This window comes from Arsukibacterium sp. UBA5043, from assembly GCA_002415085.1.
In the GTDB taxonomy this organism is placed as follows: Bacteria; Pseudomonadota; Gammaproteobacteria; order Enterobacterales; family Alteromonadaceae; genus Alishewanella.
This window is the reverse complement of record DIBV01000002.1, coordinates 115,344-170,116: the sequence shown is the minus strand read 5'-3', so window position 1 is coordinate 170,116 and position 54,773 is coordinate 115,344. Positions and strand designations below refer to the sequence as shown.

At 48.2% G+C, this 54,773-nt stretch carries 47 protein-coding genes and 1 tRNA gene; 37 read left to right on the top strand and 11 right to left on the bottom strand.

What is annotated here, in order from left to right:
* Positions 1 to 363: 363 nt before the first annotated feature.
* The 8 genes from B2Q61_RS02905 (at position 364) to B2Q61_RS02870 (ending at position 8,337) form a co-directional block, all read left to right on the top strand.
* Positions 364 to 2,427 (top strand): alpha/beta hydrolase family protein, encoded by a 2,064-nt coding sequence (locus tag B2Q61_RS02905; protein WP_290620983.1) that lies wholly within the window; start codon positions 364 to 366, stop codon positions 2,425 to 2,427.
* A gap of 152 nt (positions 2,428 to 2,579) precedes the next feature.
* Positions 2,580 to 2,656 (top strand) — tRNA-Trp (locus tag B2Q61_RS02900).
* Between the two features lie 12 nt (positions 2,657 to 2,668).
* On the top strand, positions 2,669 to 3,013 hold the full coding sequence (locus B2Q61_RS02895; RefSeq protein WP_290620985.1) for a hypothetical protein: 345 nt from the start codon (positions 2,669 to 2,671) through the stop codon (positions 3,011 to 3,013).
* Positions 3,000 to 3,452, top strand: a complete 453-nt coding sequence (rimI, locus tag B2Q61_RS02890) for a ribosomal protein S18-alanine N-acetyltransferase (protein ID WP_290620987.1) — start codon at positions 3,000 to 3,002, stop codon at positions 3,450 to 3,452. Before B2Q61_RS02895 ends, rimI begins: the two co-directional genes overlap by 14 nt.
* A 102-nt stretch (positions 3,453 to 3,554) precedes the next feature.
* On the top strand, positions 3,555 to 5,141 hold the full coding sequence (prfC, locus tag B2Q61_RS02885; RefSeq protein WP_290620989.1) for a peptide chain release factor 3: 1,587 nt from the start codon (positions 3,555 to 3,557) through the stop codon (positions 5,139 to 5,141).
* A 12-nt stretch (positions 5,142 to 5,153) separates the two neighbouring features.
* Complete coding sequence (gene argS, locus B2Q61_RS02880; protein WP_290620991.1) at positions 5,154 to 6,893, top strand: arginine--tRNA ligase; 1,740 nt, start codon at positions 5,154 to 5,156, stop codon at positions 6,891 to 6,893.
* Positions 6,893 to 7,543 (top strand): pyridoxamine 5'-phosphate oxidase, encoded by a 651-nt coding sequence (gene pdxH, locus B2Q61_RS02875; protein WP_290620993.1) that lies wholly within the window; start codon positions 6,893 to 6,895, stop codon positions 7,541 to 7,543. The genes argS and pdxH overlap by 1 nt, the downstream gene beginning before the upstream one ends.
* Positions 7,534 to 8,337, top strand: a complete 804-nt coding sequence (locus tag B2Q61_RS02870; RefSeq protein ID WP_290620995.1) for a TatD family hydrolase — start codon at positions 7,534 to 7,536, stop codon at positions 8,335 to 8,337. The genes pdxH and B2Q61_RS02870 overlap by 10 nt, the downstream gene beginning before the upstream one ends.
* Here B2Q61_RS02870 and B2Q61_RS02865 read toward each other — a convergent pair.
* Entirely contained in the window at positions 8,323 to 8,910 is a 588-nt protein-coding gene (locus B2Q61_RS02865; protein WP_290620997.1) for an AhpA/YtjB family protein, read from the bottom strand. The two genes, B2Q61_RS02870 and B2Q61_RS02865, sit on opposite strands and share 15 nt — an antisense overlap.
* Before the next feature lie 76 nt (positions 8,911 to 8,986).
* On the opposite strand from B2Q61_RS02865, the gene serB reads away from it, so the two are divergent.
* From serB to B2Q61_RS02850, 3 genes are all read left to right on the top strand, one after another.
* Positions 8,987 to 10,045 carry a phosphoserine phosphatase SerB gene (gene serB / locus B2Q61_RS02860; protein ID WP_290620999.1) on the top strand — a complete coding sequence of 353 codons (1,059 nt, stop codon included), beginning with the start codon at positions 8,987 to 8,989 and terminating at the stop codon, positions 10,043 to 10,045.
* Complete coding sequence (locus B2Q61_RS02855; RefSeq protein WP_290621001.1) at positions 10,042 to 10,269, top strand: hypothetical protein; 228 nt, start codon at positions 10,042 to 10,044, stop codon at positions 10,267 to 10,269. The genes serB and B2Q61_RS02855 overlap by 4 nt, the downstream gene beginning before the upstream one ends.
* 147 nt (positions 10,270 to 10,416) lie before the next feature.
* Entirely contained in the window at positions 10,417 to 10,941 is a 525-nt protein-coding gene (locus tag B2Q61_RS02850) for a hypothetical protein (RefSeq protein WP_290621003.1), read from the top strand.
* Between the two features lie 24 nt (positions 10,942 to 10,965).
* On the opposite strand, the gene B2Q61_RS02845 is transcribed toward B2Q61_RS02850, so the two are convergent.
* A complete protein-coding gene (locus B2Q61_RS02845) occupies positions 10,966 to 13,476 on the bottom strand; it encodes a PilZ domain-containing protein (RefSeq protein WP_290621005.1) in 2,511 nt (836 codons plus the stop codon).
* 118 nt (positions 13,477 to 13,594) lie between these two features.
* On the opposite strand from B2Q61_RS02845, the gene radA reads away from it, so the two are divergent.
* Positions 13,595 to 14,953 carry a DNA repair protein RadA gene (radA, locus tag B2Q61_RS02840; RefSeq protein ID WP_290621007.1) on the top strand — a complete coding sequence of 453 codons (1,359 nt, stop codon included), beginning with the start codon at positions 13,595 to 13,597 and terminating at the stop codon, positions 14,951 to 14,953.
* 53 nt (positions 14,954 to 15,006) lie between these two features.
* Here radA and B2Q61_RS02835 read toward each other — a convergent pair whose 3' ends face one another.
* Positions 15,007 to 15,753: an outer membrane protein assembly factor BamD gene (locus B2Q61_RS02835; protein WP_290621009.1), complete on the bottom strand. Its 747-nt coding sequence runs from the start codon at positions 15,751 to 15,753 to the stop codon at positions 15,007 to 15,009.
* A 122-nt stretch (positions 15,754 to 15,875) separates the two neighbouring features.
* Here B2Q61_RS02835 and rluD point away from each other — a divergent pair, with 122 nt between their 5' ends.
* The 6 genes from rluD to B2Q61_RS02805 all read left to right on the top strand — a co-directional run bounded on the left by rluD (position 15,876) and on the right by B2Q61_RS02805 (position 23,799).
* The gene (gene rluD / locus B2Q61_RS02830; RefSeq protein ID WP_290621011.1) at positions 15,876 to 16,850 is read left to right on the top strand and encodes a 23S rRNA pseudouridine(1911/1915/1917) synthase RluD; all 975 of its coding nucleotides are present in this window, start codon (positions 15,876 to 15,878) and stop codon (positions 16,848 to 16,850) included.
* A 7-nt stretch (positions 16,851 to 16,857) separates the two neighbouring features.
* Complete coding sequence (gene pgeF, locus B2Q61_RS02825; protein WP_290621013.1) at positions 16,858 to 17,619, top strand: peptidoglycan editing factor PgeF; 762 nt, start codon at positions 16,858 to 16,860, stop codon at positions 17,617 to 17,619.
* Positions 17,620 to 17,746: 127 nt separating this feature from the next.
* On the top strand, positions 17,747 to 20,320 hold the full coding sequence (clpB, locus tag B2Q61_RS02820) for an ATP-dependent chaperone ClpB (protein ID WP_290621015.1): 2,574 nt from the start codon (positions 17,747 to 17,749) through the stop codon (positions 20,318 to 20,320).
* A gap of 194 nt (positions 20,321 to 20,514) precedes the next feature.
* Complete coding sequence (gene pssA, locus B2Q61_RS02815) at positions 20,515 to 21,351, top strand: CDP-diacylglycerol--serine O-phosphatidyltransferase (protein ID WP_290621017.1); 837 nt, start codon at positions 20,515 to 20,517, stop codon at positions 21,349 to 21,351.
* 93 nt (positions 21,352 to 21,444) lie between these two features.
* Positions 21,445 to 23,031, top strand: coding sequence for a glutamate--cysteine ligase (gene gshA / locus B2Q61_RS02810; protein WP_290621018.1), 1,587 nt, complete (start codon positions 21,445 to 21,447; stop codon positions 23,029 to 23,031).
* Between the two features lie 126 nt (positions 23,032 to 23,157).
* Entirely contained in the window at positions 23,158 to 23,799 is a 642-nt protein-coding gene (locus B2Q61_RS02805) for a hypothetical protein (RefSeq protein WP_290621020.1), read from the top strand.
* Positions 23,800 to 23,843: 44 nt separating this feature from the next.
* Here the strand turns inward: B2Q61_RS02805 and B2Q61_RS02800 are convergent, their stop codons facing one another.
* Positions 23,844 to 25,133, bottom strand: coding sequence for an HlyC/CorC family transporter (locus tag B2Q61_RS02800; protein ID WP_290621022.1), 1,290 nt, complete (start codon positions 25,131 to 25,133; stop codon positions 23,844 to 23,846).
* Between the two features lie 81 nt (positions 25,134 to 25,214).
* Positions 25,215 to 26,021 carry a cytochrome C assembly family protein gene (locus tag B2Q61_RS02795; RefSeq protein WP_290621024.1) on the bottom strand — a complete coding sequence of 269 codons (807 nt, stop codon included), beginning with the start codon at positions 26,019 to 26,021 and terminating at the stop codon, positions 25,215 to 25,217.
* Positions 26,022 to 26,178: 157 nt separating this feature from the next.
* On the opposite strand from B2Q61_RS02795, the gene ffh reads away from it, so the two are divergent.
* The 9 genes from ffh (at position 26,179) to B2Q61_RS02750 (ending at position 33,439) form a co-directional block, all read left to right on the top strand.
* The gene (ffh, locus tag B2Q61_RS02790; protein ID WP_290621026.1) at positions 26,179 to 27,546 is read left to right on the top strand and encodes a signal recognition particle protein; all 1,368 of its coding nucleotides are present in this window, start codon (positions 26,179 to 26,181) and stop codon (positions 27,544 to 27,546) included.
* 136 nt (positions 27,547 to 27,682) lie between these two features.
* Complete coding sequence (gene rpsP / locus B2Q61_RS02785) at positions 27,683 to 27,934, top strand: 30S ribosomal protein S16 (protein WP_046554096.1); 252 nt, start codon at positions 27,683 to 27,685, stop codon at positions 27,932 to 27,934.
* Positions 27,935 to 27,961: 27 nt separating this feature from the next.
* Complete coding sequence (gene rimM, locus B2Q61_RS02780; protein WP_290621028.1) at positions 27,962 to 28,498, top strand: ribosome maturation factor RimM; 537 nt, start codon at positions 27,962 to 27,964, stop codon at positions 28,496 to 28,498.
* A complete protein-coding gene (trmD, locus tag B2Q61_RS02775) occupies positions 28,498 to 29,274 on the top strand; it encodes a tRNA (guanosine(37)-N1)-methyltransferase TrmD (RefSeq protein WP_290621030.1) in 777 nt (258 codons plus the stop codon). The genes rimM and trmD overlap by 1 nt, the downstream gene beginning before the upstream one ends.
* A gap of 22 nt (positions 29,275 to 29,296) precedes the next feature.
* A complete protein-coding gene (rplS, locus tag B2Q61_RS02770) occupies positions 29,297 to 29,656 on the top strand; it encodes a 50S ribosomal protein L19 (protein WP_290621032.1) in 360 nt (119 codons plus the stop codon).
* Positions 29,657 to 29,694: 38 nt separating this feature from the next.
* Positions 29,695 to 30,333: a DNA-J related domain-containing protein gene (locus tag B2Q61_RS02765; protein ID WP_290621034.1), complete on the top strand. Its 639-nt coding sequence runs from the start codon at positions 29,695 to 29,697 to the stop codon at positions 30,331 to 30,333.
* Between the two features lie 242 nt (positions 30,334 to 30,575).
* Entirely contained in the window at positions 30,576 to 31,634 is a 1,059-nt protein-coding gene (locus tag B2Q61_RS02760; protein WP_290621036.1) for a 3-deoxy-7-phosphoheptulonate synthase, read from the top strand.
* A 33-nt stretch (positions 31,635 to 31,667) separates the two neighbouring features.
* Positions 31,668 to 32,804, top strand: coding sequence for a bifunctional chorismate mutase/prephenate dehydrogenase (gene tyrA / locus B2Q61_RS02755; protein ID WP_290621038.1), 1,137 nt, complete (start codon positions 31,668 to 31,670; stop codon positions 32,802 to 32,804).
* Positions 32,805 to 32,941: 137 nt separating this feature from the next.
* Positions 32,942 to 33,439 carry a hypothetical protein gene (locus tag B2Q61_RS02750; RefSeq protein WP_290621040.1) on the top strand — a complete coding sequence of 166 codons (498 nt, stop codon included), beginning with the start codon at positions 32,942 to 32,944 and terminating at the stop codon, positions 33,437 to 33,439.
* Between the two features lie 133 nt (positions 33,440 to 33,572).
* Here the strand turns inward: B2Q61_RS02750 and B2Q61_RS02745 are convergent, their stop codons facing one another.
* The gene (locus tag B2Q61_RS02745) at positions 33,573 to 34,466 is read right to left on the bottom strand and encodes a TIGR00730 family Rossman fold protein (protein WP_290621042.1); all 894 of its coding nucleotides are present in this window, start codon (positions 34,464 to 34,466) and stop codon (positions 33,573 to 33,575) included.
* A 115-nt stretch (positions 34,467 to 34,581) separates the two neighbouring features.
* Here B2Q61_RS02745 and B2Q61_RS02740 point away from each other — a divergent pair, with 115 nt between their 5' ends.
* The 5 genes from B2Q61_RS02740 to B2Q61_RS02720 all read left to right on the top strand — a co-directional run bounded on the left by B2Q61_RS02740 (position 34,582) and on the right by B2Q61_RS02720 (position 39,089).
* Positions 34,582 to 35,979, top strand: coding sequence for an MBL fold metallo-hydrolase (locus B2Q61_RS02740; RefSeq protein WP_290621044.1), 1,398 nt, complete (start codon positions 34,582 to 34,584; stop codon positions 35,977 to 35,979).
* A gap of 73 nt (positions 35,980 to 36,052) precedes the next feature.
* A complete protein-coding gene (locus tag B2Q61_RS02735) occupies positions 36,053 to 37,024 on the top strand; it encodes a tetratricopeptide repeat protein (RefSeq protein WP_290621045.1) in 972 nt (323 codons plus the stop codon).
* A 32-nt stretch (positions 37,025 to 37,056) separates the two neighbouring features.
* Positions 37,057 to 37,449: a VOC family protein gene (locus B2Q61_RS02730; RefSeq protein WP_290621047.1), complete on the top strand. Its 393-nt coding sequence runs from the start codon at positions 37,057 to 37,059 to the stop codon at positions 37,447 to 37,449.
* 13 nt (positions 37,450 to 37,462) lie between these two features.
* A complete protein-coding gene (locus B2Q61_RS02725) occupies positions 37,463 to 37,795 on the top strand; it encodes a hypothetical protein (RefSeq protein WP_290621049.1) in 333 nt (110 codons plus the stop codon).
* Between the two features lie 259 nt (positions 37,796 to 38,054).
* Positions 38,055 to 39,089: a hypothetical protein gene (locus B2Q61_RS02720; protein ID WP_290621051.1), complete on the top strand. Its 1,035-nt coding sequence runs from the start codon at positions 38,055 to 38,057 to the stop codon at positions 39,087 to 39,089.
* A gap of 87 nt (positions 39,090 to 39,176) precedes the next feature.
* Here the strand turns inward: B2Q61_RS02720 and B2Q61_RS02715 are convergent, their stop codons facing one another.
* Together B2Q61_RS02715 and B2Q61_RS02710 are read right to left on the bottom strand one after the other, a co-directional pair.
* Positions 39,177 to 40,331, bottom strand: coding sequence for a chorismate mutase (locus B2Q61_RS02715; protein WP_290621053.1), 1,155 nt, complete (start codon positions 40,329 to 40,331; stop codon positions 39,177 to 39,179).
* Positions 40,332 to 40,539: 208 nt separating this feature from the next.
* Positions 40,540 to 42,885: a penicillin acylase family protein gene (locus B2Q61_RS02710; protein ID WP_290621055.1), complete on the bottom strand. Its 2,346-nt coding sequence runs from the start codon at positions 42,883 to 42,885 to the stop codon at positions 40,540 to 40,542.
* 55 nt (positions 42,886 to 42,940) lie between these two features.
* Between B2Q61_RS02710 and B2Q61_RS02705 the strand changes: the two genes are divergently transcribed.
* A complete protein-coding gene (locus B2Q61_RS02705; RefSeq protein WP_290621057.1) occupies positions 42,941 to 43,591 on the top strand; it encodes a cytochrome b/b6 domain-containing protein in 651 nt (216 codons plus the stop codon).
* A gap of 33 nt (positions 43,592 to 43,624) precedes the next feature.
* Here B2Q61_RS02705 and B2Q61_RS02700 read toward each other — a convergent pair whose 3' ends face one another.
* Positions 43,625 to 44,077, bottom strand: a complete 453-nt coding sequence (locus tag B2Q61_RS02700; RefSeq protein WP_290621058.1) for a c-type cytochrome — start codon at positions 44,075 to 44,077, stop codon at positions 43,625 to 43,627.
* 117 nt (positions 44,078 to 44,194) lie between these two features.
* Here B2Q61_RS02700 and B2Q61_RS02695 point away from each other — a divergent pair, with 117 nt between their 5' ends.
* The 4 genes from B2Q61_RS02695 to B2Q61_RS02680 all read left to right on the top strand — a co-directional run bounded on the left by B2Q61_RS02695 (position 44,195) and on the right by B2Q61_RS02680 (position 53,439).
* Complete coding sequence (locus tag B2Q61_RS02695; protein WP_290621060.1) at positions 44,195 to 47,203, top strand: bifunctional diguanylate cyclase/phosphodiesterase; 3,009 nt, start codon at positions 44,195 to 44,197, stop codon at positions 47,201 to 47,203.
* Positions 47,204 to 47,246: 43 nt separating this feature from the next.
* Positions 47,247 to 50,375 carry an amidohydrolase family protein gene (locus tag B2Q61_RS02690; RefSeq protein WP_290621063.1) on the top strand — a complete coding sequence of 1,043 codons (3,129 nt, stop codon included), beginning with the start codon at positions 47,247 to 47,249 and terminating at the stop codon, positions 50,373 to 50,375.
* Positions 50,376 to 50,390: 15 nt separating this feature from the next.
* Positions 50,391 to 51,689, top strand: a complete 1,299-nt coding sequence (locus B2Q61_RS02685; RefSeq protein WP_290621065.1) for an amidohydrolase family protein — start codon at positions 50,391 to 50,393, stop codon at positions 51,687 to 51,689.
* Between the two features lie 82 nt (positions 51,690 to 51,771).
* Positions 51,772 to 53,439: a M28 family metallopeptidase gene (locus B2Q61_RS02680; protein WP_290621067.1), complete on the top strand. Its 1,668-nt coding sequence runs from the start codon at positions 51,772 to 51,774 to the stop codon at positions 53,437 to 53,439.
* A 43-nt stretch (positions 53,440 to 53,482) separates the two neighbouring features.
* Here B2Q61_RS02680 and B2Q61_RS02675 read toward each other — a convergent pair whose 3' ends face one another.
* Together B2Q61_RS02675 and B2Q61_RS02670 are read right to left on the bottom strand one after the other, a co-directional pair.
* Positions 53,483 to 54,280 (bottom strand): response regulator, encoded by a 798-nt coding sequence (locus B2Q61_RS02675; protein WP_290621069.1) that lies wholly within the window; start codon positions 54,278 to 54,280, stop codon positions 53,483 to 53,485.
* 45 nt (positions 54,281 to 54,325) lie between these two features.
* Positions 54,326 to 54,721, bottom strand: a complete 396-nt coding sequence (locus B2Q61_RS02670; RefSeq protein WP_290621071.1) for a translation initiation factor — start codon at positions 54,719 to 54,721, stop codon at positions 54,326 to 54,328.
* Between the last annotated feature and the right edge of the window lie 52 nt (positions 54,722 to 54,773).

Sequence of the window (54,773 nt, the reverse complement as noted above, 5' to 3'; positions counted from 1 at the left end):
TACACCGCCAGGCTCCCAATAAATCCAAAGAGCCCACTCAATCGAGTGGGCTTTTTGCTTTATCCGCTGCGCGGGTGTACGACACTCCCACCCCAGCCACAGCGCTTCGCTGGTGGCATTGCGAAACACTTCCCTGTGTTTCGCCCTTCGGGCCTGCCTGCGGCAGTCCAAAACTGCTCCCGGCAGTTTTGTCGCCATGCGAGAGTAGGGCGACCCCAGGCGACAAGCAAGCTTTGCGTAAGTGTGAGCACTGTAGTACACCGCCGGCTTATCTCTGTCTTTGCCCGCTTAAGCGCAACATTTTCACCTCGCTGCAAAAATAGGCTAGTATCATCCGATAATTTTCAACAAATGGATATTCGGATGAGTTTAACTAAGCTAACAAGCCGCCTGTGTTTTACCACAGCGCTGCTATTCAGCCTTTCTGGCTTTAGTGTTGCCGCTAAGCCGCTGCAATATGAAGATGTGTTTGAACTTGAATTTGTATCGGATCCTCAGCCAAATGCCAGCGGCAATAAGATTGTGTTTGTGCGCAACTGGATGGATAAGCAAGCAGATCGTCGGCGTATGACGTTATGGTTAAGCTCTGCAGATGGTAAGCAGCTAGAGCCGTTAACAGATAAAGATATCAATGCCAGCTCGCCACGCTGGGCACCGGATAATCAACGTTTGGCGTTTATTGCCAATGGTCAGATCCATATTAAATGGCTGGATTCAGGGCGGACATCGCAGCTGGGGCAATTAACGCAAAGCCCTGCCAATTTAAGCTGGTCACCGGATGGCAATTGGCTGGCCTTTAGCATGTTTAGCCCAAAACCGGTAAAGTCACCGCTAACCCTGCCTGGTAAGCCTGAAAACGCAGATTGGGCGAAAGCCGCAGTTTATATTGACAGCAAACAGTATCGGGTTGATGGTGCCGGCTATACCAAATCCGGTTTCCGGCATATCTATATAATGCCTTCATCCGGCGGCTCAGCCATTCAGTTGACTGAGGGCGATTTTAATCATTCTGGTACAATTAGCTGGGCCAATGATAGTAAAGCAATATATTTTTCAGCCAATCGTCATCCTCAGTGGCAGTCTAAACCGTTAAACAGTGAGCTTTTTAAGTTAACGCTGGACGAACGTAAGCTGACCCAACTGACCGATCGTAATGGACCCGATAACAGCCCGTTATTATCGCCTGATGGCAAACACATAGCCTTTGTAGGTTTTGACGATCGAAAACTGGCCCATCAGGCTGATCGGTTGTATGTGATGAATATTGACGGCAGTAATATCCGCAACTTAACTGAGGATTTGGACCGATCTATTGATGATTTTCAGTGGCTAGCCAACAGCAAAGCCTTGTATATCTCTTATGATAATGAAGGTAAAGGTATTCTGGCTGAACAAGCCTTATCCGGTAAACGCAGCATTATTACTGCAGATTTGGGTGGTGGCTCATACGGCCGGCCGTACAGTGGTGGTCAGTTTGCCGCAGCAAATAACGGCTTGGTTGCCTACACTCAGATGAGTAGCCAGCAGCCGGCTGAGCTGGCGGTGATTATCAAAGGTAAAAAACGGACGTTAACCGAACTGAATGCTGACCTGCTGTTTGCGCGTGATATCGGTAAGGTAGAAGAATTTTGGTACAATTCATCAGTTGACCAGCGCAAATTGCACGGCTGGATTATCTATCCGCCAGAGTTTGACCCAAAACAACAATATCCGTTAATCCTGGAAATCCATGGCGGCCCGCACACCGCCTACGGCCCGCATTTTGCGATGGAGCTGCAACTGATGGCAGCTAAGGGATATGTTGTGCTCTATACCAACCCGCGAGGTAGCACCAGTTACGGTGAAGACTTTGCTAACCTTATTCATCATAATTACCCCAGTCAGGATTTTAACGATCTGATGGACGGCGTTGATGCAGTAATTGCGAAAGGTTTTATCGACGAAAAAGCGTTATTTGTTACCGGCGGCAGCGGTGGCGGTGCATTAACAGCCTGGATAGTTGGCCACACCGACCGGTTTGCCGCTGCGGTATCGGTAAAGCCGGTTATTAACTGGATTAGCTTTGTATTAAATGCCGATATGTACAGTTACTTCAGCCAATACTGGTTCCCTGCTATGCCATGGGAAAATCCTGAACATTATTTAAAGTATTCACCAATCAGTTATGTTGGCAACGTAACTACACCCACTATGTTGATGACTGGTGAGGCGGACCATCGTACACCCATCTCAGAAACAGAGCAGTTTTATCAGGCATTGCAATTACGTGGCATTGAGACAGCGATGGTAAGGATCCCCGAAGCGTCGCATTCCATTTATAGCCGGCCCAGCAATTTAATGGCAAAGACGGCATATATTCTGTACTGGTTTGATAAGTATCGACATGATAAAGATAATGGAGACAGTACCACAGCAACATCGCATTAGCTGAGTTCAGCCCGGTAGGCAAACTGCCGGGTTTCTGTTAAGTTTAAAGCCAATATACAGGTGGATGTTCGTTTTATATGCAATTGAATGCGTTAGTGCAGCTTTTTGCTTTACCTTTGGAGAGGCTTTTGTATAATGGCGCCTCCAACGCTAGGGGCATAGTTCCAATTGGTAGAACAGCGGTCTCCAAAACCGATGGTTGGGGGTTCGAATCCCTCTGCCCCTGCCACTCTTCTTTATTATGAATATATCAGCAAGCCAGTCTCAGTTACTCCGTCAGCTTAATATCAAGCCACTTCAGGCACGCTCAGGTTTTTTCACCCACAATACCAGTTCAGAAAATCTGACCAGTGTTAGGGATACAGCTGGCTTGCTGCAACCAGAAGCTACCGTACTAAGTGCGGATATTACTCTGTTGCTGAGACAATCTGTGGTTACTGATTGGCAGATTGACCCTGATGCGACTCAATGCCAGCTAAATAATAATATACTGATAACCCCCGCTCTTACTGCGCTGCAACAGCCCGGCCTTAAGCAACAGCTATGGATATTACTACAACCTTTGCTGGTTAATGATGTTGATTAAAGCGCTTACAACTGCTGATATACCTGCTTTACTGTCAATTGAAACGGTGGCCAATCGCTATCCATGGACAGAAGGTGTATTTACATCTTGTTTTGGCAGTCAATATTTCAATTTTGGTATTTTTGCAAATGATCAATTGCTGGGTTTTTATTTCGGCCAGTTTATTGCTATTGAAAGTCAGCTGTTTAACATTTGCATCCGACGTGATCAGCAAGGCAATGGTCTTGGCGGTAAGTTGCTGACGCATTTTATTGCCCAATCTGAGCAGCGTGAGGCAACAGAAGCCTGGCTGGAAGTCAGGGCGTCCAATGTTTCTGCCATTAATTTGTACACTAAACTTGGCTTTATTGAAGCCGGGCGTCGGCCAAACTACTACAGTAGTGCTGGCGGTAAAGAAGACGCTATCATGATGTGTCTGCCACTTCGGTTTTCAAATTAATCCGGCGCTGTGCCAGCGCCAGTGATGCTGCTATAATCCCCGACAATTATTTTTCATTGCTATGTCAGCCAGCTCTCTGGTTGTTAACTGATATTGGATACCATGACTAAAGATAAATTTCTGCATGAAATAGACAGCAGACGCACTTTCGCGATTATTTCGCACCCCGATGCCGGTAAAACGACTATTACTGAAAAAGTATTATTGTTCGGGCACCTGATTCAAAAAGCAGGTACGGTAAAAGGCAAGAAATCCGGCCAGTTTGCTACCTCAGACTGGATGGAGATGGAAAAAGAGCGTGGGATCTCTGTCACCACTTCAGTTATGCAGTTTCCTTACAATGACTGTCTGGTGAACCTGCTTGATACTCCTGGTCATGAAGATTTCTCGGAAGACACTTACCGTACGCTGACGGCTGTAGACTCTTGTCTGATGGTAATTGACGGCGCCAAGGGTGTTGAAGACCGCACTATTAAACTGATGGAAGTGACCCGGCTGCGTGATACGCCTATTATCACCTTTATGAACAAAATGGATCGCGACATTCGCGACCCGGTTGATCTGCTGGACGAAGTAGAAAGTGTGTTAAAAATCGCTTGTGCGCCGATTACCTGGCCTATTGCCTCAGGTAAGGAATTTAAAGGCGTTTACCATATTCTGCGTGATGAAATTATTTTGTATAAATCGGGTATGGGGCACACTATCCAGGAAGTAGATGTGATTAAGGGCCTGAATAACCCAGAGTTGGATAAACGTATTGGCTATTATGCTCAGCAATTACGTGATGAGATGGAGCTGGTTCAGGGCGCCAGCAATGAGTTTGATCAGGAGCTATTTTTAAAAGGTGAATTAACGCCGGTCTTCTTTGGTACTGCATTGGGTAACTTTGGTGTCGATCATATGCTTGATGGTCTGACGCAGTGGGCGCCGAAGCCACAATCCCGCCTGACCAACAGCCGTGAAGTTGCCCCCGTTGAGCCAGGTTTCAGTGGTTTTGTGTTTAAAATACAAGCCAATATGGACCCGAAACATCGTGACCGGGTCGCTTTTCTGCGTATTGTTTCCGGTAAATATGAAAAGGGTATGAAAGTACGACATGTACGGATCGGTAAGGATGTATTGATCCCGCAAGCACTGACTTTTCTGGCTGGCGACCGGGAGCATCTGGACGTGGCTTATCCTGGCGATATTATCGGCTTACATAATCATGGCACCATTAAAATTGGCGATACCTTCACTACTGGTGAAGATATGCAATTTAGTGGTATTCCTAATTTTGCCCCTGAATTATTCCGGCGGATCCGTTTACGTGATCCTTTAAAGCAAAAGCAGTTACTCAAAGGGTTGGTACAATTATCTGAAGAAGGCGCAGTGCAGGTCTTCCGACCCCTGGATACTAATGATTTAATCGTTGGCGCAGTGGGGGTATTGCAGTTTGATGTCGTGGTTAGCCGTTTGAAATCTGAATATAATGTTGATGCTATCTACGAAAGCGTTAACGTCGCGACCGCTCGCTGGGTGTATAGCAATGATGGCAAAGCCTTACAAGAGTTTCAAAACAAAGCCAGCGCTAACCTGGCGCTCGATGGTGGTGACAATCTGACGTATATTGCGCCGACGATGGTGAATCTTAATCTGGCCACTGAACGCTACCCGAAAATCTCTTTCCAGAAGACCCGTGAACATTAACAGGCCGGTATTATGAATATTAAGCAACTTCTTAATGACAGAACGTTAGTCGCCTTCAACACACTGGGATTGCCGGAAGGCACTAATCCCGCTGTTACCCAAAGTACCCGGCCTGAATTTGGTGAGTATCAGATTAATGGTGCTATGGGCGCTGCAAAGTTATTAAAAACTAACCCGAGGGAACTGGCCGGCAAACTGCTGACGCTGCTGGATTTAAGCGATATCGCTGAAAAAGCAGAGATCGCCGGTCCCGGCTTTATTAACGTTTCGCTGAAAGCCGACTGGTTGGCTTCGCAGCTAAAACAAGCCGCTACAGACGTACGCTTGGGGGTCAGCATAAACCCGCAACCGCAAACCGTCGTGGTGGATTACTCAGCGCCTAATCTTGCGAAAGAGATGCATGTCGGGCATTTACGCTCAACTATAATCGGAGATGCGGTGGTTCGTACTCTGGAGTTCTGGGGCGATAAAGTTATCCGCCAGAATCATATGGGTGATTGGGGCACCCAGTTCGGCATGCTGATAGCACACCTGGAAGATAAAATTGCCGCCGGGATCGATTTAGAACAGGTAGCTTTGGCAGATCTGGAAGATTTTTATCGCGAAGCGAAAAAGCGTTTTGATGATGAAACCGGCTTTGCGGATAAGTCGCGTCAGTATGTGGTAAAGCTGCAAAGCGGCGACGAACATTGTCAGAAATTATGGCAGTTGTTTATCGATACCTCGATTAAACACAGCGACGAGGTGTATCACAAGCTTAATGTGACCCTAAAGCACGCTGATATCAAACCAGAAAGTGCTTACAACAGCATGTTACATGGCATAGTGGATGATTTGCAGCAGCGAAAACTTGCCGTGGAAAGTATGGGGGCGCTGGTGGTGTTTTTAGCGGAGCTAGCTGATAAAGAGGGCAATCCGTCGCCTTTTATTATCCAGAAAACCGGTGGCGGCTTTTTGTACTCCACCACTGATTTAGCCGCATGTCAGTACCGCAGCCACGAGTTATCTGCCGATCGAATTATTATTTTTACTGATGCCCGTCAGGCGCTGCATTTTAAACAAGTAGAGCTGGTAGCACGTAAAGCGGGTTATTTGCGCGATAGTACGGCTTACGATCATTGTCCTTTTGGCACCATGATGGGGGAAGATGGTAAACCGTTCAAAACCCGCAGCGGTGGCACGGTAAAACTTGCTGATTTACTGGAAGAAGCCGTAGTTCGGGCTAATACCTTGCTGCAGGAAAAAGCGACAGAGTTGACCGCTGAAGAAGTTGCAGAAATTGCTAACAAGGTAGGAATTGGCGCAGTAAAATTTGCCGATTTATCGAAAAACCGCACCAGCGATTATATATTCAGCTGGGAGGCGATGCTAAGCTTTGAAGGGGCCACCGCCCCCTATTTACAGTACGCCTATACCAGAGTTCGCAGTATTTTGCGTAAAGCTGGGGTGGCGGATACCTTTAATGCCGCGATACAGATACAGTCTGTGCAAGAAAAACAGCTGGCTGTAAAGTTACTGCGTTTAGAAGAAACCCTGCAAATGGTGATAAAAGACGCCCAACCTAATTTGCTTTGTAATTATCTGTACGAACTCGCCAGTTTATACATGAGCTTTTACGAAGCTTGTCCAATCTTAAAAGAGGGCGTTGAACCAGAGTTGCGAAACAGCCGTTTAATGCTCAGTATTTTAGCCTCTAGAGTACTGCAGCAAGGTTTAGATTTGCTTGGGATAGAGGTAATGGAGCGTATGTAATGAAAATTGACGATATTCGCCGCAGTTACACCAAAGATAAGCTGGAGCTGAACACGCTTAACAGCGATCCGATTGCGCAGTTTGAACTCTGGTTAAAAGATGCGATTGCGGCAGAATTGCCGGACCCAACTGCGATGTGTGTGGCGAGTGTCGATAGTGAGGGCCAGCCATCCCAGCGGCTGGTGTTGCTAAAAGATGTTAATCAGCACGGTTTTACGTTTTACACTAACCTGGGTAGCCGCAAAGCAACTGAGCTGGCTGCTAACCCTAAGGTATCGCTGCACTTTCCCTGGCATCCGCTGGAGCGCCAGGTCATTGTCTTTGGCATCGCCAAGCGAGTACCAGATAGCCAGGTCATGAAATATTTTTTATCCAGGCCAAAAGAAAGCCAATTGGCAGCCTGGGCGTCAGAGCAAAGCAGGCCAGTGTCTACCCGCCAGGCACTGCTACAAAAATTTGCTGAGATAAAACATAAATTTTCAAAGGGTGAAATACCGCTGCCTTCATTCTGGGGCGGCTTTTTAATCAGACCCCATAAAATAGAATTCTGGCAAGGCGGTGAGCACCGGCTCCATGATCGCTTTATGTATAGCAGAGCCGATGATGCGCAGGAAGCCCCCCTTTGGCACATTGAACGGCTATGTCCCTGATTGCTGAACCTGCAAAATCATTCCGGCTAATTGACAGTCACTGTCATTTTGACTTACCCGAGCTTGCCCGGCAGCAGAACATCTATTGGCAGCAAGCGCAACAAGTGGGTGTGGCAGCCCTGGTTATTCCGGCGGTTGCACATACCGCCTGGACTAATTTACTTAAATTACACGCTGAACAACCCGCCTGGCATGTTGCGTTAGGTATTCATCCCTGGTGGGCCGCTGAACATACTCTGCTTAATGTAGAGCGGTTAGATCAGTTAATCCGCCAGCATGCAGATAACGTGTGTGCGGTAGGCGAAATTGGCCTGGATTTCACCATAGCCGAAAATACTTTTGTCTTACAGCAACAGTTGTTTGAGTCGCAGCTTGCTGTAGCAACAAAGCATGCTAAACCGGTAATTTTGCATCATCGGAAAAGCCAGCCTCAATTGCTGGCAGAGCTTAAAAGACAGCGGTTTCACCAGGGCGGTATTTTGCATGCATTTTCTGGCAGTCAGCAGCAGGCTAAAGCGTTTCTGGACCTTGGTTTTAAACTCGGAATTGGCGGTACCATCACCTATCAACGAGCTCAGAAAACCCGTAACACCGTACAAAAGTTGCCACCAAACAGCTTTGTGCTGGAAACCGATGCGCCAGCGATGCCTCTGGCTGGCTCACAGGGAGAGATTAATACACCCGCCAGGCTGGTTGATGTATTTGATATGTTTTGTCAATTGCGAACTGAAAGCCGGGCTGAGCTGGCAGCCGCACTTTGGCAAAATACGACAGACGTGTTAAGGCTTATGTAAACGAAAACCATGTCGTGACAGACGGGAGAAACTGCGGCGCAGCAAATAGCCGGTTAAACCGGTGATTAGTAACAACAGCAGCAGCTGTTGCATTAAGTTTTGCCAGCGAGCAAAACTGGGGTTCAGTTTGGTATCCGGTTGCAGACTAATTTTGATATAGCCGAGTAATTGTTGCTGACTACGAATTTCCTGAACCATAGGCACCAACGGTTGGCTGGCGAATTTACCGTACATTAGTCTTGCTGCCGCACTGGCTTCAGACCAGCTGATCCGCACGCCGTTACTATCGTAAAAGACCACATCGTATAAAAATGGACTGGCCGCAATATTCTGAGTAAGTTGTTCCAGACCATCAAGTTGATCATGCTCAATCAGATAGGCTGCCGCCTGAGAAAGCGTGATCAGGTTTTCCCGCATCAGTTGTTCAGCCTGGCTTTGCAGAATAGCCTGGCCCTGATTACTGGTGTTTACCCAGCTATGCAACACAAACCAGACACCCGCAACCGCAATAGCTAATTGAACCAGCTTAATAAAACTTGAAGTGGAACTCGGTATTGCGATATTGTTCTGCATATTTTTTTAAATAAACTGCTGCTGGCTCTGATGCGCTAAGCATGCCATGGTATTAACACCAAGTATAGGTTACCCATTGTCGTTCTTGATAACCGTCAGCCCGGCGCAGCTGACCAGTGCTGATATTGCCGGGCTATTGGCTCAGCAAACTGCTTTCTGGTTTCAGACCCAGGGCGAACAGCTTCATTTGCAAACGTTGCAGATAAGCCCTTTGTTTGCTGAGGCTGAATTTATTGCGTTTAATCCACCGCCAATAAGCGATTGTTCAATTCGTTTGTTTGGTAAACCGGTAGATGGCGCCCTGCTTTATGAGCTTGGTCAGTTGTTAGCTAACGGCAGCGTTCTAAAAGCATCACTGCTGCAGCCTCATCCTGATTTGCCGCCAGCGTTGCTTATTCAGCTTACTGCGACGTTGCCGCTAGAGCTGCAACAGCAGTTATATCACTTTGCTGCTGAGCAACAGATAGAACTGGTATATCTTGAGAGGCAGATAAAATTGTCTGAACCAGGTCTGTTGGTGATGGATATGGATTCGACGGCCATTACTATTGAATGCATAGATGAAATTGCTGCATTGGCCGGTGTCGGTCCTCAGGTGGCGGCGGTGACGGCCCGGGCTATGAACGGGGAACTGGATTTTGCTGCCAGTTTAATTGCGCGGGTAGCAACATTAAAAGGTGCACCGCAATCAGTATTGCAGCAAGTAGCGACAGATTTACCGTTAATGCCTGGGTTAGTTGCTCTGGTGAGCCGGTTGCAGCAACAGCACTGGCGGGTGGCTATTGCTTCAGGAGGCTTCACTTACTTTACCGATGTGCTGCAACAACGCTTAGGATTAAATGCTACTTTTGCCAATGTATTAGAGATTGAGAACGGATTATTAACCGGTAAGGTGTCAGGCGATATTGTCGATGCCTGCAGCAAAGCACGCGCTGTTACTGAGCTAGCCGAACGTTATGGAATAACGGCAGAGCAAACCGTGGCGATAGGGGATGGTGCCAATGACTTACCAATGCTGAAGACCGCCGCGTTGGGGGTGGCGTTTCATGCAAAACCCAAGGTACAGCAGGCAGTATCGGCCCGAATTAATCGCGGCTCACTGTTGCAGCTGTTATATTTACTGGACCTTGCATGAAGCATCAACAAAGCTCAATGTATGTTGATTTGCAGCAGTATCAGCTGCATATACGACGTTTAATCCCACTGCAACACTCTTTAAGTCCGATCCTGTTTTTACATGGCGCCATTGAAAATGGCCGTATTTTCTACAGTCATTCAGGAAAAGGCCTAGCCTGCTTTCTGGCCGATCAGGGATTTATTGGCTACTGTGCGGATTTTGCCGGCCGTGGTTTATCGTAACCGCAACTGGTTACGGGGTTCGACCAAAATCAACATCAGGTTATTACCCGGGATATTCCCGCGTTAATTGATTTTGTCTATCAGCAGCATCAGCAGCCGTTAACCATTGTTGCTCACTCCTGGGGTGGGGTACTTTTAGCTGCCGCGTTGGCACGTTTTCCGGAATTACTCAGTAAAGTACGGGCTAAAATCTATTTTGGAACCAAAAGGGTGATTAGCGTCCAGAGCCTGGAGCGCAAAATTAAAATTGACTGGGTCTGGAACCGCTTTGCGCCATGGTTGGGCAAAAAATATGGCTATGTACCTGCCAAAAAATGGCGGCTCGGTGCGGACAATGAGCCAAAAGCATTTTTATCCGATACGATCAGTTGGATTAAAGGAGCGCCATTTGCTGATATCACGGATGGTTTTGATTATGCCAGCGCCAGTCAGCAAACACGGTGGCCGCCAAGTTGGCACTTTGCTGCAGTAAAAGATACCTTACTTGGCCATCCAGCTGACGTTCAGCAATTTATTCATGAAACTGGCCAGCAGCAGAGTAAATATACGTTACTGGGACGTGCGCAAGGACATTTACAGGACTATGACCATATTTCTATGCTAACGCACCCGAGCGCCAGCGAAGATCACTTTGTCCAGATTAACCAGTGGCTGGTACGTCTGGATAACTGATCCAGGCGGTAAATCCGGCTATTATCACCGGCTTTTACTGTTGTTTAACCACTGCTGGCGGAAAGCATTATCGTCAGCATGCGCTGTGATACCGTAACGCCAGGCAAGTTCTTTACTGATATCTACCGCATCACCCACACCTGCCACACTCCATAGCTCTTCTTCCAGAGTTTTTGCCCTGTGAATAGCATAAACACTGATGTAACTAATTTCTTTGGCAATATAGTCGGTATCGGGTCGCCCTGTCCGGGATAAAAATAACCGGAACGCAAATAGTGTTGCTTCGCGCAACGCGTTCTTTATAAATGCCTTCTTTTGTTGTTCATCGCTGAATTCGTAATCATAGTAGCTTTCTAAAGCCGCAGAAGATCCAGATGATGCACGTGGCGCTTTAATGTACAGCTCATAACTTTTAGGGGGATCAAAGCGTTTCATCGATTTAAGCTGTTGAGCAAATTGCAGGTTGGCTGTGCTGTTTTTCAGTAACAGTTCTAAATCAAGCGCTCCCTGATTACTGTGTTGCAATAGCAAGGTATGCAGCGCGTTTGGTGAGGCCCCCTGAGCGACCACATTCAGTTCGTAACGAATGCCTTTTCGGTGCAGGTAAAAAGCAAAGTTATTCAGCGCTTTTAAGTACATGTTGCGCAACGCTTCCGATAAACCCGGATATTTAGGGGTTTCTTCTGCCAGGGTCAGTTTTGCCCGGTTATTTTGAATTAACTGTTGGAAGAACTGCTTGCCCGTATGACCTGCATCAGTAGCAAGCGCTCTCAAATTCATGATGCTCTGACTTTTGCTCACGGCCATCACTTCGTAGGGCAACTTGGTTAACTGGTGCTTATTAGTGATTTTCTGCAGGTCGACTAAATCCAGCTCAACGATATCACCCTTTTGGTATTGCACCGGCTGCACAGTTTCAATTTGTAAACCACCGGTAGAGAAATCACGACTGAACCCGGCAACCAATTGCTCGTTTTGTTGCAGCTGTACCGAGGTTTTATATAAATAGCGTGATTCTGCCCGCAGATTAATATACTGGACCGGCACTGCCTCGCATGGCGGTACTTGCGGCAATTTTCTGTGGCCAAATTGATTTAACTGTCCGAGATGGGCTGGGTTATAACTATATTGCTGATAGCTCGTCGCATTATTAGAAGTAATATCGGTAAGCCCGGCAATATAGCGCAGATTTTGTATCACGCCCTGTATCAGCGGGGTGATGGTTGCTTTTGCCGGGCTCGTTTCCGTATTTTGTTGCGCTTCCGGTAACGTAAAATGAGTAGTAGCATGCTGAGCTGTTGTTTTAATAAGGTTTAAATGGAACACCCGCCAGCTCGGTTTAGCGGCGCCAAAGCCAAAAAAAGTATCACGCAATTCTGGCGCGGCTAATAGTTCTTCAGCCGTGGCAGAGTAATAATATAGTTTTCCTTTGGCAGCATGAGTAAAGCAATAAAGGATAGTAGAGCGTTCAGGGCCGGGTTGGCCAAGCAAACTTTTAAGGCGTTTGACACTAAGTAACGTTATCAGTACTGAACGTTGTTGCTCATCCAGAAAATAATGCCACACTGACTTATTATAATCCGTTGTCAACGCAAAACGTGGGCTGACAGCTCCATCATTAACCGCCAGATATACTGGCAGACTGTTCAGCCTAGGCAGATAGAACTGCTCATATCCTTTAGTAGTAACCGCATCGGTTGTGTTATCGAGATTGACTTTATAGCGTCGTTTATTACCATGAATAAATTTTTGCAGAAAGTTACTGAAAACCTGATCTTGTTCGGATGGCAGTTTTTTCAAACGCCAGTAATTGACTTTATTAAGCTGTTCAATTTCTACCAGCTGATATTGAATGCCGTCAGGGGTATCGAGTGTGAACTCTTGTTCCAGACCGGTAAAATTAATGGTAACCGTATCACCGGGGCTTGCTGTTCGACCTTTAGGGATTTTTAACTTACAACCAGAAATTGATAAATCGCTGGTGGTGGCAACAAATCGACTGTTATTTACTTTAACGTCGACATCTATACCAAAATTCATGCGCTCTTCAGTGCGGCTGACGTAATGACCAAAGGTAATAAGCTTGGCTCTGGCTTGCTCACCCGGGGTAAGCTGAGGAACATCGTCGGTGGGCTCATTGCCTTCTAATACTGATTTGACCCGTTGCGCCGTTTCTTTTTTGTGCATAACCCGAAAGTTATTGTCGGCGTTCATAACGTCTTCGTAGACTCCCAGGGTGTAACCGCCATATTGTTTAATACCATTTTCAAATATCTGAATGGCATTATCATCCATGTAATGAGTTTTTCCACGGTAGACGAATGGCCGGACTTCTCCATCGACATGGCCACGCAAATCGATAAAATAATCGCATGGTTGTGCCAGACGTTTTAATTCCATTTTTAATAAAAACTGTTTAGATTTCGGTAGGTCTGCTGTGAGCAAGCTGAAAGTCTGATCAAACTCAGCAGAGTTGATCAGACTTTTCATGCGCTCAATTATGCCAACATACTCTTTCAGGTCGTCAGTGGTCATAGTTTCGTTATTCAGATGCCAAAATTCAGGCGCCTTCTGGTTATAATGGTAGTACGCTACGTGGTTATAAATTGAAAAGCAATATCTATGCCTTTCTTTCAAATTAGGATTTTTGATAATGGCAAAAGCAAAAACGGCATACGTTTGTAATGAATGTGGAGCCGACTTTATGCGTTGGCAAGGACAGTGCAGCGAATGTGGTGCCTGGAACAGCATAACCGAGGTAAGGCTTGGCGCGGTTAAAACCACTGGAACCCGCCAGGGCTATGCCGGTGCTGCTCAGGCCAGAGTCATGCGGCTGGATGAAGTTGACTTGCAGGACGTACCGCGGTTTAGTTCGGGTTTTGCCGAGTTTGACCGGGTGCTCGGCGGCGGCATTGTGCCGGGGTCGGCAATCCTAATTGGCGGCGCGCCCGGTGCCGGCAAAAGTACCTTGCTGCTGCAATTGATGTGTGGCCTGGCAGAGCAGGGCAATGCGTTATATGTAACAGGCGAGGAATCTTTGCAACAGGTTGCAATGCGGGCTCAGCGCTTGGGTTTACCCAGTAGTAAGCTGAATATGCTGGCTGAGACGAATGTCGAAACGGTGTGTTTACTGGCGCAGCAGGAAAAGCCGCGGATTATGGTAATCGACTCTATTCAGGTGATGCATCTGGCCGATATCCAATCGGCACCTGGCAGTGTATCGCAGGTAAGAGAAAGCGCCGCGTTTTTAACCCGTTTCGCCAAACAATATAATATTGCCATTATTATGGTTGGCCACGTCACGAAAGATGGTTCGCTGGCTGGCCCTAAAGTGCTGGAGCATTGTATTGATTGTTCGGTAATGCTGGAAGGAGATACAGATAGCCGTTATCGCACTTTGCGAGGCAACAAAAACCGCTTTGGTCCGGTAAATGAGCTTGGGGTATTTGCCATGACCGGGCAGGGTATGAAAGAAGTGAAAAACCCTTCGGCGATTTTTTTAACCCGGGGCAAAGACGATCAGTCTGGCAGTATTGTTATGGTGTTATGGGAAGGCACCCGGCCATTATTAGTGGAGATCCAGGGGCTGGTTGATCACTCGCCCTTAAATAACCCACGCCGGGTCACCCTGGGCATGGAACAGAACCGGATTTCGATGCTACTGGCTGTAATGCATCGTCATGCCGGTATTCAGATGGCGGATCAGGATGTGTTTGTTAATGTGGTGGGCGGCGTAAAGGTTAATGAAACCAGTGCCGATTTAGCCACCTTACTGGCATTGGTTTCGAGCTTTCGGGATAGACCCCTACCTAATGATTTGGTGGTGTTTGGAGAAGTAGGTCTGGCTGGAGAGATCCGACCGGTGCCCAGTGGGATAGAGCGCTTGAAAGAGGCGGCAAAACATGGCTTTAAACGGGCTATCGTGCCGCTTGGCAATAAGCCCAAAGAGCCAATCAGTGGTATGGAAGTTGTAGCGGTGGCAAAACTGGCAGATGCGCTGGAAGCGATTTAAACAAAGCTGCTCAACCGCATTGTCAGGCCCCGGCGAACCGGGGCCTGATGACATCAGAAGCGATTATTCGCGGGAAAATTGTGTTTTAAAACCTTTACGGTGTCAGTTTTAAGTTTCTCCAGACCCAGCTTGTCGTAGCTTTCAACCATAACCTCAAGCGCCTGCTCCACATGAGGTGAGTCGCGATAATACTCTACAATATATTTGCCGCGGTTAGCTGCAGCCAGAAACGCGCCACGGCGCATATAATAGTCAGCAACTAATAATTCATGCCGGGCCAGAGTGTCTTTAATCTGTACCATTCGCTTTTTTGCTTCAGCACTGTATTTGCTTTCTGGATAATTACTGACCAGAATTTTAAAATCATCAAATGCCTGTCGGGTACTACTTAAATCGCGGTCAGCGCGGTCAACGCCAAAGAATTCCTGAAAACTATTTTCGTCGGCTTTTAAGTTCGCCAGACCCCGCATATAGTAAACGTAATCCAGATCCGGTTGATTCGGGTTAAGTCGGATAAAACGGTCAATACTGGCTATTGCTTGCGGCAAATTTCCAGCTTTATAGTAGGCGTAAATTAAGTCCAGCTGCACCTGACGAGCTAAGGGTCCAAACGGATAGCGTGATTCTACCGCCTGCAATAATTCAACGGCTCTGTTGTATAAACCGTTATCTAATACTTCTTTTGCCTGTTGATACATTGCCTGAGCAGTCTGACTGCTTGGATCTGGCTGGGCAGGCTTGCCAGCACAGGCACTTAACGCTAAAGAAACCACTACTATCAGTAAAAAATTCGCTTTCATGTAAAAATCCGTAACTACTTGGCTAAATGGCTGTCTAGTCGGGAGTAAAATCGCTAAAATAACCGCTAATGCGATTCTACCCCAGATAAGTTGGGGTTGCACACAGGATAACTGCTTCCGTCATGACAAAACAGATAAAACTTTCACAAATCGTCCCGGACCACTTTTATGGTATGCGCTTAGATCAGGTTTTAGCCGAAATGTTCCCGGATTATTCACGCTCTCGTTTAAAAGAGTGGATCCTCGCGGATGCCGTGCAGCTTGATCAGAGCATTCAAAACTTACCAAAGTTTAAAGTAGTTGGTGGCGAGCAGGTTGATATTATTGCAGATATTGTCGAAGAGCAACGCTTTGGTGCCGAGCAAATCGCGCTGGATATCCTGCATGAAGATGAGCATATTCTGGTGATAAATAAACCTGCAGGCCTGGTGGTGCACCCTGGTGCGGGTAATGCTGATGGCACACTGCTTAATGCCTTATTACATCATTGTCCGTCAATTGCGGAAGTTCCCCGGGCTGGTATTATTCATCGTTTGGATAAAGACACTACGGGTTTAATGGTGGTTGCGAAAACCATTCCGGCGCAAACCCATCTGGTAGAAGCGATGCAAGCCCGGGAAATTACCCGCGAATACGAAGCCATTTGTTACGGCAAAATGACCGGAGGTGGTTTTGTTAATCAGCCGATTGGCCGTCACCAGACTAAACGAACCCAAATGGCAGTGATTGATGGCGGCAAGCCAGCCGTGACGCATTACCGCGTAATGGAAAAATATCGTGGCCATACCCGGCTCCGCCTGCGTCTGGAGACGGGGCGAACTCATCAAATCCGGGTACATATGGCATTTATTAATCATTCTCTGGTGGGTGATCCGGTATATGGCGGCCGGCCGCGGCCACCGCGCAAAGCGGCAGAAAGTTTATTGGTGATGATGCGTAATTTTAAGCGTCAGGCTCTGCATGCGGCGATGCTGCGGCTGGCTCATCCTATCACCAGTGAAATTCTGGAATGGCACGCGCCACTACCGGATGATTTAGTTGAGCTCAATGCGGCGCTGCGGGCTGATACGTTGTTGCACGGGATGGACGAAGCCTGAGTTGCCAATGTCTGAGTCGATCAGGTCTGAATTGATTAAGTCTGAATTGATTAAGCCCGCCTGGCCGGCGCCGGCAAACGTTAAAGCGATCAGTTCTACCCGCCATGGCGGGTATTCTGCAGGGCCTTTTCACAGTTTAAATTTAGGTAATCATGTCGGTGATTCCGCCGATGCTGTCAGGCGCAATCGTCAACAGTTTCAAACCAACGCTGCCATGCCAGGCCAGCCGGTCTGGCTTAATCAGACTCATAGTACGCATTGCATATCGTTGTCGTCGGTGGCTATTACCAATTGCGATGCCGACGCGAGTTTCAGCGTCCAGCCAGGGCTTATTTGCACGGTGATGACTGCTGATTGTTTACCGGTACTAATCTGTAACCGGCAGGGCACCGAAGTGGCTGCAATTCATGCCGGCTGGCGTGGCTTGTGCAACGGCATAATTGAAAATACCTTGCAGCTGTTCAGTAGGCCAGACGACTGTATGGCCTGGCTAGGACCGGCTATCAGCCAGCAGGCTTTCGAAGTTGGTGCCGACGTTCGTGCTGCTTTTATGCAGCAAGACCCCGGCGCTGGCGCCGCCTTTGTACCCGGCGTATCAGGTAAATGGTTTGCCGATTTGTATTTACTGGCTCGCCAGCGTCTGACGGCCAGCGGTATCCACGCCATCTACGGCGCTGAGTATTGTACTTACCAGCAAACGGCAGATTTTTTTTCCTACCGACGCGATGGCCAAACCGGCCGCATGGCTACCGCCATCTGGCTTGATTAAGCCCTCAGCTAAGTCCGGATTTGCGGTTTTGCTGATCTAAGTCAATTTTTTGACGTTTATTGCTTGATATTTGCCCGGTATCCCCCAATCTTACATCACATCAACGTTACATGATGTGGAGCCAGCCATGCGTTTAGATAAATTTACCAGTAAATTCCAGGAAGCGATTGCGGATGCGCAATCATTGGCATTGGGGCGGGATCAACAATTTATTGAACCCGTCCATCTGATGTTTGCCCTGTTAAATCAGGAGGGGGGGACTGTCCGCGATTTGCTTAACAAAATCGCAATAAATTTTAATGAGTTGCGGGCGAAAGTCAGTAAAGCAATCGAGCGCTTACCGCGAGTTGAGGGCGAAGGCACTAATCTGCAGCTGTCAACCGCGACGGCTCAGCTTTTACAGCAGTGCGACAAGTTTGCTCAAAAGCGCAAGGATCAGTTTATCTCCAGCGAATTATTTGTGTTGGCGGCAACTGAAGATAAAACTGAGCTTGGTAATATTCTGCGTTTACTTGGGGTAAGCAAAGAAAAGGTAAATGCCGCTATTGAAGACATCCGGGCCGGCCAGAATGTCGATGATCCCAACGCGGAAGACAGCCGTCAGGCATTAACCAAATATACCATTGACCTGACGGCCAGGGCTGAAGCTGGCAAGCTGGATCCGGTTATTGGTCGGGATGAAGAGATCCGTCGCTGTATTCAGGTGCTGCAGCGGCGCACCAAAAATAACCCGGTGCTAATCGGCGAGCCCGGGGTCGGTAAAACCGCTATTGTTGAAGGGCTGGCACTGCGAATAATCAATAAAGAAGTGCCTGAAGGGCTAAAAAGTAAGCGGGTGCTGTCGCTTGATATGGGCTCTTTGCTGGCTGGTGCTAAGTACCGGGGCGAATTTGAGGAACGTTTAAAAGCGGTATTAAACGAACTGGCGAAAGAAGAAGGCCAGGTTATTTTATTTATTGATGAAATTCATACCATGGTTGGGGCCGGAAAAGCTGAAGGTGCGATGGATGCCGGTAATATGCTAAAACCGGCACTGGCACGTGGTGAATTGCATTGTCTTGGTGCCACTACCTTAGATGAGTATCGCAAGTACATAGAAAAAGATGCGGCACTGGAGCGGCGCTTTCAGAAAGTACTGGTAGAAGAGCCCACGGTGGAAGATACCATCGCTATTTTACGTGGTTTAAAAGAGCGCTACGAGTTACACCATGCCGTTGAAATTACCGATCCGGCGATCGTGGCTGCTGCAACATTGTCGCATCGCTATGTTAGTGATCGCCAGTTACCAGACAAAGCCATAGATTTAATTGATGAGGCCGCCTCCAGTATCCGGATGCAAATGGACTCAAAACCCGAAGAACTGGATCGGCTGGAGCGACGAATCATTCAGTTAAAACTGGAAGACAATGCGCTGGCAAAAGAATCTGATGAAAGCAGCAAAAAGCGCCGGGACATTATTCAGGAACAAATCCAGGAGCTGGATGCCAATTATAATGAACTGGATGAAATCTGGGAGTCAGAAAAGGCTGCCCTGCAGGGTACCCAGAATATAAAAGCAGAGTTAGAGCAGGCGCGCCTGGATCTGGAAGTTGCCCGTCGGGTTAGCGATTTGCAGCGGATGTCTGAATTGCAATACGGTCGTATTCCAGAACTGGAAAAGCGGCTCGATTTAGCCAGTCAGGCAGAAATGCAGGAAATGACGCTGTTGCGCCATAAAGTAACCGAGCAGGAAATCGCTGATGTGCTGTCAAAAGCTACCGGCATTCCGGTCAGCAAGATGCTGGAAGGTGAACGAGACAAGTTACTGAGAATGGAAGATGCACTGCACAATACTGTAGTAGGGCAACATGAGGCCGTTGCTGCCGTGGCAAATGCTATTCGTCGCTCCCGGGCTGGCCTGGCTGATCCGAATAAACCTATTGGTTCCTTTTTGTTTCTGGGGCCAACCGGCGTTGGTAAAACTGAGCTTACCAAATCACTGGCGCAGTTTTTATTCGATAGCCCCGATAATATGGTTCGGATTGATATGTCTGAATTTATGGAAAAACATGCAGTGTCGCGCCTGGTTGGTGCCCCTCCGGGTTATGTTGGTTACGAGGAAGGTGGCTATCTGACCGAAGCGGTCAGACGTAAACCCTATTCCGTGATCCTGCTCGATGAGGTCGAAAAGGCCCATCCGGACGTATTTAATATTTTGCTGCAGGTGCTGGATGATGGACGCTTAACTGATGGTCAGGGCCGGACTGTCGATTTTAAAAATGCTGTGATTATTATGACGTCCAATCTTGGATCAGATTTAATTCAGGAGCATTATCAGGAGTACAGTTACCAGCAGATGAAAGATATGTTGATGGAAGTACTAAGCAAACAATTCCGGCCGGAGTTTTTAAACCGTCTGGATGAGGCTGTGGTGTTTCATCCACTGGATACTACACAGATTAAACAAATTGCCCGCTTTCAGTTGGGCCGGCTGGAGCAAAGACTACAAGCTCGTGGTTTTGAGTTAAACGTAACGGAGGCCGCACTGGATAAACTGGCCGAAGTTGGTTTTGACTCGCTGTTTGGCGCCAGACCGTTAAAGCGGGCAATTCAGCAGCATCTGGAGAACCCGTTAGCGCAAACGCTGTTGCAGGGCAGCATGATGCCGGGCGCCACCATTAACGTTGACCATGATGGCGGGCAATTTGTTATTACCAGTTAAGCTGCTGCAATAGCGTTAATTGGTATTGGCAATAACAACAACAAAGCTGCAGTGCGAGTGATGTCATGCTGTAGCTTTTTTCTATTTGCGCGGTGGCGTGATGGCTGGCAGAGCAGCAACTTTTGCCGTTTACCTATCCATGTTAAGCTAAGTCCCTTATAATCTAACAATTGCTAATTAGAAAAGATGGTTTTATGACAGACTCAAAACATACTGACTCCAGCCCGCGCAAAGGCATTTATCTGTTACCCAACCTGTTGACTACAGGGGGCCTCTTTGCCGGCTTTTTTGCAATTGTTTCCTCCATGAATGGTCGGTTTGAAGCGGCAGCGGTAGCTATTTTTATAGCGATGATTTTTGACGGTCTGGATGGCCGGGTTGCCCGCTTAACCAATACCCAGAGTGAGTTTGGCGCCCAATATGACAGCATGTCGGATATGTTGTCGTTTGGCGTGGCACCTGCGCTGGTGGCCTACAACTGGGGCTTGGCCGATTTAGGTAAGTTTGGCTGGCTGGCAGCGTTTATTTTTGTAGCCTGCGCAGCGCTTCGCCTGGCGCGCTTTAATGCTAACTTAAGTGTGACTGATGGCCGTTTTTTCCAGGGGCTGGCCAGCCCGGCAGCGGCGGCCATTATTGCGGGTATGGTATGGACCGGTTCTATTTACGAGGTTGATGGCGACAATATTGGTTATCTGGTCGGCTTGTTAACCATAATAACCGGCTTACTAATGGTCAGTAATTTCCGTTATCATTCATTTAAAGACCTGAACTGGCGTGACAGGGTATCGTTTCTGACGATATTATGTGTGGTGCTGGTGTTTGTGGTTATCGCAGCGCGTCCGGCAGAGATGCTGTTCGGTATCTTCTTTATTTATGCATGCTCGGGGCCCGTTACTACTATTCGAAGCGTGCGAAAATTAAAACTGGAGCATGTGGTCGGTGATACCAACGACGCAGATTTTGCTGATGAGCTGCAGGAGCGCAATGACGCAGTTAAAGTAAATGAACCGGATAATGAGCCCCGTTCCTGATTTTCCGTCAGCGCGGTAAATTAGCCAACACGCTTGAGTTTTTGAGACCGCCACCCCATGTCCGATGGCAACAATAAAAGTAAGGGCCCTCACTTGGCTGATATCCTGCAACAACGCCTGCACGCGCTGGCGACTGAACAAAATTTAAAGGCGGTAGTTGGGATAAAGCGGGGTATTGAGCGCGAAACCCTGCGAATTAACCAGGATGGTAGTCTGGCATTAACCCCTCATCCGCAGCGGTTGGGGGCGGCACTAACGCACCCCTGGATCACAACTGATTTTTCAGAATCGCTGCTTGAGTTTATTACGCCGGCGACTGACAAAATAGAGACCACACTGGCGCAACTGGCAGATATACACCGTTATACGGTAAAACAGCTGGGCGAAGAGCGGCTTTGGCCGTCGAGCATGCCCTGTTTTATTGGCCAGGATACCACCATACCGTTAGCGCAGTATGGCTCATCAAATGTTGGCCGGATGAAAACCTTATACCGCAAAGGCTTACACAATCGTTATGGCAGCATGATGCAGGCGATTAGCGGCGTACATTATAATTTTTCGTTGCCATCCGGTTTCTGGTCCTTATATCAGCAGCAGCTTGCTGATCAGAGCACATTGCAAGATTTTATCTCAGAGCAATACCTTGCCCTTATTCGCAATTACAAACGCCATGCCTGGCTTATCGTCTATTTGTTTGGTGCTTCGCCGGCAATGTGCCAATCGTTTATAGCCGGTCGGCGTTCGCCATATCCGTTTCAGCAGCTGGGCAAGGGCACCTTATATCTGCCTTATGCCACGTCGCTGCGGATGAGTGATTTAGGCTATACCAACAGTGCCCAGTCCAGCCTGAGCATTACGTATAATAGTTTGCCGGAGTACATTGCGGGTTTACATAATGCGGTCAGTCAGCCGTCTGCCGAATATCAGAATATTGGCATTAAGCAAAATGGAGAATATCAACAGCTCAATGGCAATGTACTGCAAATAGAAAATGAATTTTACTCGACGATCCGTCCCAAGCGAACTACAGAGTCGGGTGAGCGACCCACTTGTGCGCTAGCAAAGCGCGGGGTGGAATATATAGAAGTACGAGCACTTGATGTTAATCCCTTTAGCAGTATTGGCATTACTGCTGAGCAAATGCGCTTACTGGATGTGTTTTTACTCTACTGTTTATTGCAAGACAGCCCGTCGCTTTCAGATGATCAACAAACTGTTACTGAGCAAAACCTGCGCAAGGTCGTTACGGACGGCCGACGGGTTAATCTTGAATTATTGCAGGATGGTAACAGCAGGTTGATGCTGGATTGGGCCGAGCAGATTTTTGCCGATATGATGCCAATTGCGAAATGGCTGGATCAGGCATATCAGAGTACAGAGTATCAGGGCGCATTGAAGAAGTACTATGTCTGTTTGTTGGATCCGGCGCAAACTTTGTCAGGTCAGTTACTGAACCAGCTGCTGAGTACCCAACAAGATAATGGCCATTTTATGCTGGCAAAAGCCGGCGAGTATCTGGCGCAGTTGCGCAGCGAAGAATATCAGTTTTATAAGGCCGAAGACTTCGCGCAGGCGGCAGCAACATCAATTGCTGATCAGCAGCAGATTGAGCAGCACGACAGCTTGAGTTTTGACCACTATATTGAAGAGTATTTTGCAGAAGTACCCGCCTGTAAATAACCTATTTAAACCGGGCGTCCAGCGCTTTAACGATAAAAAAACGGCTGTCAGGAGACAGCCGTAAAAAGGAGGAACCAGGGAATAACAAAAACTTGGTTTGCGTCCGTTCAAGCTGTTAGAATCATCATGATGAAAAAAGTTCAAACACCTCATAAACATCTGAAAAAAATTGTTGTACTCTCCCTGGCGGCAGTGCTTAGTGGCTGCAGTACACCTCCACCACAAAACACCTCGGATATCTGCGAAATTTTCAGAGAGAACCGCTCCTGGTATCATGCGGCTGCCGCTGCCAGCGAAAAGTGGGGTATGCCAATCGCATTGCCGATGAGTATTATGTATCAGGAGAGCAGCTTCAAACATAATGCCCGGCCTCCCATGCGTTGGTTTATTGGTTTTATTCCTTATGGCCGCGGCAGCTCAGCTTATGGCTACTCGCAGGCGAAAACGGTTACCTGGGACGAGTATGTTAAAGAAGCCGATCGCTTTTGGGCCAGCCGCAACGACTTTGCTGATGCCATCGACTTTATGGGTTGGTATATTGATAAAACCTACCGCCTAAATAAAGTGTCGAAGTGGGATGGTTATCATCAGTACCTTAATTATCATGAAGGTTGGGGCGGCTACCGTCGGGGCAGCTATAAAAATAAGGCCTGGTTATCAACGGTAGCGCGTCGGGTAGATGATCGGGCAAAGATATACAGTGCCCAGCTGAAAAAGTGTGAAAAGGATTTACAGCGTGGCTGGTTATGGCGGCTGTTTTTCGATTAACTGCGCCGCCGTTAGCCTGGAATTACTGTGCTGTTGGCACTGCTTTAATGTGCTGGCTTTTTTGAACCTGCTTTTTTAGGATTGACCAGCAGGCGAATAGTTTTAATCATATTGTCCTGCACATCGACTATCTCCATTGGATAACCTGCCAGTTTAACACTTAACCGGCCCTGCGGAATTTCTTCCAGATATTCGAGGATCAGGCCATTTAAGGTTTTAGGGCCATCAGTTGGCAGGTTCATTTTCATTTCCCGGTTTAAATCCCGTAAGTTAATACTGCCGTCAATTAAAAAAGTCCCATCAGGCTGGGCCAGGATATCTTCGTTGGTATCTTCGGCAATATCAGTGGTAAATTCACCAACAACTTCCTCTAAAATGTCTGCCAGGGTAACCAGCCCCTGTATATCGCCATATTCATCGACTACCAGACCAATGCGATCTTTAGCCCCCTGGAATTTCAGTAACTGGGTATTTAACGGCGTACCTTCCGGAATAAAGTAAACTTCACTGGCAGCGCGCAGCAGGGAAGCTTTAGTCAGTTGCTCTTTAATCAGCAGGCGCATCAATTCGCGCGGGTGAACAAAACCAATGGCATCGTCAATGTTATCTCTGAACAACAAAATTCGGCTGTACTGAAAGTTAGCCAGCTGTCGTTCAATGTCTTTCCATTCGTCATTAATGTCGATACCGACAATCTCATTACGCGGGATCATAATATCTTCAACCGTGGCATTTTCCAGATCAAGCACACCCACCAGCATATTCTGGTGCTGCTCGGGAATCAGAGCACCCGCTTCATAAACTACTGTGCGTAACTCTTCTGCACTTAAACTGTTGCCCTGATGTTTCTCCGGGCTGACACCGAGTAAGTTAAGCAAACCATTGGTAATCTTATTTAATGCCCAGACGAAGGGATAAAATACTTTCAATAGTACTGACAGTATTGCTGAAGTGGGTAGTGCTACTTTTTCAGGGTGTAAGGCGGCCAGGGTTTTGGGGGTAACTTCAGCGAAAATTAAAATAATAACCGTTAAAGCAATTGGTGCTATTGCTAAACCATAATCACCATATAATCTGACACCGATAATAGTGGCCACAGTCGACGCAAAAATATTAACCAGGTTGTTGCCGATCAGTATTAGGCCGATCAATCGGTCTGGGCGTTTTAACAGCCGGCTGACCCGCAGTGCAGCCTTGTTTTTCTCATTGGTAAGATGTTTCAGACGGTAGGGGTTAACAGACATCATGCCTGTTTCAGAACCTGAGAAATAAGCAGAAAGCACAATAAGCACGCCTAGAATTATAAACAGCGTACTAGTCGATATGTCGTCCAAGAGCTAAATACCTTTATTGCCAAACATCAATTTGCATCTTAACAGCAGTTTAACGCCCGGCGCTATCAAAAACCGTTAATTTCAACCAAGCCTTTCAATTATTACCTCTTTGACAAAGCGACTGCCAAAATAAGCGAGGGTTAGCAAACTGGTACCTATTACCGTTAAAGTAATAGCCGTTCTGCCGCGCCAGCCTTTTCGGGCATGGCCCCAACACAGGCTGAGAAAAACCATAAAAGCCAGTGCACTGAGTACTGTTTTATGTAAATTAGCTTTGCCCAACCAGTTATCGATAAATAGCATACCAATAAGCAGTGCCAGACCTAACAGCACGGTGCCAGCCATCAGTAGCCGAAACTGAATTGCTTCTGCTTGCATTAATGGCGGCAGAAACTGGCTGACCGGGGTAATATCTTTTTGCTTTAGCCTGGCACTTATATAGCTAACCTGGAACGAGTATAAGGTTGCCATGGTAAGCACCACATAAGCCAGAAAAGCAATAGTGATATGCACCAGCAAACTGATGTTCTGCTCAAAATGATGTAGCTGTAAATCCTGCGGAACCAGCAGCATGGCGATTTGCATCAGTGCAGCGAAGCCATATACCACCGGTAACAACAGCACAGTGGGCGTGCGTAGCGCGGTAAGGGTAACTGCCACGGTAACCAGCCAGCACACTAATGAGCTGACATTCATTAAACTGAAATTCTGGCCTTCGGGGGTAAACAGGGTCTGAGTAAGAGCCAGCATATGCAGCACTAAACCAACAATGCCTGCACTGAACATTAATTTAAAATGGGGCCCCTTGGGGTGAAATAACCGCAGCAATACTGAGCCTGTCGCCAGCAAATAGGCCGCTAATGCGAAAAAAGGAAGCAGTCCGGTCATTGTTAACAATCCTGTGTTTCAGTGTGTTGGTTATTGTATGGTAACTGTTTGCTTAAGCCCAGCAGTTATAGCTGGCCACTTTAGCACGTGATAAGCGGCTGACGTAACACTCTGGCTGCGTTATAATCGCTGCAATAATTGAATACGGGTAAAAAAAATGTTTGAGAACCTGTCCGATCGGTTAAGTAAAACCTTAAAAAACATCAGTGGCCGTGGCCGGCTGACGGAAGACAATATTAAAGACACCTTGCGTGAAGTACGGATGGCCTTATTAGAGGCAGACGTGGCTTTGCCAGTAGTGCGTGACTTTGTGGCAAATGTCAAAGAGCGCTCAGTAGGGCTGGAAGTCAGTAAAAGCCTGACCCCGGGCCAGGAGTTTCTTAAGATTGTCCGTACTGCATTAGAAGAGGCGATGGGTGAAGCCAATGAAGAACTGGCGTTAAACACTCAACCTCCGGCAGTGGTGCTGATGGCAGGCTTACAGGGCGCCGGTAAAACCACTTCTGTCGCTAAGCTTGCTAAATTCTTAAAAGAACGCAAAAAGAAAAAAGTGCTGGTGGTATCGGCTGATATTTATCGACCCGCAGCCATTAAGCAGCTGCAAACATTGGCGGCAGATGTGGGCGTAGAGTTTTTCCCCAGCGATTTAAGCCAGCAGCCGGTGGCCATTGTTAATGCCGCTATTGCGCATGCCCGCACCCGGATGTTTGATGTATTGCTGGTGGATACAGCTGGGCGTTTACATATCGACAGCGATATGATGAACGAAATTAAAGCGCTGCATGCAGCGGTCAAGCCAATAGAAACCCTGTTTGTGGTTGATGCGATGACGGGGCAGGATGCGGCTAATACCGCAAAAGCATTCAATGAAGCGCTACCGCTGACCGGGGTTATTTTAACTAAAACAGACGGTGATGCCCGCGGCGGTGCGGCGTTATCCATTCGTCATATCACCGGTAAGCCGATTAAGTTTCTGGGTACCGGTGAAAAAACTGATGGCCTGGAGCCCTTTCACCCGGACCGGATAGCGTCGCGCATTTTAGGCATGGGCGATGTGCTGAGCTTAATCGAAGATCTGGAACAGAAAGTCGATAAAGAAAAAGCCGCGAAGATGGCCCAGAAAATGATGAAAGGCAAAGGCTTTTCATTGGAAGATTTTCGGGAACAGCTGGTGCAGATGCGTGGCATGGGCGGCATGATGTCAATGATGGATAAACTGCCCGGCATGAAAAACCTGCCGGCTGGTGCAGCGGGCCAACTGGATGATAAACAGTTCGTGCGGATGGAAGCCATAATTAATTCGATGACCCCGAAAGAGCGTAATTATCCTGACTTACTAAAAGGATCACGTAAAAAAAGAATTGCGGCGGGATCTGGCTGTCAGGTACAGGATATCAATAAGTTACTGAAACAGTTTATGCAAATGCAGAAAATGATGAAGCAGATGTCGGGTAAAGGCGGCATGATGAAAATGATGCGTGGCATGGGCGGCAAACTGCCACCGGGCATGTTACCTCCGCGCTAAACAGGCCAACATACTCGCTGTAAAGCCTGAAATGCCTTGCATTTGCAGCAAAAATCCGTACAATGCAGCAGCCCTTCAGTCTGACTGGGGGCTTTATTATTTTTTAAAACCTGAACGATTATTTTTAGAGGACGGTATGGTAACTATTCGTTTACAACGTGGTGGCGCGAAAAAGCGTCCATTTTACCAAGTTGTGGTAGCGGACAGCCGTTTTGCTCGTGACGGCCGCTTTATTGAGCGCGTGGGTTTCTTTAACCCAATCGCTGGCGGTACTGAAGAGAAACTGCGTCTGGACCTGGAGCGTGTTGATCACTGGGTAGCACAAGGTGCTGCATTAAGTGACCGCGTTGCAAACCTGGTAAAAACCGCTAAGAAAGCAACTGCTTAATTAGCAAATTGGTGTGGAGTAGTAGCCTTGAGTGACAAAGACGACAAAGACTTAGTTGTCCTTGGTAAGTTTGGTGCTGTTTACGGCATTAATGGCTGGCTTAAGGTAGTTGCTTACACCGATATCCCGGAAGGGATTTTTGACTACACACCCTGGCAAATCAAATTGCAGGGTAACTGGCTACCGGTGCAGGTTGCAAGCTGGAAGCGCCATAGCAATGGCCTGATAGCAAAACTGGACGGCATTAGTGATCGGGATATCGCGCAGCGTTATGTTAACGCTGAAATAGCGGTAACCGCGCAAACGCTACCTTCGTTAGAAGATGGCGATTACTACTGGAAAGACCTGATGGGTCTGGCTGTGGTAAACGTAGCGGGTTATCACTTAGGTGAAGTCTCGGACATGATGGAAACGGGCTCTAACGACGTTATTGTGGTGAAAGCCAACCGGACAGATGCATTTGGTAAGAAAGAGCGTTTGTTGCCGTTTTTAACCGATACAGTGGTGAAAAGCGTCAACCTGGCTGAAAAGCGGATTATTGTTGACTGGGATCCGGCGTTTTAATGCAGCAAAACGCTAAACTCTGGCTTGGCGTAGTAACGTTATTTCCAGAGATGTTTGATGCAATAACGCAATACGGAGTAACCGGCCGGGCAGTAAAGCAGGGCATTATGCAGTTACAGTGCTTTAACCCGCGGGATTTTACCTCGGACAAGCATCGTACCGTTGATGACCGGCCTTATGGCGGTGGTCCGGGCATGTTAATGATGGTTCAACCCTTAACCGAAGCAATTCGGGCGGCCAAACAGGCTGCAGGGGGCAAGGTTCACACCATCTACTTATCGCCGCAAGGTCGTAAACTAGATCAACAAGGTGTAGCTGAGCTGGCCACGCACGATAAGCTACTATTAGTAGCTGGCCGTTACGAAGGCATTGATGAGCGCGTAATTGAAAGCGAAATTGACGAAGAATGGTCAGTGGGTGATTACGTGTTAAGTGGGGGCGAGTTGCCAGCGATGACACTGATTGATGCAGTATCTCGCTTAGTACCTGGTGTACTTGGGCACGACTTATCCGCAGCGCAGGATTCATTTTCTGAAGGCTTGCTGGATTGTCCGCATTATACCCGGCCTGAGGTGTTAGCCAATAAACAGGTGCCGTCAGTTTTGCTGAGCGGTAACCACGAAGAAATCAGACGCTGGCGTTTGAAACAGGCCCTGGGAAGGACCTGGTTACGACGGCCAGATATATTAAAACCCCTGGCTCTGACTAAGGAGCAACGCAAATTACTGGCTGAGTTTCAACAGGAACACCAGGCGTTGCAGCAGCAAGATAGTTAATTCCAGGTAAAGTGAGATTGTTATGAGCAAAGTTAGCCAAAACATCATCAAACAACTTGAAGAAGAACAGTTAAAGCAAGACGTGCCAGCGTTCGCGCCGGGCGACACTGTTGTGGTTCAGGTTAAAGTGACAGAAGGCGACAAAAGCCGTCTGCAGGCATTTGAAGGCGTAGTTATCGCTAAGCGTAACCGTGGTCTTCATTCAGCCTTCACCGTCCGTAAAATTTCTAATGGCGAAGGTGTTGAGCGTGTATTCCAGACGCACAGCCCGCTGGTAGACAGCATCACCGTTAAACGTCGTGGTGCGGTTCGCCGTGCTAAGCTTTACTACTTACGCGATCGTTCAGGTAAATCAGCGCGTATCCGCGAAAAGCTTAACTAAGCAAACCTTAAAGGCCGGCGATTGCCGGCCTTTTTATTATGTCATCTATTCAGCCGCCCCTTACCGAACCCGTACTCCAGTTGTTACAAAACCAACTGGCAAGCCTGATCCTCTCTGCCATACCTGATGCGCCAGAGCGCAGCCTTACTGAGCAGTATTTACTGTCCCGCTTAGAGCTTAAATTAACCACTGACACCGAACTGAGTCCTGACCTGCAACGTTTTCAGCAACACTTTGTGTTGTATCATTTGCTGTATCGCCTGCAAACCGACTGGCGTAGTGCAAACGAAGGGTTTCTGAGCATTGGCCTGGCGAAGGTTACGCTGATTAGCGACTGCCGTGAGACTGCTAATAGTATGGCGGAGCACGATGATAACCAAAGCAAGGCTGAATACTACAGTAACTGGCACAACTTTTATGCGATGAGCGAGCAGCTGCTCGATAGCTACCTGCGGCAGTTCTGGCAGCATTTTAGTAAAGGCGCAGTAACTGAAACTGCGTTATCGACGGAGCAGACACAACAGCTGCTAAACTTGCATCCGGGCTTTAGTCTGGCACAATTGAAAAAGGCGTATCGAACTCAGGCTCTGTTATTTCATCCCGACCGGGCCAGTGGCCATACTGAGAAATTCAGGCAAATTCAGCAGGCTTATCAGCGGCTACTGCGGCAGTTCTAATAACCCACATCATTTCGTATTAAATAGTTTACGTTTAATTTATTGGCAATAAATCCTTTTTATCTCGTATTTATTGGGCTGCAGCGGGTTGACGCTGTCCGGCAAGATCTTTACTATGGATAAATTGTATTTAATTAATTACGTGCTGTATTATTAAGTTTACATCAAGGCGTCTGACCACTGTTATCGTCGTTTTTATCTATGCTTAATCACCAGCACATCAGCCCACCCATGGAGATAGCATGAGCCAGATTGTCGATGATTTAAGAATAGTGGCGACCAAGCCACTGAGCCCACCTGCGGTAATGAAAAAAGTACTGCCATTATCAGAGCAGGGCGCTGACTTTGTTGCCCGCGCCAGGGCTGATATTGCTAATATTGTCCATGGCCGCGATAAGCGCTTACTAGTCGTGACGGGGCCCTGTTCTATTCACGATCCTGTAGCAGCAATTGAATACGCCACCAAGCTAAAAGCCTTACAACAGCAATATATCGACAGTTTATATATCGTGATGCGGGTGTATTTTGAAAAGCCACGCACCACAGTCGGTTGGAAAGGCTTTATTAATGACCCACACCTGGATGACTCCTTCGATTTGGAAACCGGCTTAACCTGGGGCCGTGAGCTGTTGTTGAAAATGGTTGAAATGGAACTGCCCACCGCCACCGAAGCGCTGGACCCAATCAGCCCGCAATATTTATCCGATCTGATCAGTTGGGCCGCGATTGGCGCGCGTACGGTTGAATCGCAAACCCACCGCGAAATGGCCAGTGGTTTATCAATGCCGGTTGGCTTTAAAAACGGCACCGATGGTAATTTGAATGTGGCGTTAAATGGCTTGCAGTCGGCGGCCAGCGGTCATAGTTTTATTGGGATTAACCAGCGCGGTGAAGTCAGCCTGGTGCAAACCGCCGGCAACCCCGATGGCCATATTATTTTGCGCGGCGGCGTTAAGCCTAATTACGATGCCGACAGTATTAATGCTGCGCTCTCAGAGCTGGATAAACTGAATCTGCCACACGGTATCGTGGTAGATTGCAGCCATGGTAACTCGAATAAAGATCATAACCGCCAGCCTGCGGTGGCAGAAGCGGTGTTATCGCAACGACTCGCTGGCACCGAGGCCATTATTGGTATCATGCTGGAGAGCCACTTATTTGGTGGCCGCCAGAACTTAACCAATGGCAAAGCAGAGCATTATGGTGTCTCGGTAACCGATGCTTGTATCGATTGGCCAACGACCACAGAGCTGTTGGCTAGTTTGCACCAACAAATGCAACGTTTGGTGGCAGCAGCTTAAGATGTATCAATAAAAGCACGGATAAGTAACAGCATGGACAAACAACAGCAGGCCCAGCAGCAGTTAGCGCCGCTGCGCGAGCAAATTGACACTATCGATAGCCAATTGGTGCAACTGCTGGCCGAAAGGGCCAAAGTGACCGCGCAAGTTGGTAAAGTAAAACAGCAGTTTGCTTTACCGGTATACGTACCCGAGCGTGAGCAAATGCTGCTATCTGCAAGGCGTAAGCAAGCCCGGGCACAGCAAGTATCACCTGAGCTGGTAGAAGATGTGCTGCGCCGGATAATGCGGGAGTCGTACGCCACCCAGGAAAACCATTTTGTCTGTTGCCGGCCTGAGGGCGGTAAAGTGGTGGTGGTAGGCGGCGCCGGCGCACTGGGCCAACGCTTTGTCAGTTTATTTCAGCGCTCTGGTTATCAGGTGTTGGTGCTGGAGCAGGCCGACTGGCCAGATGCCGGTATGTTATGCGCTGATGCTGCGCTGGTGCTGATAGCGGTGCCGATTACATTAACAGAGCAAGTGATTAGCCAGCTGCCTGCTTTGCCGGATAACTGCGTGCTGGCCGATATTACCAGTATTAAGCAGCAACCATTAAATGCGATGCTGGCCAAACATGCTGGCCCGGTGGTGGGGCTACACCCGATGTTCGGCCCCGATATCACTAACCTGGTAAAGCAGGTAGTGGTGGTATGTGATGGCAGGGCAGAGCCGCAGTATCAGTGGTTACTACAACAGCTGCGGGTTTGGGGCGCCGAGCTCGCCAGCCAGAGCGCAGCAGAGCACGATAAGGCGATGCAGCTTATTCAGGCGATGCGTCACTTTTCGTCTTTAGTGTACGGTAGCCACCTGGCTGAAGAGCAAGCTGATCTCAGCCAGTTGCTGCAGCTAAGCTCACCAATATACCGGTTAGAGCTGGCCATGGTAGGGCGCTTATTTGCCCAGAATGCCGAGCTGTATGCCGATATTATGCTGTCATCGGCTGATGTAACGGCCTTGCTAGAGCGTTATCAACAGCGCTTTAGTGAGCTTTTGCAATTGCTGAAAAATCAGGATAAAGCCGGCCTGATGGCTCAGTTTGCTAAAGGCCAGCAGTTCTTTGGTGAGCTGGCCGGCCAGTTTTTGCAAGAAAGTAAGCAGTTACTTCAGAAAGCAGCCGATAGCCGCAGTTAGCTTGTTCGGGACAGGACTTATCTTTACGTTTGAAACGCTTGGCGATTATTCCGGCCTGTATTATTCTCGGGTAAGCAGAGTAGTGGCAAAAAGCAAGACCTTATCGCTTTGCTCATTGATTCTGACAGGTAATAAGTATGAGTTTTTCGTTGATGATGGCTGAAAATTTTGATTTTTTTATGATGATGTTTTTGGCTATAGTTATGCTATTTTTTGTATCATCCGCCTATCTTCTATATTGTTATCGTACAGGGAATGTAAGGCGCGTTAAACTTTTTGTCCCCGTTATTATGTCATTGCTGTTTGTTACTTTTTCTGCTCAGTTGGTTAGCCGATATTACCTATTTAAGTTTTCGGTTGAGGCAATAAGTCAACCAAGTTCTATAGTGAAATTTAACGGAATTGAAGTTTCTAATGAAATTCGAGAGAAGTTAATTTACGCGTTTAAAAATAGGAAACAAACAAAACTAAGCGGTTCGCACCCACTTGAGAAAATTACGCTAACGATTCAAAGCGAATTGTTTTCTATTTCTTTTTCACTAAGAAAAGACTCAAGGGAACATGATTTGTACTGGGTATTTTTGCGTAATAGCAGGATAACTGGTGTTAACACTTTTATAAATCTCAATATTTAGTTTGTGAGCTTTTAATCTAAAAGCTACCAACCAGCAGCAGACCTATTAGCGCAATCCGCTTTGCTGGTCCAGTCTAAAACGGCAAGGCATGCAGCTGCCCGCATGACCAGCTATTAATGGCCCTTTTTCAGGGTTACTTTGACTGCGTTTGCCCCAGCTCGTAGTAATCATAAATAAGCTGCCAGGCATGTTCCGGGGTGTCAGCAAACTGAATAAGCTTTAAATCCTGTGGGCTGATTAAGCCCTCGTCGGCCAGCATGTCGAAGTTTATCAGCCTTTGCCAGAACGCTTTGTCGTACAAAATAACCGGCACCCGTTCGGCTTTTTTAGTTTGAATCAGGGTTAGGGTTTCAAACAACTCATCTAAGGTGCCAAAGCCACCTGGGAAGGCAACTAAGGCCCGGGCGCGTTGCAGAAAGTGCATTTTACGAATGGCAAAATAGTGGAACTGAAAACAAAATTTTGGCGTGATGTAGGGGTTGGGGTGTTGCTCTTTGGGCAGCACAATATTTAAGCCGATACTTTCACCACCGGCTGCCATCGCGCCGCGGTTGGCTGCTTCCATTACCCCCGGGCCGCCGCCGCTGATGATCATTAAGGCACTGTCCTGATGTTTATTGCTATGTTCGGTCACCAGCTGTGAAAAGTGTTGCGAGGCGAGATAATAGTCACTGTTTTTCTGGTTGCGTTTGGCCAGTTTAACGGCCTGTTGTAACGCTTTGTCCTCTGGCTGCTTAGCCAGACTCTGTTCGGCCAGCTGCAGATTTTTATCCGCCTGCTCAGGTGACAGAAAGCGGGCGCTGCCAAAAACCACTATGGTGGCTTCAACGCCGTGCTGCTCCAGTACCAGTTGCGGTTTCAGGTATTCCAGCTGCAACCTGACATGACGCAAATCGTCCTGCATTAAAAAATCGTTGTCGGCAAAGGCCAGTTTGTAGGACTCATGATCCTGTAATTTGGCAATCGCGGCCTGTGATTCTTCCGCTGAAGTGAAATGGCGTTTATATAGCTTATGCGCGTCTGACATAACGGCTCCTGCAAAGTGGTATTTAGCACAAACTAACAATATGTTTGATATAGACTAATCTTTTAGCAGTCAGGATGCGATATAAACTTAATTCGCTAATCACAGGGACAACACTATGTCTGTAGCCAATTTAACCTTTTTAGGTGCTGCCGGTCAGGTTACCGGATCTTGCTATCTTATCGAGCATAATAAGCAGCAAATCCTGCTCGATTGCGGCATGACGCAGGGGGCGGATCAGGTACGGGAGTGGCATAAGTTCCGCTTTGCCTTTAAACCGAAAGACATTGATCTGGTTATTCTCTCCCATGCGCATATTGATCACAGTGGTTTACTGCCACTGCTGGTTGCACGCGGCTTTAAAGGCAAAATTATCTGCACCCCCGGTACTGCTAAAATCTTACCGGTATTGCTGAAAGACTCTGTCGGCTTGTACCTGAAAGATTTAGAGTGGCAGAACAAAAAAGCCGCCCGTAGTGGCAAAAAGCAGCACGATCCGGTAATGACGGTAGCTGATGCCGAGCGGGTCAGTGAGCTGGTGCAGCCACTGGCTTATCGCAAAAGGTTGGTGCCAATGCCGGGGTTAGAGCTGGAATTCGCCGATGCCGGCCATATTCTGGGCTCGGCGATTATCGAGCTTTGGATCAAGGGCAACCAGGCCATGCGTAAGCTGGTGTTCTCCGGTGATTTAGGTAACCCGGCTACCGTACTGATGTATGATCCGACTGAAATTGGCCAGGCCGATATTGTGCTGATGGAAAGTACTTATGGTAACCGCAACCACCAGAGTCTGGATAATACCGTGGAGGAGTTTGCCAGTGCGCTGGAACAGGCTGATAAGGAAGGTGGCAATGTGTTTATCCCGGCTTTTGCCCTCGGCCGTTCACAGGAAGTACTGTATTATCTGGCCCTGTTGCACCATCAGGGCCGGTTAAAGCAGCGGGCAATTTTTCTGGATAGCCCAATGGCAATCAGCATTACCAACATTTACAACGATTTTTTGCATGCGCTTGATCAGGCTGATTTAGACAAAATTGGTGCCGGCCGCAGTTTGCAACAACTGTTGCCGATGCTGAAGCTGACCCCAAAAGTCGAAGATTCAATGGCGATAAACCGGGTAACCAATGGCGCTATTATTATCGCGGGTAGTGGCATGTGTAATGGTGGTCGGATAGTCCATCACTTTAAACATAATCTTTGGAAAAACACTAATCACGTGATCTTTGTTGGATTTCAGGCGCGAGGTACGTTAGGCCGACGGCTGGTTGACGGTGAAAAAAGGGTGAAAATGTTTGGTCAGGATATTGTGGTTAAAGCCAAAGTGCATACCATTGGGGGTTTTTCCGCGCATGCCGGCCAGAGTGAACTGTTAGCCTGGGCGCAAGCAATTGGTGGTCAGCCGCAATTTTATCTGGTGCATGGTGAGCCTGAAGCGCAGCTGGTATTGCAGCAGGAATTGCACGCTCTGGGAATTAACGCCTTGATCCCGGCTAAAGGAGACAGTATTAAGTTGTAACCAGATAGTATTGGGCATTGGCAAATGGCTGTCAGCGGTTACAATGCTGCTAACACTTAAATTAAGGACAGCCATGAAACAAGTAACTTTTACTGCTTTGCTGCTTAGCTTTGGGCTAACTGCTGCGCCGGCAGATCTGCAACAACAAGTATCAGACCTGTGGCAGCAACAGGATTTTGCAGCTGCCAAAGTGCTACTGGCTGATAAAGTAAACCGAAAAACCAAAGATGCCTGGTTGCTGGCAGCGCTGGGTCGCAGCGAACTTGAGCTGGGGCAGGCAGATGCCGCTGAAGAGCTATTAGCCCGGGCGGTGAAAATTGAAGCCGATAACGCCCGTTATCAGTTCTGGTTTGGCAGGGCAAGTTGCGATAATGCTCAGCAAGCCAGTATGTTCAGTGCGCTGGGTTATGCCAAGCGCTGTCGCAAAGCCTTTGAGCAGGCAGTGTCGCTGGCTCCTGCAGATACCGGTTACCTGAAAGCATTAGGAAAATACTATGCCCAGGCCCCTGGCATTGCCGGTGGTGATAAAGAGCAGGCACTGGCTATCGCGGCAAGGTTAGAACAACAAGATCCCCTGCAAGGTCAATTGTTACAGCTCGAAGTGCTATTTAGCGCTGAAGATACCGCAGCCGCTGAAAAGTTAATTGAAAATAGTGCCTTGTTACAAAGCCGGCCAGAGCCGTATTTTATGCGAGGCGTTGGTTTGGCGCAAAACAGGGACTATCAGGCAGCGATGCTGGAATTTAGTAGAGCCAGCGAAAAACAGGTAGCTGATGAAGAAGGTCAGCGAAACCGCCTGCTGGCATTATATCAGCTGGGCCGGGCGAGCGTGCTGGCCAAAACTGAGCCACAGCAAGGTATTGATGCCTTAAATGAATTTTTAGCCGATGGCCGTATGGCTGATTTTAACGACTGGGCACAATTCAGGTTAAGTCAGTTGTACCTGGCGCAGGATCAGCGTGCCAAGGCCGAGGCAATTCTGACCCCTTTACTGGCCAGCACAGCAGATGACAATCTTAAATCAGAAATTAAAAAAATTCTCTAATACAACGCAGTAAACGCAATGGAGCAAACGTAGTGGCGGCAGAACTGACAGGTATTCATCATGTAGCGATAATATGCAGCGATTATCCGCGTAGCAAAGCGTTTTATAGTGAGCTATTGGGGCTGCAAATTCTCGCCGAGAATTACCGGCCAGCGCGCGACTCCTGGAAGCTGGATTTACAATTGGCCGATGGCAGCCAGCTTGAGCTGTTCAGCTTCCCGAAGCCACCGCCACGGCCCAGCAAACCTGAGGCTCAGGGCTTACGCCATCTGGCATTCAGGGTGACAAATCTGGCTGATTACGTGGCGTATTTAACAACAAATGGGGTTAGCGTGGAGCCGGTTCGGGTTGATGAATATACCGGTAAATCTTTCACCTTTTTTCAGGATCCGGATGGCTTGCCACTGGAGCTGTATCAGCAATAGCACGGGAGTATATATGGCATTACAACTTATTCCACTAATCAAAGTGCTGGGACCTTACCTTACCACTATTGCTACCACCGCTATCCCTGCTTTTACTGCTAAGCCTGCTGAAACAAAAACCGACCCGGTACAGGCGCAACAAATCAGTGAACTGCAGCAGGCGGTAACCAAAAATGCCCAGTCATTACATACTCTGGCAGAACAGCTACAAAAAGTGATAGCCCTGGCTGAACAAGCTTCAGCCGAAGCCGAGCGCCAGATCAGAACGTATAAGTTGTTAGTTATCGGCAGCACCGTTGTGTCTTTGGTGGCTATTGCTATCGCTGTCTTTGCTCTGCAGTCTTAAGATACAACCTTGTTTAATCTTTCAGTATTTACTGCCGTGTTTTGCTGGCCTTTCAACAACAGCTGATTACCATAAGTACTTGTTATTATGGGCATAGTTTATTTTTTTGATTATCCTTTCCAGGGTTTATATTTATTTTTTGTAAACTCAAAATATCCATTTATTGTCAGAATGAAAACAGCTATATTCCGCAAAGAATTTCACAGCTCGTTATTTATTTAACGAATACCGTAGTTAATCTAAGTTAAGGGAATACCTGATGCAGTTTAAGCACGCTTTGACATTATTGGGCAGTGTTTGGTTGTTAAGCGCCTGTGGTGGCGGTTCTGGTGAAGACGCCGGAGGAGGTGGTGGTGTAACGGCTCCATTAAATGCAAATTACTATGGCATGTGGCAGTTAGACGGTGACACGTATGTGGGTATTTCTGAGCGCTCAATCAGCACTTATGTCAGGGACCCCGGTCGCGGCTGTTTTGTCGTTGATTTATTTAAAACGGTGTCCAGTACTGTTAATTCAATGGTATCTGAAGATGTTACGACTGGCGAACGTTCGACGTCGCTTTTTTCACTTAATGGTTCGAACTTGCGTGTTACTGAAGGCAACGTAACCCTGGAGTTCTTCAGCAGTGACCTGCCCGATATTTCAAATGGCTGTGACAGTTCTGACAATGCCCGTCGCTTAAATTTCGACATCGAGCTGGAATATTTGCCCCCTGTTGTACTCATTAACCGCAATGCGCAGTTAACAGGCCGGGTAGAGTATTCTTATGGCGTGCATTTTGATATCAATCAAAATAATATTGTCGATGCTGGCGATGTTGCGATACAAGTTCAGCACTTTAAATCAAATTCTGGTGTTCAAGAGGAAAAGCCGCTGGCGGACTTAGGCTCTAATATTTGGAGTTTTGTGCCCCGGCAACAGGCGCAGGGTTATGGTTCAACCAGCAACAGTAACAGCGCAGCTATGGTGCAATTAAATCAGGAAGACAAAAAGCTGGTATTTAGCGTAGACATGACAAAGCATGCTTTACTTCGGTTTATTAGTGCTGATACGCCGCTGTTTCTTTATAGTTATATTAACTATCCTCAGCCGGAAACGGCGGTAATCCCGGGTTGGTCAGATGGTCCATGGAACTGGTCGTCTGAAACTCACGAAGACCGTTACCCGGATACCGGCTTTACCCGATTGTCTCTGCACCCAAATATGCAAATGCTGGATGCCGCTAACGATTTGAGTAATGGCCAGGCAAAATGGGTTGATATTAAAACCATCAATTTTAATTTTATTAATTAATGATCAAAAGTATTGGCTACTGGCAAAACGGGTAAAAAAGATGAAAGTTGCTGCTGATAGCCAGTGGCAACTTTCATCTGGATGTTGTTAGTTTGTGGCTACCTGGGTCGGCTTAATATCTTCACTGGGGTAACATCCCAATACTTTGACGAACTTGGTAATATTATTTAGTTCTTCCAGCGCCCTGGTCATGGCGTAGTCTGCCAGGTTGGCAAAGACATCAACATAAAACATTTCTTCCCATGGGTTACCCGGTATCGGCCGCGATTCCAGCTTAGCCATACTGATGCCATGTTGTTTTAATACCAGCAGCGCCTCTACTAACGCACCAGGTTGCTGGCCGGTATACATTATAAAGGTGGTTTTTGCCGGTATGGCTTTAGCGACAACCACTTGCTTGCGGGCCACGACAATAAAGCGACTGACATTATCTTTCTGGTTAGCTAAATCGCGGGCCAGTACCTCCAGGCCATATAACTGGCCACCTTCTTCACCCCCTATGGCAATAACGGTGGGGTCTTGCAGCGCTTTTACTTTAGCAAACGCCGCCGATGAGCTGTCACAATAGTCAATTTTCACGTTTGTCAGCCCCAGTAAGTACTGACTACACTGAGCAATAACCTGCGGATGTGCACACACCTGGCGCACCTTGCTAAGCTCAGCTTTGGCAATGCCCAGCAAACAATGCGCGATAGGATGGGTTAATTCGCCAACAATAGATAAGCGGGTATGCTGCAGTAAATCAAACACTTCGTTAATTGAACCTGAAGAGGTATTTTCAATCGGTAGCAGTGCATAATCGGCATGGCCGGTTTCTACCGCCTGGACAATCTCGTTAAAGCTGTCGCAGCCAAGCTCAATAATCCGCTCAGCCCGGCGGGTGAAATATTTCTGGGTCGCCCAATAGCTGTAAGAGCCCTGGCCACCTAAAAATGCCACCCTGACACTGGGACCGTTTTCGCCATTTAACTGTCCCTGTACTTTGGCTTGTTGTTGTAACACCGAATCTTCAATAATGACATGATAAATGCGGGTAACATACTGAGCATCTATGCCGAGGGCCTTGCCCTGGGTAATTAGTGACACCAGCAATTCCTGTTCCCGTTTTTGATCGCGAATGGGTTTGTTCTGGTTCAGCTTCGCCTCAGCCACTTTCAGCGCCAGTTGGCGACGTTTTGCCAGCAATTGCAGCAATTGTTGATCGGTACTACTGATTGCCTGGCGAATATCGTCAAGTTCCATGATGTTTCCTTTTATCGGGCTGCTATCAGCAAAGTAATCACTAGGTAAAAGTCTCGGGCAAAAAAAAACCTCCCTGCGGAGGGAGGTTTCTTGCCAATTGTGCACGCACGGCCAGTTACCTCCCCTATGGGGTGGTAAAGCTAAAAAAACCGAGTGTGCAGTAATATGTTTTCATATTAAGCACCATAATCCGTCTGGATGGCTAAAGTCAAGCGTCGGGAACTAACCTTAGTTGATATTTTTTCGGGCCGGGTAAAAATGGCAAAGCGACTTCATTTAACCAATATTGGTGATCAGCCCGGTAAAAGGGTGACAACGGGTGGCCAGACTGGCCTGCGGGGATGGTAAGAATACCGTCTTGTTCCTGACCTGGCGCGACAACCATTCGTTGTGACTGCCCAAAAGAGGGCAATTGAACCCGTGGCATATGGCGATCTCCGGCAAACTCTGAGGTCGGCATGTTGAGCCAGTCACCGAGTACTGGAATGGCATTGCTTAGCGGATGGTTAATTTTTGCCTGATTATGCCGCCCCCAGCGACTTGCCTGAACACTACCATGCTGTTGCTCCAGCTGCTGCTTGCTGTTCAGTACTGCCTGCAACAATAAGTGCGACCAGTCAGTAAAGTCTGCGGGCAGGGTGTCGGGCCGGCGTTCCTGCAGCATGGCCCAGGCTGGTGTTTCAAGGGAATATTTTAAATAGGCACTGCGGCTACTGTGTTGCTCCAGCAGTGCAGAGAGCGGCTGGAACATTAACTCAATCGTTTGCTGGCGAAATTGCTGTACCAGGGTGTAGCCAATATCGTCGGGCGCGGCATAGCGGCTGCTTTGGCTCAGTAGTAATCGATAGTCTGTCAGTTGATGTTCAGCAGTAACCTCGGGGGTTAACACGTCAAGCAGCAATTGCTGCCAACGACTTAAAAACAGCGCCTGGTTGTCCAGTTGAATTTGATGCAGCGCTTGTTCATCCAATGGACGCTGACTTAACAGGTTATTGCGTATTTGCTGACCACGGGCACCCAGATCATAGCCGCCGTTGCCAAGTAACTTATAAGCCTCGCCACCGACACTGCGGGCATTCGCGGTCCATAATACGCCCGCTTCAGGGTTCAATATCTTTGGATACTGCTCAGCACTGAGGTTGGCAGACCAGTTTTGCTTGCCATCGCTCCAGTCTTGCGCGGTGTCCCAGTCGCTTAGCTGTCGTGCGGGTAAAGGCCCCAGTGGCGTCCAGCCGATATTGCCTTCTTTGTCAGCAACCAGCATGTTCTGGGTTGGAATTCCCGTTATCGGCGCCAGCGCCAGCGCCTGGGCCGTATTTTTACTGTTTTCTAATCGCAGCAAATTAAAATTTACCGCGCTGGGATCATAGGCAACCCAGCGCAGCGCAAAGGTTTGCTTACCGTAAGTGATAAAAGGGCCCCACTGCGTTTCCTGCAATTGCAGCGGGTAATCTTGGTCATCTTTGACCGTAATGGTTTGGTAGTAGCGTTGCAGCGGCTGCCAGCCTTGTGCCGTTAAATAGGAATTGCCATCGTCCGATAGCTGCAGCTTAATTAAATCGTGCCAGTCTGCCGTACTATTGGTAAAGCCCCAGGCGATATGGCCATTGCTGCCGACCACGATGGCTGGCGCGCCTGCCAGGCTTAAACCCGTTACCTGTTGCCAGCTACCGTCATTGCGCCAGTTTAGTTGTACTTTATACCAGGTGCCGGGCGCTCTTATGGTCAAATGCATATCATTGGCCACTATTGCCGTTCCATGACTGGTTAACCGGCCCATCACTGCCATATTGTTGCTACCCAGGTCGGCACTGTCTTTTGGGGTGCACGCTTGACAAGAACCGGTACGACGCAGAATTTCCGGGTAGGGGCTGTCAGGCATTGCAGTGGCTGTTACTACGGAACCGTCAATAGCGGCCTGCCAGTCACTGCTATGCTGTTGTAAAAACTGATACCAGGGCAGAGGAATTGCCTCGTGCAATATTGTCATGGCATATTCGTCACGACCTAACTTTCCCTGCAGCTCCAGGTACATATTGTAAATAACCAGCACTGAGTCGGTTTCTTGCCAGGGCGCAGGTTGGCTTCCGAGCAACGTATACTCGAAAGGCGCAACGGTTAATGAAGCCAGGCCATCGTTCACCCCGCGACTGTATGAACTCAGAAGTTGCACGTCAGCAGTAGAAAATGTTGCTAAAGTGGCTTCAGCCCGCTCAGCAAAACGGTGTCTGCGCCGTTCGATATCAGTGGCTAATGCCCGTTTACCAAACAACTCAGCTAATGTGCCAGCGGCACTGCGTCTGGCCAGATCCATCTGAAAAAAGCGCTCCTGCGCATGGGCAAAACCCATGCCGTATGCGGCATCATTCCGATCTGCGGCGCTGACACTAAGGTAACCGAGCGCATCACGGTCAAGCGTTACCGGATTAGCCACTGCGGCACGTTGCTCACCCTGATATTGGGGTAAACTCAAGCGCAACCAGAAGTAGCCTGCCAGCACTATTGCCAGGCTAATGAGTGCGATCGTGAGCAGTAGCCATTTAATTCCTTTCATCGACTTGATCCGTTATCATAAAAACCAAAAAGTTAGCATAGCAGGAGCGATCCGAATGGCGCAAAAAATAAAAGTATGGGATAGCGCGGTGCGGTTTTTCCACTGGACCATGGTTTTGCTGGTTGCCGGCCTGTGGTATAGCGGCAGTGAAGGCTATATCGCCCTGCATCAGTTATTTGCTTATGGCCTGGCATCATTATTAATTGCCCGGATAGGCTGGGGAATATGGGGTAGTGAAACCGCCAGATTCCGCCGGTTTGTGGCTACTCCGGGCGCGGCAATAAACTATTTGCGGCACACTAAACCAGTGGTAGGCCACAATCCGGCCTCATCTTATATGATATTTACCCTGTTAGCGTTGCTGGCACTGCAAATTATCAGTGGTCTGGCAACCTTTGATAACAGCTACATGAGTGATGGTCCGTTAGTGGCGATATTGCCGGCCAGTTGGGTTGATGTCGCATCGGCGGTACACAAATTTAATATTAATATTATTCTGGTGCTGGTAGCGGTGCATGTGTTTTTTGCGCTGTGGCATAGCTGGCGGCATGACAATGTGATTAAAACCCTGTTTACCGGCAACACGTCAGGCGACGATGCCTGCCAACCTACTTTGCGCCATAGCTGGAGCTTTTTTGTGTTGCTGCTGGTGTTGCTGTGGTTATTGTATTACTGGCAGGGACGGGCGTTATTGGCGCTGCTTTAACACAGCGCCCCGGTAATACTTTCGGGCAGTGTATTACTCTTTGTAATTGTCATGGCAGGCTTTGCAGTTTCGGGCAAAGTTGCCAAAGGCCTTGCGAATTTCACTTTTATCACCGGTTTGTGCGGCAGTCTGCAATAGGCTGGCATCAGCTGCCAGCTTCTCACCACGCTCAAGAAAATCATCCAGATTCTGCCAGATATCAGCTTTAGCATCACCACCACCCTGCTCGGTGCCGCTTACCTGAAATGCTTCCCAGGGCAGCGTTGTGACCAATACCAGGGCGTCAGCTCGTTTCTGCACCCGGGCTGCGTCAAAAGTTACTTCTCCTTTAATCATTTCATTAATATCCGCCATATTATGACGGATCAACTGAAACGCTGCCTGACGGTATTGAACAGCGTCTTTAGCGTCGGTAAATGCCGTTGCTGCAGCCAGTGGTGCAGATATGATAAGAGCAGTAAGGCCGGCAAATAAGGCTTTTTTCATTTGTGCGTTCTCTTTTGTTGGTTTTGCATGCAATAATGTTGAGGTATTTACAATAGTATTCGGCTAGAGTCTGTTGTACCAGAGTGAATTTATTATAACAATAGCAAGGTCGCTTCATTGAAGGATGTAAACACGACAAAACCAACAGGGATGAACTCACTGGGGCTTAAATTCTCAGTTGTAGCGTTTCTCGCAATTGTAGTGGCGGGGCTGCTATTTGCTTATGCTGTTATCTGGCTGCAAGAGCTGGCCCAGTTCGAACAACAGCAAAGCGCCTTGCAGCGCACCGCAAAAAACTATGCGCGCCAGTTGGATTTACAACTGGATAATAAAGAAAAGACAGCCATATCAGCCAGTCAGGTTATTAGCCGTTATCTGACTGAGCAATCTCGTTCGACCCGCAATATTCCGCGGCCCGACAGCGATAATATCGTGCGCCAACAGGATAGTTTCTCTGCAGCCGCCATACCCGCTGCTAACCTTAAATCTGATGCTATTGCCGTATTCAGTGATAGTCAGCTTGTCTGGCAACAGTTGTCACCTTTTATGCTGGAGGAATTCTCACGATTTTATTTTGTCAGCAAACACCAGTTTATCCGGGTGGCGCCGGCGGCAATGTTGCAGCAGTTAGCGCCAGAACACGATCTGCGCACAGATTTGTATTATCTTGAAGCAACCCCTGAAAATAACCCTGCCAGGCTATCTCGCTTGACATCCGTTTATTACCATCCTATCTGGCAGGATTGGGTAGTAAGTATTCTGGTACCGGTTTATGTCAGAGAGCAGTTTGTCGGTGTTAGCGTGGCTGATCTGGAGCTAAGCGAGTTAACTCGCAATATTAATAATATTGGCTATTGGCATCGCCATGCTCAGGTTTTGCTCTTCAACACTCAGGGCAGAGCGATTAAGCCGCCGCTGAACAATTTAAATACCTCTTCTGGTAATACTACAGACCAGTCCTTCGCGCTGCGCGAGGAAAATGGCATGACTAAAAATATGATTTACCCGGGAGAAGAGGTGGCAGACTCTGTGCTTCGAGCACACATCACACATATTATCCAACCTGCCGCAGCGAATAACCAAGCAAGCGAATATTTATTTGCTGCGGCGCCATTAAAACATCTTGAGTGGCATGCTGCCGTTTATCTGGATAAAGCCGACATTGTGACCGCGCGTCAGCAATATCGCGGGCGCATAGCCTTCATATTTATTGTGGTGGCGGTTGCGTTAGCTGCACTGTTACACCTGATCAGCTATCAGTTTGGGTTAAAACGGCTAAACCGGCTCTCTGCCGCGGTAGTAAAACTGAGTCGGGGCGATCTGGCACAGGTTGCCCTGGATAACAAAAATGATGAGATTGGTGCGTTAAACCGGGCATTTACCGGAATGTCAGCAGAAATTGGCCAGTTAGTAACAGGTTTAAATGACCGGATTGCTGAAAAGGAACAAGCCGAACGGGCTGCCCGTAAGCTAAGCAAGGCCGTGTCATTCTCCAGTTCGGGTATTATGCTGACGGATCCGCATCTGAGTATAGAATACCTGAATCCGTTTCTGACTGAGCTATTGGGGTGTGATGAACGCAGCGTAGTAAACCAGCCGTTGAATATGCTGCTGGCAGATGAGATGGAACAACTTAGCGCTGAAATTACCCAGACACTGCATGAACGTCAGCATTGGCGTGGTGATATTTTACTGCAACATCAAAAGCTGCCAGCCAAACAATTTTGGGTGTCGTTGGCAATTGCCCCTATCCGCGATGATATTGGCTCCTTGCTTAATTATGTCTGTGCGATGCAGGATATTTCTTTTATCAAGCAAAGCCAGAAGCAAATGGAGCATCTGGCCTATTACGATATTTTAACCGGGCTGGCAAACCGCAGTTATTTTCGGGATCAGTTGCGCAAAGCTATCGCCATGGCGCATCGGGGCTATTACAACTTTGCCCTGTTATATTTTGATTTAGATGAATTTAAACGGATCAACGATACCCTTGGCCATGATGCGGGTGATGAGTTGCTAAAAGAAGTGGCGAGACGGCTCACCTCACGCTTACGGGAAGAAGATACCATAGCGCGACTAGGCGGCGACGAGTTTGCGGTTATTTTAAGTGGCATTAAAGACCGGCAACAGGCTTCGACTATTGCTGCCAATCTGCAGCAAGCATTTCATGAACCGGTTAAATTAGGCCATCACGACGTGGCGATCAGCGCCAGTATCGGTATCACGGTAGCACCAGAAGATGCCTCAGAAGAGGAACTGTTGCTAAAGCATGCTGATCTGGCAATGTATGAAGCTAAGGCCCGTGGCAAAAATACCTTTCATTTTTTCAGTCAGGATTTGAATGATGCTGCTAATGAACGGCTGCAAATTGAAAATCAGTTGCGAGAGGCCATTCGTGAACATCAGTTCTTACTGTATTTCCAACCTAAGATCGATATCCGGACGGATATTATTACCGGCTATGAAACCCTGATCCGCTGGCTGCGTCCCGACAACACCCTGGTGCCCCCCGTTAAATTTATTCCGGTAGCCGAAAGCACCGGCCTTATTGTGCAGATTGGCGAGTGGATAATCTGGGAAGCTTGCCGTTTTCTGGCCCGGCAGCAAAGTCGCGGTTATGACGTGACATCGTCGATAAACTTATCGGTGCGCCAGTTCAATGATCAGGATTTACCGCTTATTGTCGAGCGTATATTAAAACGAACTGGCGTAAAACCACAGGCGGTTATCTTTGAAATTACCGAAAGCATGCTGATGGGCGATACCGATGCGGCTATTAACCAGTTAAATCAGTTAAAACGCCTCGGTGTCTCTTTATCTATCGATGATTTTGGTACAGGCTATTCGTCGCTCAGTTATTTAAAACGTTTTCCGGTTGATGAGCTGAAAATAGATCGTTCTTTCGTCAAGGACATACCGCAAGATCGAAACGATATGGATATCGTTGCCGCCATTATTGCGATGGCCCAGAAGATGAATTTGCGGGTAGTGGCGGAAGGTGTTGAAACACTGCAACAGGTTGAATTTCTGCGCGCTAATGGCTGTTTTGAAGTGCAAGGTTACTTTTACAGCATGCCATTGGCCGAGCAGGAACTGAGCCAGCTTAATTTCACTGTTAATACCTAATTACATAATAAATATTGTATTACAATAACATCAGGAAACTTCTATGACACCAGCCCGCCTGTCCATGTTCAGCATGGCTCTGCTTGGTGCTTTTAGCACAGGTAGTATTGCCGATCAGACCTCACCGCAACTGGGAATTCGCGATAAAACGCCGAATTTGATTGCGTTGATCAACGCCACTGTAGTCACCGAGCCAGGCCAGGCCCTTTCTGGTGCTATGGTGCTTATCCGAGACGGTAAAATTGAAGCCGTTAGCCGTGATGTCAAGGTACCAAAGGGCTACCAGAGCATCGATTTAGCCGGATATCATTTATATCCTGGTTTTATTGATCCTTATACGCAGTATGGTCTGCCAGCGGCGGCTAAAGCTGAAGGTTACAGCTTCGGCTCTAAGCCAGTGTATGAGAACGAACGTATTGGCGGCAATGCGGCTAACGCTGCTATTCATGCCCAGCAGCGTTGGGTCGACCAGTTCAAACCTGACCCGGAAGCAGCAGAAAAACTGCTTAAACAGGGCTTTACTGCAGTGCAAAGCGCCCGCCATGACGGTATCTTTCGCGGCACAGGCTTTGTGGCCTCGCTGGCTCCAGGTTTACCAAATGATCTGGTACTCAAAGCTGACAGTCAGCAGTTTATGTCATTTAGCAAAGGCAGCTCTAAACAGAGCTACCCATCGTCGCTGATGGGCAGCATCGCGCTTATTCGCCAGACATTTGCCGATGCAAATTGGTATCAGGCTGCGCAAACCAAACAAGATTTTCGTTTTGTCAGTGGCGGCGTTGAATACAACGCCGCGCTAGCTAACGTGGCAAAAGCCGCCAACCTTGGGGTATTGTTCGACACCAATGACGAGCGTGCATTGCTCAGAGCGGATAAAATTCTGGCAGAATTTAATATTAGTAATGCGGTTATTTTAGGTTCCGGACATGAGTACAATCGATTGTCTGAAGTAAAAGCGAGCGGGCGTTCGCTGGTGTTACCGCTGAATTTTCCGGCCGCACCAGAAGTAACGCTGCCAGATCAGCATATCGATGTTAGCCTGGCAGACTTGCGCCATTGGGAACGAGCTCCTGCTAATGCCGCTGCGCTGGAGCAAGCTGGCGTGCGCTTTGCCCTTACCAGCCATGGTTTAAAGAAAAAAGAAGACTTTTTACCCAACCTGCGTCAAGCCGTAAAACATGGCCTGAGTCAACAGAAAGCGCTGGCGGCGTTAACTACCGTTCCTGCCAGCATGCTCGGGCTGCAACAACAGCTTGGTAAGATCGCCAGCGGCTATCAGGCCGATATTGTGGTAAGCCGCGGTGATTTATTTGAAGATGGTGAAATTGTTGCCACCTGGCTCGCCGGCCAGTTACAGCAATTTGCGCCACTTAATGCCCCGCAGTTTGCCGGCAATTACCCGCTGACTGTCGCGGACAATAATTTCACGTTAAGTTTGACCGGTCATTCACCTGAACTGAAAGGGCAGCTTAAGCTCGGTGAAGACAAAGTTGAATTAAAACATCTGGTGGTGCAAGGCCAGAACCTGCAGTTTAGTGCACCACTTGAAAAACTGACCGGTAAAGCCGAAGTTGCACAGTTCAGTGGTATATTGCGCGGTAGCGAATTAACCGGCCAATGGCAACAAGCCGATGGTAGTGAGCTGGCGGTAACAAGCAACCGCACGGCAGCCACAGCAGCTGATGGCAAAGCCGATAAAGCGCCGGCGCCGATGCTCTCAAAACTGACGTATCCTAACCGCGCCTTTGGCCGGGAGAGTTTACCAACCCAACAAAACCTGCACATTAAAAATGCAACCTTGTGGACAGCAACCGAGCAGGGGGTAATGGAAAATACTGATCTGATTATTCGTGATGGTAAAATAAGCAAGATTGGCCAGCAACTAAGTACCCCTCGTGGTTATGCTGTGATCGATGGTAAAGCGCTGCACGTTACCCCGGGTATTATTGATGAGCATTCCCATATCGCGACAGAGCAGGGGGTAAATGAAGGCAGCCATGCCAATACCGCAGAAGTGCATATAGGGGATGTAGTTAACCCTGATGATATCAATATTTATCGTGGCCTGGCTGGTGGTGTTACCGCGGTGCAATTGTTACATGGTAGTGCCAACCCTATTGGCGGTCGGGCACAGATTATCAGCCTGCGCTGGGGGGAGTCAGCAGAAGGTATGAAGTTTAGCGGAGCCCCCGGCAGCATTAAATTTGCGCTGGGTGAAAACGTCAAGCAATCGAACTGGGGCAGTGAGTTTACCAGCCGTTATCCGCAAAGCCGGATCGGTGTTGAAACCTTTATCCGGGATAACTTCCAGGCGGCAAAAGAGTATCAGGCCAGCTGGCAGGCCTATAACAAATTGTCCAAGCGTCAGCAAGGTAATGTACTGGCACCAAGGCGTGACTATCAGTTAGAGACTTTGGTCGAAATACTGGAAGGCAAACGCCATATTCACACCCACTCTTATGTTGCCTCAGAAATTTTAATGCTGATTAAAGTAGCTGAGGAAATGGGTTTTAATATTCAAACCTTTACTCATATTCTGGAAGGCTACAAGGTCGCCAGTGAGATGAAAAAGCATGGCGCCGGCGTATCAACCTTTGCCGACTGGTGGGGTTTTAAAATGGAAGTCAATGATGCTATTCCCACCAATACCTGTCTGATGCATGAGCAGGGGCTGCTGGTTAGTGTTAATTCTGATGATCCGGGCTTGTTACGCCGGTTAAATCAGGAGGCCGCCAAATCGACGATGTATTGTGATATGGACGAGCACGAAGCACTGAAGATGGTGACCATTAACCCGGCAAAACAGCTGAGAATTGATGACAAAGTAGGGTCATTAGCAGAAGGCAAGCAAGCTGATTTTGTCATATGGGATGGCCATCCACTGTCAGTTTATGCTCAGGTACAGCAAACCTGGATTGGCGGTGCCCGTTATTTTGATCGTAACGAAGATTTGACGTTACGTGCTGCCCAGGCTGCTGAAAAGCAGCAGCTTATCCAGAAAGTGCTGACCGGGGGCGATTCTGCCCGTAGCGGTGCTGAGCATGCGTACAAGCAAGACGATCCTATCTGGCACTGTGAAGACAATGCCGACTGGTTACAACTGCGGTTTGGTCAGCACGCTGACCATGCCAGTCATGCTGATAGCCAAAACCATCAGTATCTGCAGCACTAGGGAGTAGCGACTGTAATGAAAAAATTGACGAAAATAATAGTGCTGGCAACAGCACTGGCTTCAACATCGGTTGCGGCAGTAAACCCGGTACCCGGTGGCAAACAGCAACAACCGCTGTTGTTGCAAAATGCTACTGTACACAGCGTAAGTTCGGCACCAGCGCAACAGGATGTGCTGCTGGTAGACGGTAAAATTGCGGCGATTGGCCCTAACTTAGACGTACCGGCGGATGCGCAGCAGCTTGATTTAACGGGTAAGCATGTTTACCCGGGCTTAATTGCGCTGATTAACCAGCTAGGGTTAATTGAAGTCGAAGCGGTGCGCGCTACCCGGGATGATCGTGAGACCAGTTCCACCAATCCGGATCTGCAGGTGCAGGTCGCCTATAACGCAGATTCGGTAGTGATCCCAACAATCCGTAGTAATGGTTTTAGCCATAGTTTAATTTATCCTGATGGTGCCATGTTAACCGGACGTTCTGCTTTTATGCAGCTGGATGCCTGGAACTGGCAGGATGCTACCGTACAGGCCAATGTCGGCTTGCATGTAAGCTGGCCACGGATGAGTGTGCAAAGTGGCTGGTGGGTGCGGGACAGTGCAGAGAAACAGCGTGAGAAGCAGCAGAAACAATTGGCAGAGCTGCATCAGTATTTTCAACAGGCCCATGCTTATTATCTGGCGGAGCAAGCTGGTTTGAACAAAGGAAAAGATTCACGCTGGCATGCCATGCTTGAATTTTTTGCCGGTGAGCTGCCTTTATTTGTCCATGCGGATGACCCACGACAAATTCGTCAGGCCATGTTGCTAGCCGAAAAATACCAGGTTCGGTTGGTCATTGTTGGCGGTCGCGATAGCTGGCGTTTAGCTGATGAGCTGGCTAACGCTAAGGTAGATGTGATCTATACCGCACCTTATGGCTTGCCAACCCGCGGCGATGAAGCATACGACCAGGCTTTTTCGGTACCCGGCCAGTTGCGCCAGGCGGGTGTCAGGATCGCCTTATCGCTGGATGGCTTCTGGGATACCCGTAACCTGGTATTTGCCGCTGGCCATGTTACCCGCTACGGCCTGAGCAGTGAAGATGCACTGCGGGCATTAACGCTGGATGCCGCGGCAATCGCCGGGGTGGCCGACCGCTTAGGCAGTATTGAAGTGGGTAAGAGCGCCAGTTTGGTGGTCTCAGATGGCGATATTTTTGACTACCGGGGTCATAAAATTGAGCATTTATGGATTGATGGCCGTGCCGTAGATTTAACCAACCATCACAAGCAACTGCATGAACGGTTTAAACAGCGCTATAACCGCGCTGATTAATCTCTTCGTTTGAATAGTAAATAGTGAATAGTCATTAGAAAAAGTGCCAGTACGTACTGGCACTTTTATTTTTGGAGAGTCCATGTTGTATAAATTAAGCAGCAGTGTCACGTTGGCGCTGTTATTAAGTGCCTGCTCAGCCCCTAATGAACCGTCTGAGCAACAGCTTAGCGCCCGTCCGGCAGCAATAGAGGCCCACCTGCAGTTTTTAGCCAGTGATGAGCTGGAAGGCCGGGATACCGGTAGCCGCGGCCATCAAATTGCCGCAAATTATATTGCCAGTCAGTTTCAGGCATTGGGTCTGGCACCTGCCGGGGATAACAACAGTTATTTTCAGCAGGTACCACTGCGTTCTGCCCGGGTGCAACAGGACAGTGTCAAACTTAGTATTAGCCGGGGTGAAACCGTCAGACAGCTGAGTTATCCGCAGCAGTTTTTCAGCGGTGCCTCGATCAATCAAACCGAGGTGGCGGTTAGCGCACCACTGGTATTTGTCAGTTATGGTTTAGTATCAGAAGAGTTTGGGCTTAATGATTATGCCGGGCTTGATGTGACCGGTAAAATCGTGGTGCAGCTGGCGGGATTGCCGGCGTCTTTGCCAAGCGAAGAACGGGCTTATCTTGGCAGTATTAAAGGCAAGCTGGCCGCAGAGCGTGGTGCAATCGGGGTTATTACTATCCACACGCCGCAGCAGGAAAAAAACCGCCCTTACGCCAATAGCTTGTTGTATCTAAACACACCGCGTCTGGCCTGGTTAACTGCCGACGGCGAGCCGGGTAACGGTAACAGCCAGTTACAAGCTGCAGCATACCTGCACCCTGATGCTGCTGCCGGCTTATTTGAGCAGGAGCAACACAGTCTGGCTGATATTTTCGGTATGCTAGACGCCGGCCAGCATCCAGCAGGCTTTGATTTAAGCAGTGGCGCCAGTTTAAGCGCCAGCAGCAGTCATCAGCAGATCAGCAGCCCTAATGTTATCGCTGTGCTTGAAGGCAGCGATCCAACGCTTGCTGACGAATACGTGGTGATCACCGCCCACTCAGACCATATCGGTTTTAGTAACGATTTACGCAGCGAAGATAAAATAAATAATGGTGCCATGGATAACGCTGCCGGAATGGCGATTTTGCTGGAAACAGCGCGGATGTTCAGTGAACTCGCGGTTAAGCCCAAACGTTCCATTTTATTTGTGGTGGTCACAGCAGAAGAAAAAGGCTTACTGGGTGCAGATTATTTTGCCACTAATCCGACCCGGCCAATAGAGCGCTTGGTCGCCAACGTTAATTTGGATATGCCGGTATTATTGTATCCGTTTGCTGACTTAATTGCGTTTGGGGCAAATCACTCCACCCTGGGCCAGGTCGTGGCTGAGGCCGCTGCTAAAGAAGGTATCGCGCTCAGCCCGGATCCAATGCCAGAGCAGGCGATATTTACCCGTTCAGATCACTTTACCCTGGTCAAGCAAGGCGTGCCGGCGGTATTTCTGATGACTGGCTTTACGTCGAAAGATCCAGAGCAGGACGGCGCCAAAATCTGGGGCAGCTTCTTTGCCAAACATTATCATAAGCCTTCTGACGATATTGCCAGCTTAACGAAAGAGTATGGCCCGCTGCGGTATGACGCGGGTGCGGTATTTGCCGATATTAACTTTAATATCGCGCGGGATATTGCCAATACGCCGCAGCGACCTTTATGGAAAGCAGACAGTTTTTTTAATAAGGTTTTTGGTAAGGATTACAATCGGGAATAAAGCGCGGCTGCTGGCAGCCAGGTTGCTGGCTGCCAACGAGCTATTACTGCTCTAGTAATTTATAGAGCAGTGCCTTTACCAGTTCAGGTTCAAAAGGCTTGTCGCACATGGCATTAACCCCGGACTGAGCAATGTTACTTAAGTGGGTGTCATTGGCTTCGCTGGTTACCATTAGTACCGGAATATGAGATTGCTGGCTGTTTTCACGAATATACTGGGTCAGCTCACGGCCATTCACTTCCGGCATGTTGTAGTCGGTTACGACTAAATCAAACATTTTTTGCTTTAAAATTTCAATCGCTTGTTGGCCATCTTCAGCTTCTGTCAGGTGCTGAATGCCCAAATTGGTTAATACCCTTTTAATATGATTGCGGGCCAACCGGCTGTCATCTACTACTAACACCCGAATATCATGCACATCAAATAATGACAGCTCCAGCTCGCTTGGGCTGAGTAAATCGATGGCGGCATTCAGTGCCTTGCCCAAATGCGCCGTGGTAAAAGGTTTCGGTAAAATAGCGACCACACCGGATTGCTTAAATTCTTCCAGCATTGCTTTGCGGGTTTCACTGGATACCAGCATAAAGGGTATTTCTGCCAGTGTGGGCTGTTGTTTAATATTCTGCAGTAAATCAAGTGCGGTGCCATCGGCAAAATGCAGGGCACAAGCAATTAAATCGGGTTGATGTTCGCTAATTTGCACAATGGCGCTGCTAACCGAGCTGGCCTCGCTAATATGTTGTACTTGTTCCATCTGCAGGTGGCGGCTGATAATTTTTCGCTGCGTATCTGACGGCTCAACCAGTAAAATGTGTAGATCAGCAGGTGACAGTTGTTGCATAGAAATTCCTGTTGTTTTGCTTATGCTGCAAAAAATTTTCCGGGCTTACCCGCCGGCCCATTTCACATTAAAGCCTAACTGGCTTAAATGTTGTTCTATGAGTTGCCGTTTATCGGCCTGGATCTCAATAATACCGTCTTTAACTGCGCCACCACAGGCGCATTTTTTCTTTAATCCGGCGCAAATTTCTGCCAGCTCTGCCGCCGACTTAGCGATGCCGCTTATCGTTAGCACGGTTTTGCCGCCGCGGCCTTTCTTTTCCCGGCGCAGGCGGACAGCACCATCCGGATAAGCTGTGCCACCCTGTTCTGCGGCTTTGGGTTTGGCAATACTGCCACTTTCCGTACTGTATACCAGATTGCTGTTGCTGGCGGTGTCTGTGCTGCTGTCGCGCCGACCAAGTTGCTGCTGCCAGTCGTCAAGCGAAATTTTCTGTGCCATAACTGTCGCCGTAAAATTCAGAGGTTACAATGCATTAATGCCAGCTTACCGA

Bases quoted from the DNA above. Each gene is read 5' to 3' on its own strand.
- B2Q61_RS02905 (WP_290620983.1), top strand. From the start codon at position 364: ATGAGTTTAACTAAGCTAACAAGCCGCCTGTGTTTTACCACAGCGCTG.
- B2Q61_RS02895 (WP_290620985.1), top strand. From the start codon at position 2,669: ATGAATATATCAGCAAGCCAGTCTCAGTTACTCCGTCAGCTTAATATC.
- rimI (WP_290620987.1), top strand. From the start codon at position 3,000: ATGATGTTGATTAAAGCGCTTACAACTGCTGATATACCTGCTTTACTG.
- prfC (WP_290620989.1), top strand. From the start codon at position 3,555: ATGACTAAAGATAAATTTCTGCATGAAATAGACAGCAGACGCACTTTC.
- argS (WP_290620991.1), top strand. From the start codon at position 5,154: ATGAATATTAAGCAACTTCTTAATGACAGAACGTTAGTCGCCTTCAAC.
- pdxH (WP_290620993.1), top strand. From the start codon at position 6,893: ATGAAAATTGACGATATTCGCCGCAGTTACACCAAAGATAAGCTGGAG.
- B2Q61_RS02870 (WP_290620995.1), top strand. From the start codon at position 7,534: ATGTCCCTGATTGCTGAACCTGCAAAATCATTCCGGCTAATTGACAGT.
- B2Q61_RS02865 (WP_290620997.1), bottom strand. From the start codon at position 8,910: ATGCAGAACAATATCGCAATACCGAGTTCCACTTCAAGTTTTATTAAG.
- B2Q61_RS02855 (WP_290621001.1), top strand. From the start codon at position 10,042: ATGAAGCATCAACAAAGCTCAATGTATGTTGATTTGCAGCAGTATCAG.
- B2Q61_RS02845 (WP_290621005.1), bottom strand. From the start codon at position 13,476: ATGACCACTGACGACCTGAAAGAGTATGTTGGCATAATTGAGCGCATG.
- radA (WP_290621007.1), top strand. From the start codon at position 13,595: ATGGCAAAAGCAAAAACGGCATACGTTTGTAATGAATGTGGAGCCGAC.
- B2Q61_RS02835 (WP_290621009.1), bottom strand. From the start codon at position 15,753: ATGAAAGCGAATTTTTTACTGATAGTAGTGGTTTCTTTAGCGTTAAGT.
- rluD (WP_290621011.1), top strand. From the start codon at position 15,876: ATGACAAAACAGATAAAACTTTCACAAATCGTCCCGGACCACTTTTAT.
- pgeF (WP_290621013.1), top strand. From the start codon at position 16,858: ATGTCTGAGTCGATCAGGTCTGAATTGATTAAGTCTGAATTGATTAAG.
- clpB (WP_290621015.1), top strand. From the start codon at position 17,747: ATGCGTTTAGATAAATTTACCAGTAAATTCCAGGAAGCGATTGCGGAT.
- pssA (WP_290621017.1), top strand. From the start codon at position 20,515: ATGACAGACTCAAAACATACTGACTCCAGCCCGCGCAAAGGCATTTAT.
- B2Q61_RS02805 (WP_290621020.1), top strand. From the start codon at position 23,158: ATGATGAAAAAAGTTCAAACACCTCATAAACATCTGAAAAAAATTGTT.
- B2Q61_RS02795 (WP_290621024.1), bottom strand. From the start codon at position 26,021: ATGACCGGACTGCTTCCTTTTTTCGCATTAGCGGCCTATTTGCTGGCG.
- ffh (WP_290621026.1), top strand. From the start codon at position 26,179: ATGTTTGAGAACCTGTCCGATCGGTTAAGTAAAACCTTAAAAAACATC.
- rpsP (WP_046554096.1), top strand. From the start codon at position 27,683: ATGGTAACTATTCGTTTACAACGTGGTGGCGCGAAAAAGCGTCCATTT.
- trmD (WP_290621030.1), top strand. From the start codon at position 28,498: ATGCAGCAAAACGCTAAACTCTGGCTTGGCGTAGTAACGTTATTTCCA.
- rplS (WP_290621032.1), top strand. From the start codon at position 29,297: ATGAGCAAAGTTAGCCAAAACATCATCAAACAACTTGAAGAAGAACAG.
- B2Q61_RS02765 (WP_290621034.1), top strand. From the start codon at position 29,695: ATGTCATCTATTCAGCCGCCCCTTACCGAACCCGTACTCCAGTTGTTA.
- B2Q61_RS02760 (WP_290621036.1), top strand. From the start codon at position 30,576: ATGAGCCAGATTGTCGATGATTTAAGAATAGTGGCGACCAAGCCACTG.
- tyrA (WP_290621038.1), top strand. From the start codon at position 31,668: ATGGACAAACAACAGCAGGCCCAGCAGCAGTTAGCGCCGCTGCGCGAG.
- B2Q61_RS02750 (WP_290621040.1), top strand. From the start codon at position 32,942: ATGAGTTTTTCGTTGATGATGGCTGAAAATTTTGATTTTTTTATGATG.
- B2Q61_RS02745 (WP_290621042.1), bottom strand. From the start codon at position 34,466: ATGTCAGACGCGCATAAGCTATATAAACGCCATTTCACTTCAGCGGAA.
- B2Q61_RS02740 (WP_290621044.1), top strand. From the start codon at position 34,582: ATGTCTGTAGCCAATTTAACCTTTTTAGGTGCTGCCGGTCAGGTTACC.
- B2Q61_RS02735 (WP_290621045.1), top strand. From the start codon at position 36,053: ATGAAACAAGTAACTTTTACTGCTTTGCTGCTTAGCTTTGGGCTAACT.
- B2Q61_RS02725 (WP_290621049.1), top strand. From the start codon at position 37,463: ATGGCATTACAACTTATTCCACTAATCAAAGTGCTGGGACCTTACCTT.
- B2Q61_RS02720 (WP_290621051.1), top strand. From the start codon at position 38,055: ATGCAGTTTAAGCACGCTTTGACATTATTGGGCAGTGTTTGGTTGTTA.
- B2Q61_RS02715 (WP_290621053.1), bottom strand. From the start codon at position 40,331: ATGGAACTTGACGATATTCGCCAGGCAATCAGTAGTACCGATCAACAA.
- B2Q61_RS02710 (WP_290621055.1), bottom strand. From the start codon at position 42,885: ATGAAAGGAATTAAATGGCTACTGCTCACGATCGCACTCATTAGCCTG.
- B2Q61_RS02705 (WP_290621057.1), top strand. From the start codon at position 42,941: ATGGCGCAAAAAATAAAAGTATGGGATAGCGCGGTGCGGTTTTTCCAC.
- B2Q61_RS02700 (WP_290621058.1), bottom strand. From the start codon at position 44,077: ATGAAAAAAGCCTTATTTGCCGGCCTTACTGCTCTTATCATATCTGCA.
- B2Q61_RS02690 (WP_290621063.1), top strand. From the start codon at position 47,247: ATGACACCAGCCCGCCTGTCCATGTTCAGCATGGCTCTGCTTGGTGCT.
- B2Q61_RS02685 (WP_290621065.1), top strand. From the start codon at position 50,391: ATGAAAAAATTGACGAAAATAATAGTGCTGGCAACAGCACTGGCTTCA.
- B2Q61_RS02680 (WP_290621067.1), top strand. From the start codon at position 51,772: ATGTTGTATAAATTAAGCAGCAGTGTCACGTTGGCGCTGTTATTAAGT.
- B2Q61_RS02675 (WP_290621069.1), bottom strand. From the start codon at position 54,280: ATGCAACAACTGTCACCTGCTGATCTACACATTTTACTGGTTGAGCCG.
- B2Q61_RS02670 (WP_290621071.1), bottom strand. From the start codon at position 54,721: ATGGCACAGAAAATTTCGCTTGACGACTGGCAGCAGCAACTTGGTCGG.